This window comes from Roseburia sp. AF02-12 (assembly GCF_003461765.1).
Classification (GTDB): Bacteria; Bacillota; Clostridia; order Lachnospirales; family Lachnospiraceae; genus Roseburia_C; species Roseburia_C amylophila.
This window is the reverse complement of the sequence record NZ_QTXS01000001.1, coordinates 1,330,158-1,387,828: the sequence shown is the minus strand read 5'-3', so window position 1 is coordinate 1,387,828 and position 57,671 is coordinate 1,330,158. Positions and strand designations below refer to the sequence as shown.

The 57,671-nt window shown below is 40.6% G+C and carries 49 protein-coding genes and 1 pseudogene (2 of these 50 cut by a window edge); 45 read left to right on the top strand and 5 right to left on the bottom strand.

The genetic code is table 11. The annotated features are described in order from the left end of the window. The 6 genes from purD to ilvN all read left to right on the top strand — a co-directional run. Window positions 1-97: the end of a phosphoribosylamine--glycine ligase gene (gene purD / locus DV740_RS06780; protein ID WP_118087729.1), read on the top strand. The gene continues 1,178 nt to the left of window position 1, outside the view; only the last 97 of its 1,275 coding nucleotides appear in the window; its start codon lies off the left edge, out of view; its stop codon occupies window positions 95-97. Between the two features lie 529 nt (window positions 98-626). Continuing rightward, window positions 627-1,475, top strand: coding sequence for a thymidylate synthase (thyA, locus tag DV740_RS06775; protein ID WP_118087728.1), 849 nt, complete (start codon window positions 627-629; stop codon window positions 1,473-1,475). A gap of 18 nt (window positions 1,476-1,493) precedes the next feature. Beyond that, a complete protein-coding gene (locus DV740_RS06770; RefSeq protein WP_117841761.1) occupies window positions 1,494-1,985 on the top strand; it encodes a dihydrofolate reductase in 492 nt (163 codons plus the stop codon). A 21-nt stretch (window positions 1,986-2,006) separates the two neighbouring features. Further along, on the top strand, window positions 2,007-2,966 hold the full coding sequence (locus DV740_RS06765; protein WP_118087727.1) for an AEC family transporter: 960 nt from the start codon (window positions 2,007-2,009) through the stop codon (window positions 2,964-2,966). Window positions 2,967-2,979: 13 nt separating this feature from the next. Next, window positions 2,980-4,701, top strand: a complete 1,722-nt coding sequence (ilvB, locus tag DV740_RS06760; RefSeq protein ID WP_118087726.1) for a biosynthetic-type acetolactate synthase large subunit — start codon at window positions 2,980-2,982, stop codon at window positions 4,699-4,701. 13 nt (window positions 4,702-4,714) lie between these two features. Next, entirely contained in the window at window positions 4,715-5,212 is a 498-nt protein-coding gene (ilvN, locus tag DV740_RS06755) for an acetolactate synthase small subunit (RefSeq protein WP_117841764.1), read from the top strand. A 51-nt stretch (window positions 5,213-5,263) separates the two neighbouring features. On the opposite strand, the gene DV740_RS06750 is transcribed toward ilvN, so the two are convergent. Next, on the bottom strand, window positions 5,264-6,307 hold the full coding sequence (locus DV740_RS06750; RefSeq protein WP_022243394.1) for a DUF6709 family protein: 1,044 nt from the start codon (window positions 6,305-6,307) through the stop codon (window positions 5,264-5,266). Window positions 6,308-6,442: 135 nt separating this feature from the next. Here DV740_RS06750 and DV740_RS06745 point away from each other — a divergent pair, with 135 nt between their 5' ends. From DV740_RS06745 to DV740_RS06735, 3 genes are read left to right on the top strand one after another with little or no spacing between them, the layout of a single operon-like run. Then, window positions 6,443-7,192, top strand: coding sequence for a class I SAM-dependent DNA methyltransferase (locus DV740_RS06745; protein ID WP_118087725.1), 750 nt, complete (start codon window positions 6,443-6,445; stop codon window positions 7,190-7,192). Between the two features lie 19 nt (window positions 7,193-7,211). Beyond that, window positions 7,212-8,081: an Hsp33 family molecular chaperone HslO gene (gene hslO / locus DV740_RS06740; RefSeq protein ID WP_117698018.1), complete on the top strand. Its 870-nt coding sequence runs from the start codon at window positions 7,212-7,214 to the stop codon at window positions 8,079-8,081. Further along, on the top strand, window positions 8,078-10,000 hold the full coding sequence (locus tag DV740_RS06735; RefSeq protein WP_118087724.1) for an NAD(+) synthase: 1,923 nt from the start codon (window positions 8,078-8,080) through the stop codon (window positions 9,998-10,000). Before hslO ends, DV740_RS06735 begins: the two co-directional genes overlap by 4 nt. A gap of 67 nt (window positions 10,001-10,067) precedes the next feature. Here DV740_RS06735 and DV740_RS06730 read toward each other — a convergent pair whose 3' ends face one another. Further along, window positions 10,068-10,766 (bottom strand): phosphatase PAP2 family protein, encoded by a 699-nt coding sequence (locus DV740_RS06730; protein ID WP_118087723.1) that lies wholly within the window; start codon window positions 10,764-10,766, stop codon window positions 10,068-10,070. 267 nt (window positions 10,767-11,033) lie between these two features. Here DV740_RS06730 and DV740_RS06725 point away from each other — a divergent pair, with 267 nt between their 5' ends. The 7 genes from DV740_RS06725 (at window position 11,034) to DV740_RS06695 (ending at window position 20,160) form a co-directional block, all read left to right on the top strand. Further along, entirely contained in the window at window positions 11,034-12,881 is a 1,848-nt protein-coding gene (locus DV740_RS06725; RefSeq protein ID WP_242994233.1) for a peptidoglycan binding domain-containing protein, read from the top strand. 590 nt (window positions 12,882-13,471) lie between these two features. Then, entirely contained in the window at window positions 13,472-14,638 is a 1,167-nt protein-coding gene (locus DV740_RS06720) for a galactokinase (RefSeq protein ID WP_199534364.1), read from the top strand. Window positions 14,639-14,655: 17 nt separating this feature from the next. Beyond that, window positions 14,656-16,188 carry a UDP-glucose--hexose-1-phosphate uridylyltransferase gene (gene galT / locus DV740_RS06715; protein WP_118087722.1) on the top strand — a complete coding sequence of 511 codons (1,533 nt, stop codon included), beginning with the start codon at window positions 14,656-14,658 and terminating at the stop codon, window positions 16,186-16,188. Between the two features lie 208 nt (window positions 16,189-16,396). Continuing rightward, a complete protein-coding gene (locus tag DV740_RS06710; RefSeq protein ID WP_118087721.1) occupies window positions 16,397-17,296 on the top strand; it encodes a DMT family transporter in 900 nt (299 codons plus the stop codon). A gap of 59 nt (window positions 17,297-17,355) precedes the next feature. Further along, window positions 17,356-18,555, top strand: coding sequence for a pyridoxal phosphate-dependent aminotransferase (locus DV740_RS06705; RefSeq protein WP_118087720.1), 1,200 nt, complete (start codon window positions 17,356-17,358; stop codon window positions 18,553-18,555). A 55-nt stretch (window positions 18,556-18,610) separates the two neighbouring features. Beyond that, the gene (gene hisC / locus DV740_RS06700; RefSeq protein WP_118087719.1) at window positions 18,611-19,672 is read left to right on the top strand and encodes a histidinol-phosphate transaminase; all 1,062 of its coding nucleotides are present in this window, start codon (window positions 18,611-18,613) and stop codon (window positions 19,670-19,672) included. 20 nt (window positions 19,673-19,692) lie between these two features. Then, on the top strand, window positions 19,693-20,160 hold the full coding sequence (locus DV740_RS06695; RefSeq protein WP_022243405.1) for a COG2426 family protein: 468 nt from the start codon (window positions 19,693-19,695) through the stop codon (window positions 20,158-20,160). 114 nt (window positions 20,161-20,274) lie between these two features. On the opposite strand, the gene DV740_RS06690 is transcribed toward DV740_RS06695, so the two are convergent. Beyond that, on the bottom strand, window positions 20,275-21,279 hold the full coding sequence (locus tag DV740_RS06690; protein ID WP_117841773.1) for an ABC transporter substrate-binding protein: 1,005 nt from the start codon (window positions 21,277-21,279) through the stop codon (window positions 20,275-20,277). A gap of 130 nt (window positions 21,280-21,409) precedes the next feature. On the opposite strand from DV740_RS06690, the gene DV740_RS06685 reads away from it, so the two are divergent. Further along, window positions 21,410-22,141 (top strand): phosphatase, encoded by a 732-nt coding sequence (locus tag DV740_RS06685; protein WP_118087718.1) that lies wholly within the window; start codon window positions 21,410-21,412, stop codon window positions 22,139-22,141. 683 nt (window positions 22,142-22,824) lie between these two features. Here the strand turns inward: DV740_RS06685 and bsh are convergent. Next, the gene (gene bsh / locus DV740_RS06680; RefSeq protein WP_118087717.1) at window positions 22,825-23,811 is read right to left on the bottom strand and encodes a choloylglycine hydrolase; all 987 of its coding nucleotides are present in this window, start codon (window positions 23,809-23,811) and stop codon (window positions 22,825-22,827) included. A 222-nt stretch (window positions 23,812-24,033) separates the two neighbouring features. On the opposite strand from bsh, the gene DV740_RS06675 reads away from it, so the two are divergent. From DV740_RS06675 to DV740_RS06655, 5 genes are all read left to right on the top strand, one after another. Next, window positions 24,034-24,273 (top strand): hypothetical protein, encoded by a 240-nt coding sequence (locus tag DV740_RS06675; RefSeq protein WP_118087716.1) that lies wholly within the window; start codon window positions 24,034-24,036, stop codon window positions 24,271-24,273. A 16-nt stretch (window positions 24,274-24,289) separates the two neighbouring features. After that, a complete protein-coding gene (locus tag DV740_RS06670; protein WP_118087715.1) occupies window positions 24,290-24,898 on the top strand; it encodes an HD-GYP domain-containing protein in 609 nt (202 codons plus the stop codon). A gap of 101 nt (window positions 24,899-24,999) precedes the next feature. Beyond that, window positions 25,000-25,302, top strand: a complete 303-nt coding sequence (locus tag DV740_RS06665) for a DUF6110 family protein (protein WP_022243411.1) — start codon at window positions 25,000-25,002, stop codon at window positions 25,300-25,302. 97 nt (window positions 25,303-25,399) lie between these two features. Beyond that, window positions 25,400-27,475, top strand: a complete 2,076-nt coding sequence (locus DV740_RS06660) for a heavy metal translocating P-type ATPase (protein WP_118087714.1) — start codon at window positions 25,400-25,402, stop codon at window positions 27,473-27,475. A 154-nt stretch (window positions 27,476-27,629) separates the two neighbouring features. Next, window positions 27,630-27,962, top strand: coding sequence for a YerC/YecD family TrpR-related protein (locus DV740_RS06655; RefSeq protein WP_117699169.1), 333 nt, complete (start codon window positions 27,630-27,632; stop codon window positions 27,960-27,962). 176 nt (window positions 27,963-28,138) lie between these two features. Here the strand turns inward: DV740_RS06655 and DV740_RS06650 are convergent, their stop codons facing one another. After that, entirely contained in the window at window positions 28,139-28,828 is a 690-nt protein-coding gene (locus tag DV740_RS06650; protein ID WP_118087713.1) for a DUF1836 domain-containing protein, read from the bottom strand. A gap of 269 nt (window positions 28,829-29,097) precedes the next feature. Here DV740_RS06650 and pcrA point away from each other — a divergent pair, with 269 nt between their 5' ends. The 23 genes and pseudogenes from pcrA to DV740_RS06530 form a co-directional block, all read left to right on the top strand. Continuing rightward, window positions 29,098-31,326: a DNA helicase PcrA gene (pcrA, locus tag DV740_RS06645; RefSeq protein WP_118087712.1), complete on the top strand. Its 2,229-nt coding sequence runs from the start codon at window positions 29,098-29,100 to the stop codon at window positions 31,324-31,326. Window positions 31,327-31,453: 127 nt separating this feature from the next. Next, window positions 31,454-31,732: a hypothetical protein gene (locus tag DV740_RS06640; RefSeq protein ID WP_022242638.1), complete on the top strand. Its 279-nt coding sequence runs from the start codon at window positions 31,454-31,456 to the stop codon at window positions 31,730-31,732. A gap of 135 nt (window positions 31,733-31,867) precedes the next feature. Then, the gene (gene rlmD / locus DV740_RS06635) at window positions 31,868-33,598 is read left to right on the top strand and encodes a 23S rRNA (uracil(1939)-C(5))-methyltransferase RlmD (RefSeq protein WP_118087711.1); all 1,731 of its coding nucleotides are present in this window, start codon (window positions 31,868-31,870) and stop codon (window positions 33,596-33,598) included. Window positions 33,599-33,666: 68 nt separating this feature from the next. After that, complete coding sequence (locus tag DV740_RS06630; protein WP_118087969.1) at window positions 33,667-35,058, top strand: SAVED domain-containing protein; 1,392 nt, start codon at window positions 33,667-33,669, stop codon at window positions 35,056-35,058. A 13-nt stretch (window positions 35,059-35,071) separates the two neighbouring features. Beyond that, a complete protein-coding gene (locus DV740_RS06625; RefSeq protein ID WP_118087710.1) occupies window positions 35,072-36,181 on the top strand; it encodes an SMODS domain-containing nucleotidyltransferase in 1,110 nt (369 codons plus the stop codon). After that, window positions 36,182-38,002 (top strand): ThiF family adenylyltransferase, encoded by a 1,821-nt coding sequence (locus DV740_RS06620; RefSeq protein ID WP_118087709.1) that lies wholly within the window; start codon window positions 36,182-36,184, stop codon window positions 38,000-38,002. Further along, complete coding sequence (locus tag DV740_RS06615) at window positions 37,995-38,471, top strand: Mov34/MPN/PAD-1 family protein (protein WP_199534936.1); 477 nt, start codon at window positions 37,995-37,997, stop codon at window positions 38,469-38,471. Before DV740_RS06620 ends, DV740_RS06615 begins: the two co-directional genes overlap by 8 nt. A gap of 939 nt (window positions 38,472-39,410) precedes the next feature. Beyond that, window positions 39,411-39,635 carry a helix-turn-helix domain-containing protein gene (locus tag DV740_RS06610; protein ID WP_118087708.1) on the top strand — a complete coding sequence of 75 codons (225 nt, stop codon included), beginning with the start codon at window positions 39,411-39,413 and terminating at the stop codon, window positions 39,633-39,635. Window positions 39,636-39,639: 4 nt separating this feature from the next. Next, a complete protein-coding gene (locus tag DV740_RS06605) occupies window positions 39,640-41,469 on the top strand; it encodes a DUF262 domain-containing protein (RefSeq protein WP_118087707.1) in 1,830 nt (609 codons plus the stop codon). A gap of 22 nt (window positions 41,470-41,491) precedes the next feature. Then, complete coding sequence (locus DV740_RS06600; protein WP_158561533.1) at window positions 41,492-42,673, top strand: zinc-ribbon domain-containing protein; 1,182 nt, start codon at window positions 41,492-41,494, stop codon at window positions 42,671-42,673. A gap of 143 nt (window positions 42,674-42,816) precedes the next feature. After that, window positions 42,817-43,038: pseudogene (locus tag DV740_RS06595) on the top strand (23S rRNA (uracil-5-)-methyltransferase RumA); the annotation flags it as partial. A gap of 49 nt (window positions 43,039-43,087) precedes the next feature. Further along, window positions 43,088-43,777: a response regulator transcription factor gene (locus DV740_RS06590; protein WP_118087706.1), complete on the top strand. Its 690-nt coding sequence runs from the start codon at window positions 43,088-43,090 to the stop codon at window positions 43,775-43,777. Beyond that, on the top strand, window positions 43,753-45,018 hold the full coding sequence (locus DV740_RS06585) for a sensor histidine kinase (protein ID WP_118087705.1): 1,266 nt from the start codon (window positions 43,753-43,755) through the stop codon (window positions 45,016-45,018). The genes DV740_RS06590 and DV740_RS06585 overlap by 25 nt, the downstream gene beginning before the upstream one ends. 177 nt (window positions 45,019-45,195) lie before the next feature. Continuing rightward, the gene (locus DV740_RS06580) at window positions 45,196-45,870 is read left to right on the top strand and encodes an ABC transporter ATP-binding protein (protein WP_118087704.1); all 675 of its coding nucleotides are present in this window, start codon (window positions 45,196-45,198) and stop codon (window positions 45,868-45,870) included. Next, window positions 45,867-48,311, top strand: a complete 2,445-nt coding sequence (locus DV740_RS06575; RefSeq protein ID WP_118087703.1) for an ABC transporter permease — start codon at window positions 45,867-45,869, stop codon at window positions 48,309-48,311. Before DV740_RS06580 ends, DV740_RS06575 begins: the two co-directional genes overlap by 4 nt. 491 nt (window positions 48,312-48,802) lie before the next feature. Further along, on the top strand, window positions 48,803-49,303 hold the full coding sequence (locus tag DV740_RS06565; protein WP_118087702.1) for a replication initiator protein A: 501 nt from the start codon (window positions 48,803-48,805) through the stop codon (window positions 49,301-49,303). Window positions 49,304-49,426: 123 nt separating this feature from the next. Beyond that, window positions 49,427-50,716, top strand: a complete 1,290-nt coding sequence (locus tag DV740_RS06560; protein WP_118087701.1) for a ComEC/Rec2 family competence protein — start codon at window positions 49,427-49,429, stop codon at window positions 50,714-50,716. A gap of 586 nt (window positions 50,717-51,302) precedes the next feature. After that, on the top strand, window positions 51,303-52,373 hold the full coding sequence (locus DV740_RS06555) for a carbamoyl phosphate synthase small subunit (RefSeq protein ID WP_118087700.1): 1,071 nt from the start codon (window positions 51,303-51,305) through the stop codon (window positions 52,371-52,373). After that, window positions 52,373-55,579 (top strand): carbamoyl-phosphate synthase large subunit, encoded by a 3,207-nt coding sequence (gene carB, locus DV740_RS06550; protein WP_118087699.1) that lies wholly within the window; start codon window positions 52,373-52,375, stop codon window positions 55,577-55,579. The genes DV740_RS06555 and carB overlap by 1 nt, the downstream gene beginning before the upstream one ends. Before the next feature lie 351 nt (window positions 55,580-55,930). After that, the gene (locus tag DV740_RS06545) at window positions 55,931-56,257 is read left to right on the top strand and encodes a DUF4176 domain-containing protein (protein ID WP_118087698.1); all 327 of its coding nucleotides are present in this window, start codon (window positions 55,931-55,933) and stop codon (window positions 56,255-56,257) included. A 1-nt stretch (window position 56,258) separates the two neighbouring features. Then, window positions 56,259-56,696: a YwqH-like family protein gene (locus tag DV740_RS06540; protein ID WP_118087697.1), complete on the top strand. Its 438-nt coding sequence runs from the start codon at window positions 56,259-56,261 to the stop codon at window positions 56,694-56,696. Between the two features lie 29 nt (window positions 56,697-56,725). Continuing rightward, window positions 56,726-57,025, top strand: a complete 300-nt coding sequence (locus DV740_RS06535; protein WP_147340206.1) for a hypothetical protein — start codon at window positions 56,726-56,728, stop codon at window positions 57,023-57,025. A gap of 17 nt (window positions 57,026-57,042) precedes the next feature. Continuing rightward, on the top strand, window positions 57,043-57,671 hold the start of the coding sequence (locus tag DV740_RS06530) for a T7SS effector LXG polymorphic toxin (protein WP_118087695.1). 1,111 nt of this gene lie beyond the right edge of the window; the window shows 629 of its 1,740 coding nt (coding positions 1-629); it begins with the start codon at window positions 57,043-57,045; the stop codon falls past the right edge of the window.

Here is a 57,671-nt window from a genome sequence, read left to right as displayed (position 1 = left end):
AGAAGCGAGAGCCAATGCTTATAAGGCAACGGAGTGGGTAGACTTCGAAAACAAGTATATGCGCCATGACATTGGAAAAGCCATAGATGAAGCATAAAGTTAAAAAATGATTTAACGAATCGACAAAATAGAAAGATAAGAAAAGTATCCGTAAAAAACAGAAAAAATTACGGGTACTTTTTCTATACTTAAAAATGCAATGCAATAAAGAGACGAGAATCAATGACGAATTCTTGAAATTAAAACAAGACATAATAAATTTTGATAAAATAAAAACCAATCATACTACGATAATTCAATTCATATTAGAACAGACCGGTTCATATTGGGATAGACCAATTCTTCCGCCCATCCCCCAGTCCGGCACATTCCCTTCTTCTAAAAAATAATAAAATCAGAAAACAAATTAACATAAATCTTAAAAGAAAGATTTTAAGATTACATAATATATAAAATAATAAAAATTGATAAGACAACTTGCAGGAGAAAAAGAAAATGCACAAGCTGCAATCATAAATTTGTAATGTTAAATTTTCTACTCTTGCGCTTGGTGGGATTATCCGATACAATATTAATTTAGAATATACTCTAAACAGTGAAAAAACTAGCGCAGGAGGTGCCGTAGCATGAGTCTGGCAGATAAAATTTTTATCGATATGTGTCAGGATATATTGGACAACGGGGTAAGTACAGAAGGAGAAAAGGTCCGCCCACATTGGGAGGATGGAACCAGTGCTTATACAATTAAGAAATTTGGTGTGGTAAACAGGTATGATTTATCCAAAGAATTTCCGGCAATTACATTACGAAAGACAGCAATCAAGAGCTGTACCGATGAGATGTTATGGATCTGGCAGTTGAAGTCCAATAATGTCAATGACTTACACAGCCATGTCTGGGATGAATGGGCAGATGAGACAGGCTCCATTGGAAAAGCATATGGCTACCAGATGGGAGTAAAGCATAAATATAAGGAAGGAATGTTTGATCAGGTAGACCGTGTGATTTATGACCTTAAGAACAATCCTTTCAGCAGAAGAATCATGACCAACATATATGTACATCAGGATTTAAGTGAGATGCATCTTTATCCATGCGCATACAGCATGACCTTTAATGTAACCCAGAAGAAGGGGGACGATAAGCTGACTTTGAATGCAATTTTAAACCAGCGTTCCCAGGATATACTTGCAGCTAATAACTGGAATGTCTGTCAGTATGCAGTACTGATGCATATGCTGGCACAGGTTTGTGATATGCATGTGGGAGAACTGGTGCATGTAATTGCAGATGCGCATATTTATGACCGGCATATTCCTATTATAAAGGAACTGATCCAGAGACCGACTTATGACGCACCGACATTCTGGCTGAATCCGGATGTAAAGGATTTCTATGAATTTACCAGAAATGATGTACGTCTTGATAATTATGTAACAGGACCGCAGATTCAGGATATTCCAATCGCAATATAAAAGGAGCAGGTGAAAGAGATGAATTTAATCGCAGCAGTAGATGCTAATTGGGCAATTGGCTATAAGAATAAATTACTGGTAAGCATTCCGGATGATATGAAATTCTTCCGTCAGACCACAACCGGAAAAGTGGTAGTCATGGGACGTAAGACCTTGGAAAGCTTTCCAAATGGACAGCCGCTTAAGAACCGTGTCAATATTGTACTGACCAGTGATAAGAATTATAAAGTGAAGGATGCCATTGTGGTGCATGATTTAGACGAACTGCATAAAGAGTTAGAGCAGTATAACAGTGAGGATGTCTATGTTATTGGCGGTGAAAGCATTTACCGCCAGCTTTTGGATGAGTGCGATGTAGCGCATATTACGAAGATTGACTATGCATATGATGCAGATGCCTATTTCCCGAATCTGGATGAAAAGGAAGAGTGGCAGATTACGGAAGACAGTGACGAACAGACCTATTTTGATCTGGAGTATTACTTCTTAAAATATGAAAGAATAAGATAAGCAGAAAGAAACGTGTAAGAAATGAATAATCTTATTTTCAGTTTAAATACCACCATGCCAATCTTTCTTGTGATGGTAATCGGTTATATCTTAAAGCAGATTGGTATGCTCAATGATAATTTTGTGACGGTGGCGAATAAGTTTAATTTTAAGGTGACCTTGCCATTTATGTTATTTCGGGATATTTCTACGGTAAATATCCGGGAAATCTTTGATTTGAAATATGTGCTTTTCTGTGCACTGGCAAGTACCGCCTGTTTCTGGGTAATCTGGGGAGCTACAAAGCTTTTTGTAAAGGATAAATCCATCCGTGGTGCATTTGTGCAAAGCTCCTTCCGGAGCAGTGCCGCAGTCATGGGACTTGCCTTTATTGAAAATATTTATGGCAGTTCTGCCATGGGACCATTGATGATTATCGGGGCAGTGCCGCTTTATAATATCTTTTCTGTTATTGTACTGACCTTTGAAGCCAATGAAGATGGAGCGGGAGAAGAGGCAGTACATGGTGGCAGAATCAAGAAAGCATTTCTTAACATATTAAAGAATCCGATTATCCTTGGAATTGCCTTTGGTATGGTGGCAGCATTATTGTCCCTTGATTTTCCTGCCATGGTAGATAAGACCATTGAGAATGTGGCAAAGATGGCAACACCACTGGCGTTGATTGCACTGGGTGCAGGCTTTGAGGGAAGAAAAGCCCTGGCAAAAATCAGACCGACCCTTGCAGCATCTGCAATCAAGCTTGTGATACAGCCGCTTTTACTACTTCCGGTGGCAGCAGCCTTGGGATTTACTGGAGAAAAAATGATTGCAATTCTGATTATGCTTGCATCACCAACTACACCAAGCTGCTATATTATGGCAAAGAACATGAAAAATGATGGTGTGCTGACAGCAAGTATTATTGTGACAACAACGCTTTTGGGAGCATTTACCTTAACTGGCTGGATTTTTATCCTTAAGACCATGGGATTGATATAGAGGAGGACGTTAGATGGATATTACAGGAAGAAAATTATTTGTAAAGGCGATGATGGAAGAAGGCGTGGATACCATATTTGGCTATCCGGGCGGAATGGTCACCGACCTTTTTGATGAATTATATAAACAGGATGATATTCACCTGGTGCTTCCCAGACATGAGCAGGGTCTGATTCATGAGGCAGAAGGATATGCGAGAGCTACCGGAAAGCCAGGCGTATGCCTGGTAACCAGCGGACCGGGTGCCACCAATATTATTACAGGACTCGCAGATGCGCATTTTGACAGCATTCCGCTTGTCTGTATTACCGGTCAGGTGCCACTTCCGTTGATTGGAAATGATGCCTTTCAGGAGGTTGATATAGTAGGAATGACCCGTTCCATAACAAAATACGGCGTAACCGTTCGGGACAGAAAAGATTTGGGAAAAATAATCCGCATGGCATTTCACATTGCAACCACCGGAAAACCGGGACCGGTTCTTGTGGATATCCCAAAGGATATCCAGTTAGAGAGTGGACCATCCGATTATCCAAAGAGTGTGCAGATTCGTGGTTACAAGCCAAATGAAGGCGTACATATCGGACAGTTGAAAAAGGCATATAAGCTTTTAAAGAGTGCCAAGAAACCATTGATTCTTGCCGGAGGTGGAATCAATATTGCCCATGCCAATGATATTTTTGACGAATTTGTTACGAAGATGCAGGTTCCGGTGGTTACGACTATTATGGGAAAAGGAGCAATCGGTACCTCCAATCCTTATTATATGGGAAACTGTGGCATGCATGGAAGATATGCAGCCAATATGGCAGTTTCTGAGTGTGATGTATTATTCTCCATCGGAACAAGATTCAATGACCGTATTACCGGTGATCTGAATGAGTTTGCACCAAAGGCAAAGATTGTCCATGTGGATGTGGACACCGCTTCTATTTCCAGAAATGTAGTGGTAGATGTGCCGGTAGTAGCAGACGCAAGAACCGCCCTGGAGAAATTATCAGAGTGGGCAGAACCGAAGAAAACAACAGCCTGGATAGCCCGCATTGAGGAATGGAACAAAGAAAATCCTCTGGAAATGCGAAGAGATAAGGGACTTTCCCCACAGATGATTATGGAAGGAATCAATGAGCATTTCAAAGGAGCCATTATTGCAACAGATGTTGGGCAGCATCAGATGTGGGCAACCCAGTATCTTGAGATGGAACGTGGCGGAACCTTTATTACATCAGGGGGCCTTGGAACAATGGGCTTTGGATTCCCGGCAGCAGTCGGAGCAAAAATCGGCTGTCCGGAAAAAGAGGTTATCTGTATCACCGGAGATGGTGGATTCCAGATGAATATGCAGGAAATGGCAACTGCAGTATGCCAGGATGCACCGGTAATTGTCTGCATTTTAAATAATTTTTATCTTGGCATGGTTCGCCAGCAGCAGCAGCTTTTCTATGGAAAACGTTATTCTGCAACCTGCCTGCGTCAGCATAAGGAATGTCCGAGCAACTGTAAGGGACCGGGAAAAGACTGCCCGGTATATGAACCGGATTTTGTGAAATGGGCAGAAAGCTATGGCGCAAAGGGTATTCGTGTAACGAACACCGAAGAAATGAATGCAGCCTTCGAAGAGGCAAAGAAGAATAAAAAGACTTCTACCGTAATAGAATTTATGATTGCAACAGAGGACATTGTACTTCCGATGGTTAAGAGTGGAACTGCAATGAGCCAGATGATTTTGAAATAGGAGGAACGTTGGTATGAAAAACAGATGGATTGCATTATATGTAGAAAACCAGGTTGGTGTACTGGCGAAGGTTTCCGGACTTTTTTCCGGCAAATCCTATAACCTCCAGAGTCTTACCGTAGGAACCACGGAAGATGAGAGTATGTCCCGTATGACAATCTGTGTAACCAGTGATGATATTACATTTGAACAGATTAAGAAGCAGTTAAACAGTATGGTAGAGGTCATTAAGGTAATTGATTTAACCAATGTACCAATCCATATGAAAGAGATTCTTTTTGCAAAAGTGCTGCATTGCAGCGTGGAAGATAAAGCGGAGGTATTTCAGATTGCAACAACCTTTAAAGTAGATGTGGCAGATATTGGGGAAGACAGCGTGTTGTTAGAGTGCAAGCTGACAGAACGCCGCAACAATGAACTGATCTCTCTTTTAAAACGCCGCTTCAGGACCATCGAAGTAGTGCGTGGCGGGGCAGTAGCCATTGAATCAATCAGCACATCCTGCCGGTAATATTAAATACCGGGAATATGGGAAGTCCGTAATGCGGAATTCCCATATTTTTTATAATCTTTTTTTCAACAGTGCAATAAACTTCTCAAACTGCAATGGTGTTCCCTGAATTTCCTGTACCTTCAGGCGGTTCTTTTCGTTGAAGCCTACAAGAATATCATGATTTGCTTCTGCTAAGTAGTCGATGATACCGTCGATATCGGATTTTAAGTTCTTCGGACACTGGATGTATAAGTGCTTTTTCGCAGAGATACACAGCGTATAGGAGATACTGAAATGGTACCAGAAGAACTTGTGCAGGGTGGAATGTTTATAAAGCCAGATGATTTCCTGAATCGGAACAAAGGCAATTCCATCCGTAGAGATTTCAATAAAGAAATGCTCGGTAATAAACATATCTTCCGTAGCCAGCTGTGGCAGTGTCGCCAGTTCTTCTTCTGCCTGCATAAGAAGAGTCTTCGGAGAACCGAACCGGGCAAGCTGCTGGCAGGGCGGTGACAGCCATGGAAAATGAATGTATACAAAATAACATATGATACTGAAAATGGCATAAAGTCCACTGCATGCAAAAAGCAGAATCAGAAAGATACTGAAGCCGTAACGGAAACCGGGCTCACTGATATAATAGGAGGAGCTTTCTCCGTAAATACCGCTGTCTGTCCAGTTCAAATCTGCTGCAATTTTAGAAAGCAGGGTATGGTAGGATTTGGTTGCGGTCTGGATTTTGGCATGGACGGTTACTTTGTTAATATTCGGAAGTCCCTCTTCGCTGGTCTTCGGAGAGAGCAGTACGATATTACAGCACCCATCCTGAATCGTATAGTAGTAATATCCATGGGTCTGCCCTAAGACTTCCTGTGTGTATCCGGTAAATTTTAAATCCGTCAGCGTAATACTGACATACCGGTCATTCTCTTTATATAATTTATCAAGAGAAGTTTTTTCGTTGATAACCTTCGGACTTAAGATGGTGCCGATGGGAAAGATAATCCAAAGAACAATCAACAGTATCATATATAGAATCGGCGAAAAAAGCTTATGCCGGTAAAGACTTTTGATGTGGTTGGATATATAGTGGTCTAATTGGTTTGTCATAATTCCTCCCGGTAGTGTTATGATTTTAAGTATAAAGTTTTAGGGAAAAATAATCAAGCCTTAGGGAGCGACTACTTGCTTTTATCAGGGAAAATTGTTAGTATTACAGAAGAATAGGACAGAAAGAGTGGTTGTGTGGAAGCATATACAGAATTTGCAACAGTTTATGATACATTTATGGACAATGTCCCTTACGAAGCATGGAAAAAATATCTGGTGGACATATTAAAAGCAGAGGGAATAAACGATGGCCTGCTTTTGGAACTTGGCTGTGGAACCGGAAGGATGACGAGACTTTTAGCGGCAGAAGGTTATGATATGATTGGGGTGGACAATTCCGAGGAAATGCTCTCGGTAGCCAGAGAATATACCATGGAAAATACAGAGATACTGTATCTTCTTCAGGATATGAGGGAGTTTGAATTGTATGGAACCATCCGGGCAGTAGTAAGTGTCTGCGATTCCATGAATTATATCATGTCAGAAGAGGATTTGAGACAGGTATTTTCCCTGGTCAATAATTATCTCGACCCGGGCGGAATCTTTATTTTCGATATGAATACCAGATATAAATATGAGGAACTCTTAGGAGACAACAGCTTCTGCGAGACCAGAGAGGACAGTAGCTTTATCTGGGAAAATTATTATGACCCGGAGGAACAGGTCAATCAGTATGATTTAACACTTTTTATCAAAGAAGAGGATGATTTGTTCCAGAGATATGAAGAAACACATTTTCAGCGGGCGTATGAGATAGAAACCGTACGAAAATTAATCGAAGAAGCCGGTATGAAATGGGAAGGTGTCTTTGATGTAGAGACGGGAAAAGAACCGACAGCCTGCAGTGAACGGATTTATATCATCGCAAGAGAACAGGGGAAATAAGAAGAAAGAGGAAGAAAAAATGTCAGATTATATGGTGAGAGCAACAGCTGCAGATGGACAGATTCGTGCATTTGCGATTACATCAAAAGAGATGACGGAGGAAGCAAGAGTCCGTCATAACAGCAGCCCGATTGTAACAGCTGCATTAGGACGTGCCATGAGCGCAGCAGCAATGATGGGCAGCATGATGAAGGGAGAAAAAGACCTTCTGACCCTGCAGATTCAGGGAGATGGTCCGATGCATGGCCTTACGGTAACTGCCAATGCTAACGGGGGTGTAAAAGGCTATCCCGGCGTGGCAGATGTGATATTGCCACCCAATGCAGCCGGTAAATTAAATGTAGGCGGAGCCATTGGAAATGGTGTTTTAAGTGTTATAAAGGACATGGGATTAAAGGATCCGTATGTAGGACAGACCGAGCTTCAGACCGGTGAAATCGCAGAAGATTTAACCTATTATTTTGCGGTATCTGAGCAGGTACCGTCTTCCGTAGGTTTGGGAGTCCTCATGAATAAAGACAATACAGTGCGTCAGGCAGGCGGGTTTATCATTCAGCTGATGCCGTTTACAGAGGATGCAGTCATTGATGCATTAGAGCAGAAAATCGCACAGATAGCATCCGTAACAGAAATGTTGGAAAAGGGCATGACACCGGAAATGATTTTAGAGGAAATCTTAGGAGAGATGAAGCTTGAAATCAATGATACGATGCCGGTTACCTTCCACTGTGACTGTTCCAAAGAGCGTGTGGCAAAAGCACTGGCAAGCTTAAGCAAGAAAGATTTGGATGATTTAATCAAAGATGAAGAACCGATTGAAGTAAAATGTCATTTCTGTAATGAGAATTATGTATTCAGTCCGGATGATTTAAGGGAGATAAGAAAATGAGAGATGGATTTATCAAAGTAGCAGCAGTAACACCAAAAGTAGTAGTCGCAGATCCGGTAGAAAATACCATTCGAATAAAAGCGGCAGTAATGGAAGCAGCAGCAAACGGAGCCAAAGTCATTGTGTGCCCGGAGCTTTGCATTACCGGATATACCTGTGGAGATTTATTCTTACAGGAGACTTTATTAAGAAGCGCAAGGGAGCGGCTGGTATGGCTGGCAAAGGAACTCGGTGCTTTGGATGCCGTTGTATTTGTTGGTCTGCCCCTGATGCATGAAGGCAAGCTTTATAATGTGGCAGCAGCTTTAAACAAAGGCGAGATTATCGGCATCGTGCCAAAGACCCATATTCCAAATTACAATGAATTCTATGAAGCAAGATATTTTACTCCGGGAAAAGAAGAAGCAGAGGGTGTGGATATCGCACCGGCATATCATGTGCCAATGGGAAGCCATATTTTATTCCAGTGTGATGATGTATTGCCGGAGCTGGTAATCGGTGTGGAAATCTGCGAGGATGTATGGACACCGAACCCGCCGAGTATTTCCCATGCTCTGGCAGGAGCAACTTTAATCGTAAATCTTTCAGCCAGTGATGAGACAACCGGAAAGGATATTTACCGGAGAGAGCTTGTTGCAGGACAGTCTGCCCGCCTGCTCTGTGGCTATGTCTATGTCAGTGCCGGAGATGGAGAATCCACACAGGATGTAGTATATTCCGGGCATAATATCATTGCAGAAAATGGAGCGGTTTTAGCAGAATCCGAACGTTTTACCAATGAGACGGTATATTCTGAAATTGATATGGAACGTCTGGTATCCGAAAGACGGAGAATGAGCACTTTTGCAGCAGGCAGCAGAAGCGAGGATTATCTTAGATTTTCTTTCTTTATTGATAAATCAGATACCACACTGAGCCGTTTTGTGGATCCGGCGCCATTCGTTCCGGGCAATAAGGGCAAGCGTGATAAACGTTGTGAAGAGATTTTAGCTATTCAGTCCATGGGACTTAAGAAACGGTTAGAGCATACCAGATGTAAATGCGCAGTGGTAGGCATTTCCGGTGGACTGGATTCCACACTGGCACTTCTGGTTACGGTACAGGCGTTTGACCGGCTGAAGCTTCCGAGAGAGCAGATATATGCAGTTACCATGCCGGGCTTTGGAACCACTGACCGTACCTATGAGAATGCATTAAGTCTCATTCGCTGTCTTGGCGCAAAGCTGATAGAAGTAGATATCAAAGAAGCAGTACGCATTCATTTCCGGGATATTGGTCAGGATGAGAGCGTACATGATGTCACTTATGAAAATGGACAGGCAAGGGAACGTACCCAGATTCTGATGGACATTGCCAATAAGAATAATGGTATGGTAATCGGAACCGGAGATATGTCAGAGCTGGCATTGGGCTGGGCTACCTATAACGGTGACCATATGTCCATGTATGGAGTGAATGCATCCGTACCAAAGACTCTGGTGCGTCATCTGGTACACTACTATGCGGACACCTGTGGAAATAAGGAACTTTCAACTGTGCTGTATGATGTCTTAGATACACCGGTCAGCCCGGAACTGCTTCCGCCGGAAAATGGAAAAATCGCCCAGAAGACAGAGGATATTGTAGGACCGTATGAACTGCATGATTTCTATTTATATTATGTGATGCGATTTGGCTTTGCTCCGGCAAAAATATATCGTCTGGCACAGGTGGCATTTGCGGGGCAGTACGACAATGCGGTGATTTTGAAATGGTTAAAGACCTTCTACCGCCGTTTCTTCTCACAGCAGTTTAAACGTTCCTGTCTGCCGGATGGACCAAAGGTCGGTACGGTAGCAGTATCACCAAGAGGTGATTTACGAATGCCAAGTGATGCATCGGCACGTATCTGGATGGATGAAATCGAACATCTGGAATAAAATGTGAAAAATGAACTACGAGAAAAGAACTGCTGCTCAAAACGGAGCGGCAGTTCTTTTATAAAAACTATATGTGCTTAAGTTGTTTTTCAAAAGATTCTTTTACCTTGCTGCGGCCGAAAGAGAAGTTCCTGCCGTAGACGAAAGAGTACATGACAGCAGCCATTACAAATGCAGTAACCACATCAAATACAGAATGCTGTTTTAAGAACATGGTTGCAAGAATAATGCTGACCATAAGAATGAAAGAAGCCAGCTTTAACTTCGGACGGTTCTTAAATTCTTTACTGCTACAGATTGCAATGTGAACACCGAGCGAATTATAAACATGAATACTTGGAAACAGGTTTGTCGGTGTATCGGTTGCATAAAGCCAGGCTACCATATGGGTGAAGACATTGTCATGCTCAAAGGAATGCGGGCGGAGATAATGTCCGTTTGGATAGAGGCTGGATACTACCAGAAATACAGTCATTCCCACAAACAGGAATGTACAGAGCCGGTAATAATCTTCTTTATTTTTGAAGAAAAAGTAAAGAACCGCATATGCGACATATCCAAACCATAACATATATGGTACGATGAAAAATTCTATAAATGGGATTTTATCATCCAGTGCAGTATGTATTACGTTGAAATTTGAAGTCACATGTTTTTCCAGATAGGCAAACCATGGAAAATATATGAATACATACAGCAGAACCCATGCGTGCTTATATTTTTGAAAAAATGCTTTGAGATTTTGCTTAAAGTTATCTTTTTTCAATATCGGATTCCCCTTCTTTAATGTAAGAATACTACTTCTATTTTGGAATTCTAGCACAGCATTTTTTAAAAAACAATGCTATAAAATTGAATTTAATAATTTTTATGGAATTCTTAAGATTTTAATGGAAAAGGAACATTTTCATTGTGCAAGAATACAAGAAAATGTATTTCATTTTTTAAATAAATATTACAAATGCGGGATTTCATTGACAAAGAAAAACGGTCAACTATAATGGAAACTAGCAAAATAGAAAGGTTAAGGGATATGAAGAAGAATGACGAGAAACAGCAGGAAACTGCGAAGGAAAAAATGAGCAGAAAAAAACTCCTTTGTGTAATCGGAATTCCTGTAGGAATATTAGTTGTGATTTATCTGGTACTGGCACTGTTTTTTCAGAGCCATTTTGCATTTCGTACCACGATAAATAATGTGGGGGTATCCGCTTCCTCAACCAGTGGTGTGGAAAAGAAGATTACGAAGCAGGCATCCAGGTATGAGATGAAGCTGGTGGAGCGTGAGGATAAGACAGAGAGCATCAATGGAACAGACATTGATATGGAGCCGGTATTTGATAAGCAGGTAAAAGAGCTTTTAAAGAAGCAGAATGGATTTGCATGGCCGTACTATCTTATTTCTCCACGGAAATACGAAGTGGAGACCATGATATCTTTTGATGAAGAAAAATTGAAGGATGTTCTGGATCATTTGTCCTGTATGGATGAAAGCAAATGGACGGATTCCGAAAATGCACAGATTAAGGATTATACAAAGGATGGCTATGAAGTGCAGCCGGAGGTATATGGAACAAAAATCGATAAGGATGCATTTACGGAGAAAATCAAAGAAGCCTTGGATAAAATGCAGCCGGAATTTGACCTTTCCGGGGAAGGCTGTTATGAAGACCCTAAGGTGAAAGAAGAGGATGATGTATTTCAGGATGCCTTGGATACCTTGAATAAATATACCCAGATGAAGATTACCTATCAGGCAGAAGGCAAGGATGATGTGGTTTTGGATGGAGAAACCATCAGTACCTGGCTTTCTGTGGATGATGATTTCAATGTGTCTGTAGATGATGAGGCATTGAGCGCTTATGTAAAAGCTATGGCAAAAAATTATAATACCGCCTATGGAAACCGGACACTGGATACCTCTTATGGACAGACAGTGACAATTTATGGTGGAAATTACGGATGGTGGGTAGATAATGCAGCTGAAAAGGAAATGATACTGGAGGATTTGAAAGCCGGTAAGGATGTAACAAGAGAGCCGGTTTATTCCCAGACGGCTAACAGCCATGGTGAGAATGACTATGGTAATACATATGTGGAAATCAATCTGACCGCACAGCATTTGTTTTTCTATAAGAACGGATCACTGGTGGTAGAATCTGATTTTGTCTCCGGTAACCTTGCAAAGAATCATGGAACGCCGTCCGGCTCTTTTGGTGTTACTTATAAGGCAAAGGATGCGGTGCTTCGCGGCGAAGATTATGAGTCTCCGGTATCTTTCTGGATGCCGTTTAACGGTGGTGTTGGAATGCATGATGCCAGCTGGAGAAGTACTTTTGGTGGAACAATTTATAAAAGAAGCGGTTCACATGGATGTATCAATCTTCCATACAGTGCAGCAAAAACAATTTATGAAAATATAGAAGCTGGTTATCCGGTGCTTGTTTATGAACTGCCGGGAACCGAGAGCCAGAAGGGCAAGGATATGGATGCAGCATCTGCAGTAGATGAGGCAATCACCTCCATTGGAACAGTAACCCTGGACTCCGCAGGAACCATTGCGTCTGTCCGTTCCCAGTATGATGCTTTATCTGACAGCGCCAAAGCATATGTAAAGAATCTGAATGTGCTGACAGCAGCCGAGTCAGCTCTGTCACAGTTGCAGTATGAACAGGCACTGCAGGAATTGCAGAATCAGGAAAGTATAGATGCTCAGAATGTAACGAATACAATCATGGCATTGCCAGATACGATAACTGCCACAGATGCAGCAGCAGTAGCCAATGCAAGAAATGCCTATAATGCCTTAAGCGAGGGCGCAAAAGCGAAGGTACCACAGAGTGCACTGGACAAGCTGGCAGCCGCTGAAGCAGCCTTGTAAAATAAAAGCAGGGAAAGAGAATATCGCTCCTGCTCCTGTGATTTGCTTCCGATAAGATGTATGCCTACATGGGACGTCGGAAATAAAATTGAAAATAGAAATGTAATAGAAATAACACCAGCCTCTGCCTGGATGATTGCAGATACATGAGGGAGGGCTGTTAGGGACTTATGAAATTCGTTCGGAAACAGGCAACGCCGGTACAGGGATGTACCGGCGAGGCGCAGATGAACATGGATGTGAATTTGCGCCGGTTGCCAGAAGCAGATACGCTTTTATCGAATTTCTAATGTCCCTTACAGCTCTCTCTCGTATCTTATTCATTCAGGCAGAGACTGGTGTTTTTATATTTTCACAGTTATTTATAAATCCTTATCTTGCATATGGAAAAATGTTGCCAAATAGCAATTGAGATGTTGCAGACTAGAACGGCAATATTGCAAAGAAACAGGGCATATAGTATAATCTTATCAAGAAGTAAAAAATATAAATTATGTTGCTGACGAGCACAAAGACAGATGAATAATATCCTGTGAAAATGTGCCGGATAACAGGAACGGATGAAAATAAATCGAAAGGAGAATGTATTGATGAAGGAGCAGGTTTTGACAAGGTTTAAGGAATTATTTGGGGATGAAGGAGACATCCGTGTGTATTTTGCACCGGGACGTGTGAATCTGATTGGAGAGCATACGGATTACAACGGAGGTCATGTATTTCCATGCGCACTGACCATTGGAACTTATGGCGTGGCAAGAAAACGTGCTGATAAGAAACTGAGATTTTATTCCATGAATTTTGAACAGCTTGGTGTGCTGGAATCTTCCATTGAAGGCTTGAAACCGGAGAAAGAAGCAGACTGGACGAATTATCCGAAGGGTGTTATCTGGGCGTTTGGAGAAAAGGGCATGCAGGTAGATACCGGACTGGATTTGTTATTATTTGGAAATATCCCGAATGGTTCCGGACTTTCTTCTTCTGCATCTGTTGAGGTACTGACCGGATATATCTTAAAGGACTTATTCGGATTTGGTGTAACGAATCAGGATCTGGCTTTAATCGGACAGTTTTCAGAGAATAAATTCAATGGAGTGAATTGTGGCATCATGGATCAGTTTGCCATTGCCATGGGAAAAGCAGAGCATGCGATTTTCCTGGATACAGCAACTTTAAAATACGAATATGCGCCGGTTCGTTTAAAAGATGCTAAAATTGTAATTTCCTGCAGCAATAAGAAGCGTGGTCTGGGTGATTCGAAATATAATGAACGTCGTGCAGAGTGTGAGGAAGCACTGGCAGAATTACAGAAGGTGGTGGACATCAAAAGTCTTGGTGAATTGTCTGAGGAACAGTTTGAAGAATATAAGGGAGCCATCGGAAGTGAGGTCCGCATGCGTCGGGCAAAACATGCGGTATATGAGAACCAGAGAACCCTAAAAGCAGTGGAAGCTTTGAAAGAAAATGATGTGGAAACCTTTGGAAAGCTGATGAATGCATCTCATGTATCCTTAAGGGATGATTATGAAGTAACCGGAATTGAACTGGATACCTTAGTGGAAGAAGCCTGGAAGGTGGATGGAGTCATTGGATCCCGTATGACAGGTGCAGGCTTTGGCGGATGCACCGTCAGTATTGTAAAGGATGAAGCAGTAGAGCATTTTATTGAAGCAGTAGGAAGTGCATATGAAAAGAAAATTGGATACAGCGCAGATTTCTATGTAGTAGAAATTGGAGACGGTCCATCCAGACTGGCATAAGAAACAGGAGGTAAGTTATGATTTGTGAAGATATCTTAAAATTAACAGAATATGGCATGGTAACCGGACTGGTTCCGAAGGAAGATGAAAGATTTACCATCAACCGCCTGCTGGAATTGTTTGAATTAGAAGAATTAGATGAGGACGCTGTGACAGCTTATCAGTCACGGACACCGATGAGCAGAGAAGAAGCAGAAGAGAGTCTGGAAGAATTATTAAACCGTCTGCTGGATTATGCTTATGAAAAAGGCATTTTAAAGGAAAACAGCGTAGTATACCGAGATTTATTTGATACGAAAATCATGGGAATGCTGATGCCAAGACCAGGTGAAGTAATTCATAAATTTCAGAGCCTTTATGAGAAGGATGCAAAGGCGGCAACAGATTATTATTATACTCTCAGCCAGGACAGCAATTATATCCGCAGATACCGTATCAGACGTGATATGAAATGGACCGCAGAGACGGAGTTTGGTGAACTGGATATTACAATTAACTTATCCAAGCCGGAAAAGGACCCGAAAGCCATTGCAGCTGCAAAGCTGGCAAAACAGAGCGGCTATCCGAAATGCCTTTTATGTAAGGAAAATGAAGGTTATGCAGGAAGAGTCAACCATCCGGCAAGACAGAATCACCGTATTATTCCGGTAACCATCAATCATAGTGACTGGTTCTTACAGTATTCTCCTTATGTGTACTATAATGAGCACTGCATCGTGTTTAATGGAAAGCATACACCGATGAAAATCGAGAAGGCAACCTTTGGAAAACTGCTGGATTTTGTAAAACAGTTTCCGCATTATTTCGTTGGCTCCAATGCAGACCTGCCGATTGTAGGAGGTTCGATTTTAAGCCATGACCATTTCCAGGGTGGACATTATGAATTTGCCATGGCAAAGGCACCGCTGGAAAAAGAGATTACCTTTGCGGGCTTTGAAGATGTGAAAGCCGGAATTGTAAAATGGCCGATGTCAGTTATCCGCCTGTCCGCACCGGATACAGAACGGCTGATTGAGCTGGCAGATAAAATACTTCTGACCTGGCGTGGCTATACGGATGAGGCAGCATTTATTTTTGCAGAAACAGACGGGGAGCCACATAATACCATTACGCCAATTGCAAGAAAACGAGGCAATAATTACGAACTGGATTTAGTGCTTCGTAATAATATTACAACAAAGGAGCATCCGCTGGGCGTATATCATCCGCATGCAAAGCTTCATCATATTAAGAAAGAAAATATCGGCTTAATCGAGGTAATGGGTCTGGCAGTGCTGCCGGCACGTCTGAAGGACGAGATGGCACAGCTTAAGACGGCAATTCTTTCCAGGGCTGATTTACGGAGCAATGAAGTTTTAAGTAAGCATGCAGACTGGGTAGAGGAATTTTTACCGAAATATGAGAGCATTACGGAAGAAAATATCGACGGGATTATCCGAAAGGAAATCGGACTGGTATTCCGTGAAGTTCTTCTGGATGCCGGTGTATACAAATGCACCGAAGAAGGAAGAGAAGCATTCTTACGCTTTATTGACACGGTAAATAAATAGAAAAAGGTGTTTATCCGGGAGAGGGATTCTGGTTAACATAAGAAAAGAGCATCATTGGCATAAGGTGTCATCCAATGGGAAGGATGAAAAGCACCGCCTTTGATGCTCTTTGTTGTATGTTATGACTCTTGCAAGAAGGAAAGAAATGCATTAATATAAGAGCAATATGATAAATTATGCAAAAGAATAAGGACAGAATGGAGATTTTATGAAACAGCAGATAAAGAGTTCTTTGATATTATTATTGACCGCAACCATCTGGGGCGTTGCTTTTGTAGCCCAGAGCGTGGGCATGGAATATATTGGTCCCTTTACCTTTAACGCAATCCGATGCGTTCTGGGGGGACTGGTGCTAATCCCGGTTATTCTGGTTTTAAAGAAAAAGAAAGAGACAGGAGCAGAAAATCAGGAAAAAGAGGATAAAAAGACTTTGTGGGCAGGCGGAATTGCCTGTGGTGTAATTCTTTGCATTGCATCCAATCTGCAGCAGTTTGGCATTATGGAAGCAAGCGTTGGTAAATCTGGCTTTTTTACGGCATTGTATATTGTGATGATTCCGGTTATCGGAATTTTTATCGGAAAACGGCCAGGGATAAAGCTGTGGTTTTGTGTAGCATTAGCAGTTGTGGGAATGTATCTGCTTTGTATGAAGGACGGCAGTTTTACCATTGAGCGGGCAGACATCATGCTTCTTTTATGTGCACTGGCATTTTCCTTTCATATACTGGTGGTTGATTATTTTTCACCGAAGGTAGGCGGTGTAAAAATGTCCTGTATACAGTTTTTTGTATGCGGAGTACTTTCAGCAGTAGGAATGCTGTTTACAGAGACACCGGACATTTCCAATATTCAGGCGGCATGGCTGCCTTTGTTGTATGCGGGACTTCTTTCTTGCGGCGTTGGCTACACCTTGCAGATTGTAGGACAGAAAGGCATCAACCCGGTTATCGCATCCCTTATTATGAGCCTGGAATCCGTGATTTCCGCACTGGCTGGCTGGGTGATCTTGGGACAGATATTATCACCAAAAGAAATTTTAGGCTGCGTATTGATGTTTGTGGCAATTATTATCACGCAGATTCCCATCGGAAACAAGAAAACAGATTGATTTTACGGATAGTCTCAGCTATACTGTAACAGAATAGAAAGAGAAAGAAGGCATAAGATATGTTGTCAAAAAAGATAAAACAGGCAATGGCAGGAAGCTCTGCAATTCGTGCCATGTTTATGGAAGGAAAAGAAATGGCTGCCAGATATGGGGCAGAAAATGTGTATGATTTCAGCCTTGGCAATCCGGCTACACCGGCACCGGAAAAAATTAAGACAGCAATTTATGATATTTTGGATAAAGAAGACCCGCTTGTGGTGCATGGATATATGGCAAATGCAGGCTATGAGGAAGTAAGGGAGGCAATTGCAGAGAACTTAAATGAACGCTTCGGAACCAATTTCCATGGGAAGAACCTGATTATGACAGTTGGTGCAGCAGGCGGTCTGAATATTATTTTTAAGACGATTTTAGATCCGGGCAATGAAGTTATGGTATTTGCTCCGTATTTTGGTGAATATAAAAGCTATGCCGCAAACTTCGATGCAAAGATTGTGGAAGTCATGCCAGATGAAGCAGATTTTATGCCGGATTTAGCAGACTTTGAACGAAAAATTACAAAAGATACAAGAGCGGTTATCATCAACAATCCGAACAACCCGACCGGAGTGGTATATTCAGATGCAACCTTAAAAGAGATTGCCAGAATTTTAACTGTGAAGGAAGAGGAATTTGGAACCGATATTTATCTTATTTCCGATGAACCATACCGTGAACTGGTTTACGACGGCGTACAGGAGAATTTTTTGACAAAATATTATAAAGATACGCTGGTAGGATATTCCTTCAGTAAATCTTTATCACTTCCGGGCGAGCGGATCGGTTATGTGGTAGTGCCGGACGAAGCGGCAGATTCCGCAGAATTAATCGAGGGAATTACCGTATCAAACCGTACTCTTGGCTTTGTAAATGCACCATCCCTCATTCAGAAAGCAGTGGCAGAGTGCTTAAAGGAAAAGACCAATCTTGAATTTTATGACCGCAACCGTATTGCTTTATATGAAGGACTGACGAAGCTTGGATTCACCTGCATCAAACCACAGGGAGCATTTTATCTGTGGCTGAAATCTCCGGTTGCAAAGGAAGAAGAATTTGTAGAAGCTGCGAAGAAATACCATTTGATTCTGGTAAAAGGAAGTGCCTTCGGCTATGGCGGTTATGTACGTCTTGCATACTGCACTTCTTATGAGACAGTAGTAAATTCCATGCAGGCATTTGCAAAGCTGGCAGCAGAGTATGGATTGAAGGCAGCAGAATAAGAAATCGGAAAACGAAAGAATGATAAAATCAAGCAGCAGATAGAAGGAGTAAGACATGAAAGCATGGGAAAATAATATACGCAAAGTTATCCCGTATGTTCCGGGAGAACAGCCGAAGAAAGAGAAAATGATAAAACTGAATACCAATGAGAACCCGTATCCACCGGCACCGGGAGTAAAGGATGTTTTAACCTCTTTTGATACCGACCGGCTGCGTCTTTATCCGGATCCAAAGATTGAGAAACTGACGGACGCAATTGCAGAACGATATGGTTTAAATTCCGATCAGGTTTTTGTGGGCGTTGGCTCAGATGATGTACTTGCCATGTGCTTTATGACATTTTTTAATTCCAATCGTCCGATTCTGTTTCCGGATATTACTTATTCTTTCTATGATGTCTGGGCAGAGGAATTCCGTATTCCATATAAGCAGATTCCACTGGATAGGGATTTTACGATTCGCCCGGAGGATTATGCTGGGGAAAACGGAGGAATTGTATTTCCAAATCCAAACGCACCGACAGGAAAACTGCTTCCGTTAGAAGATGTGGAACGCATCATTGCACAGAATCCGGATGTCATTGTTATTGTGGATGAAGCATATATTGATTTTGGTGGAACATCTGCATTGCCGCTTATTGATAAATATGACAATGTGCTGGTAGTCCAGACCTTTAGTAAATCCCGTTCCATGGCAGGCATGCGGATTGGATATGCGATGGCACAGCCTGAATTAATCAAATATTTGAACGATGTTAAATATTCATTTAATTCTTATACCTTAAATTCCCTTACGATTGAAATGGGAACGGCTGCTATTTTGGATGAAGCTTATTTTAAAGAGACAACACAGAAGATTATTGCAACGAGAGAGCGTACCAAGGAAGAACTTCGGGCACTGGGATACCGGATGGATGATTCAAAGAGCAACTTCCTCTTTGTAACCCATGATACGATTTCCATGGAGAGGCTGTTTGAAGATTTGAAGAAGAAAGACATTTATGTCCGTCATTTCTCCAAACCGGAGCGGATTGCAAATTACCTGCGTATTACCATTGGTTCAGATGAAGAAATGGATATGCTGATTACGTTTTTGAAAAACTATAAACAGTCATAATTCATTAGGAAAGGAGTATTATGTTATTACATTATCTGATTGTATTTTTTGTTTCCATGGTACCACTGGTTGAACTGAGAGGAGCGATTCCATTTTCACAGGGCTTTGGACTTCCATTGATACCATCTTATATTATTTCCATCATTGGAAATATGCTGCCGGTACCATTTATTTATTTTTTTGCAAGAAAAGTACTGATTTGGGGTGCAGATAAGCCTGTTATTGGAAAATTCTTCGGCTGGTGTCTGGAAAAAGGTGAAAAGGGTGGTAAGAAGCTGCAGGCAAAGGCAGGAAGAGGATTATTCCTGGCATTACTGCTCTTTGTTGGAATCCCGGTGCCGGGAACCGGAGCCTGGACAGGAACTCTGGCAGCCAGCATCTTAGATATGGATTTTAAATCATCTGTTATCGCAGTGATGCTTGGCGTATTGCTGGCTGGTGTAATTATGATGTTAATCAGTGTTGGTGCATTTTCTATGATTCGCTAACAGGGTGGAATGTAAAAAGGATATCTAAGTGATAAAAGCACAGCGTGTATAGTAATGTTATTTACTATATATTCTGTGCTTTTTAAATAATGATTTAATTTCTGATATTTTAAACTACGGTGTGGATGCTTTTTCGGCAAAATCTGTATTTACAAGATCTTCATAAGGAGCGGCACCGGAGAGAACACCAGACTCTTCTAAAATAGTAAGCATTAAGTCATAGCCTTCTTCCCGGAGTATTAAATCTGTGTTCCAGGTTTCCTGGTCGTAGTAGCGGCTTACAATAAGTGTAAGGGTTTTAAGATCTGTTTCACTAAACTGTGGTGCAATGACAGTTGCGATTTCTTCCGGACTGTGACCTGCTACATAATCCATGCCTTTCTGTAAAGCATTGGTGAAATGCTGGATAAGGTCGGCATTTTCCTTAAGATAGCTTTCTTTGGCACAAAAAGCAGTATATGGAAGATAGCCGGAATCCACGCCAATGGACGCTACCACATAGCCGTCACCGGACTGCTCCAAAGCAGTAGCGGATGGTTCAAATTCAATGGTATAATCCCCCTGCCCGCCGGAAAAAGCCGCTGCGGTAGAACCAAAGTCAATACTCTGGTCGATTTTGACTTCGGAAGGAGAAACACCATTTTCCCGGAGTACATATTCATATACCATTTCCGGTGTGCCACCGGCTCTTCCGCCCAGCACATCTTTTCCAATCATATCTTCATAGGAAAAGGAATCGGTGTTTTCCCTTGCAACCACAAAGTTACCGGCACGCTGGGTAAGCTGTGCAAAATTGATGACATGGTCTTTTGCACCTTCCGTGTAGGCATAAATGCTTGCCTCCGTTCCCATGAACCCTACATCTGCATCCCCAGAAACAACGGCAGCCATGGTTTTATCCGCTCCAAAGCCGGTGGTCAATGAGAGCTCGATTCCCTCATCTTCAAAGTAGCCTTTTTCGATGGCCACATACATCGGTGCGTAAAAGATGGAATGTGCCACTTCATTTAATTTTACGGTTGTTAATGCTTTAGAATCATCTGATTTGCAGGCACAAAGCGGGAAGGACATAAGAAGAATTAAGAAAAGAGAAATACCTTTTTTATAAAATCGTTTCATAGAGCATCCTTAAAAGACATTTGTATTATAGTATGAAAGACAGATGAAAATGTGCTATGATGAATAGGATAGGATTGTCTGAAATTTAGAAAACAGTATTAAGACAAGAGATATAAAAGGAGAACAGAACATGAACGACTACGTAGACCTTCATACTCATACAATTGCAAGCGGACATGCTTACAGTACTATTGAAGCAATGATAAAGGCGGCAGAGCAGAAAGGAATCCGTCTCTTTGGTATTACAGAGCATGCTCCGAAAATGCCGGGAACCTGCAGCGAGTTATATTTTAATAATCTTCGCGTGCTGGAAAGAAAGCATGGAGAAATGTATACGCTGTTTGGCGCAGAACTTAATATCATGGATATGGAAGGGCATGTGGATCTGCCGGAGCGTACCTTAAAGCAGATGGATTTGTGCGTTGCAAGTATGCATGGTCCGTGTTTTCATCCGGGAACCATAGAAGAAAATACGAAAACTTATCTGAATGTGATGAAAAATCCCTATGTAAACATTATCGGACATCCGGATGATTCTTATTATCCGGTGGATTATCGTGCATTGGTGGAAGGTGCAAAGGAACATCATGTATTGTTAGAGGTCAACAATGGCTCCCTGATACCGGGTGGCTTCCGGCAGAATACGAAGGAAAACAGCTGCAAAATGTTAGAACTTTGCAAGGAATATAAAGTTCCGGTTATCATGGATTCTGATGCACATGTGGATACTGCAGTTGGGAATCATCAATATTCATTGGAAGTTATTCAGATGGTAGATTTTCCGGAAGAACTGGTGGTCAATACCAATGTGGAACTGGCGAAGAGTTTTTTGAATTATTTTAAATCACCGGAACATCTATAAGGAGTTATCACAGGTGAGAAAAGAATATCAACAGCGGTATTGACAGAAAACAAGAGTTAGTATAAACTAACTCTTGTAAGGAACATTACAATACACACAAAATACTTTGGACGTAAAGGGAGCAGACTTTTGATGCGGGTCTGCTCCTTTTATATGCCATCAATTAGGGGATTGCGATGTGGAGATAACATTTAGAATCAAAGAATTTTGCAGCAGTCGAAGCACATCTGATTTTCTTTTATGTGAAATGTCAATCGTTCTTAGGGGTCTGTTTTTCTTGATGATAAACTGTCTTTTCGGTTGCTTTGACAGAATATTGGCACTGTCCGCCGAGGACAGATGCCACCTAATGTCTGCAAGGGGCACTGGGAATTTCGATATACTTTTCATTTCATCTGGCAACCGGCACAAATTCACATCCATGTTCAATTGTGCCTCGCTGGTACATCCCTGTACCAGCGTTGCCTGTTGCCAGACGAAATTCCAAGTGCCCCTAACAGACCTTATCAGGCATCTGCACTTCGGCGAACAGTACCAATATTTTGTCAAACATGGAAAAGACGGTTTTTATCGTAAAAAGAAAAACAGACCTCTTAGAACGGTGACGTTTCATCATATAAAAATCAATGTGCTTTGACTGCTGCAAAATTTTTTTACAAATTTCTCTCCCACATTGCAATCCCCTAATTCTGCCAGTGAATCTCGCCTGCATCAAGAACCGCAAACCGGATCAACTCTGCACTGTCCAGGTTCTCATGATGCATATTGATTCCGTTAATTGAATGATTATCATAGGTCGTATAGTAATAAATTCCCTTATCCGCATTGCAGCAGGAGGTGTAGATTGTAATTTCATATTTCCCATCAGCAACTTCACAGCAGCCCCGCTGCTGGTCGACGGAACCTAAGATATGAAAGAACTGGCTGACACTTTCGATTTCTGAACTGCCGGAAATGGAATGCAGTCTGGTGAAAGCAACCCGGATAAAACGGGACTGGGAAGATAAATCGCCCGGCAGACCCAAAGCCCCCATACCGCGGCTGTAAGCCTGTAAGTTGAGCTTGTCGGAAAAATGATTTTCCGGCTGCCTGGATGAGAGCGCTGCATAATTATTTAAAGCAAACATCTGCATTGGAAAAGGTGGATTGTTGGTCAGCACACCGGCAGGATTGTCATAGATATGAAGCCCGTCTGCCATGGATTCCACAACGATGTTTTCGCTTTTATCGGCAATCATCCAGTGAAGCTGTGCTGCCGGAAAATGGCTGGCAAAAACAGTTCCAACGAGATTCATCTGTACTAATTTTTCTTTGGCTTCTGAAACAGAAGCACACTGGCTTAGAATCCATGGAATAAATTCAAATTGTGCAACATTTTCTTTTGTATCAATAATATCAGCATAAGCGGCATTTCCCACAAAGTTAAGCCCTGCCATGCAGACACCTTTTTCATTGCAGGCATCATAATAAAGAGGATAGTCAACACCATTGTCTGGTGCTACATGAGCCATGCCAATCATGGCATAGTGGGAGCTTAAAGTCCCGGCATGACGGAAATGAAAAGGATAGTTGCGAGGGGTGATGGTGACTTCATCACCATAAGAAAATTCATAATCAAGGGTTCTGCCCATGTAGAAGTTCTTTGTTTGATAAGTAGCTGCGGTGCACATAAAATAGCCTCCTTTTATCTTTCTTTTGTATTAGTATTCTGCTGATAAATCAGATTTATGTAATAGGACTATTATAACGTGGATACAGGGGTAAATCAAATTAAGAAATAATGAGAAAAAATATCAATACGAAAGGTTCTATTTTCAATAGCAGGTGTTATAATACAACTGGATTAGAAAGAACTAACATAAAGTAGTAACAACTAAGAAAGGAAGCACATTATGGGAAGATATTATCGGATGTCTAAAAAAGTAACAGAGGATCAGGTAAAAGAAATTCTTCGTGAAACATTAGAATTAGAAGATGTAGAGGAAGCAGAATATGAGGCAGAGACACAGCTTCTTAAAATTGTAACCAAAGATAACCAGTTTGCAGGTGTTATGACCAGAGTGGTAAATATCTGCAGCAGAATCGGCAAAGGAGCAGAATTATCATTTGCAAAATTTGCCATTGAAGGATAGAAAGTGAAGGGATTATTTGAAAACTTGTGAATATTGCGATGAGATAGATTATCATGAAATTATAGAATGCATTACCTGTGCACTGGATGCCAAGGACCCTTATACGGCGGGGCATTCCCAGCGTGTCAGTGATATGGCTATGAAAGTATGCCAATTAATTGGCTTAAAAACGGAGAATATACAGCAAATCCATATTGCAGCACATCTCCATGACATTGGAAAAATCGGTGTTCCGGATGCTGTTTTAAATAAAGAAGGAAAGCTTGATGACGACGAATGGGAGGCAATAAAAAGGCATCCTTCTACCGGAGCTGAGATTCTGAGCAAATCAAGACATTTAAAAGAAATGAAATATATCGTGCTCTGTCATCATGAACGATTCGATGGAAAGGGCTATCCGCTTGGACTCAAAGGAGAAGAAATTCCGGTTGGGGCAAGAATCATTGCAATCTGCGATTCCATTGATGCCATGACTTCAAACCGGAGTTATCGCAAAGCGCATGATTTTGACTACTGTTATCAGGAAATCAAAAATAATCTTGGAAAGATGTATGACCCGATTATCGGACAGTATGTCTTAGACCACTGGGAAGAAATTATTTCCGTAATCAAAATTTCAAGATAAGATTCTGTTGTTGATAAGAATTCTCAATAACGAAAAAGAGTATGGACAATGGGTTTTAATGGCGGTAAGCTAAAAAACAAACAGAAATAGGAGGAATACATATGTTTGATTTTGTGAAAAAATTTAACTGGAAGAAGACCGGAATCTTTGCTGCCGGTGTATTGTTTGGAACAGCCGGAATTAAAATATTAGGTAGCAAGGATGCAAAGAAAGTCTACACAAACTGTACAGCAGCAGCATTACGTGCAAAGGAATGTGTCATGAAGACTGCTTCTAATATCCAGGAGAATGCAGAGGATATTTATGCAGAGGCACAGCAGATTAATGAAGACAGAGCTGCTAAAGCAGCAGAATATACAGATGAATCTGTAGAAGATGCAACAGAAGAAACTGTAGCAGAATAAACATTGGGCATGCGATTTTGTTCGCTGTTCACGTAAACTATGAGAATCACCTGCAGAATATGCTGTAGGTGATTCTTTATCTAAGGAAGTATGTAATATGAGATTTGTTATAAAACATGAGATAAAAGGAAGACTTCGTATTCATATCATTCAGGGCGGGATGAGTTTCCGCCAGGCAGATATGATGGAATATTACCTGAGTAACTGCAAATGTGTCACTTCAGTGAAAGTAAATGAACGTTTACAGGATGCAGTAGTCTGTTATGTGGGAAATCGTGAGGAGATGATAGAGACACTGCGTCATTTCTCTTATCAGAAAGTGGATGTGCCAGAGACTTTTTTACAGAATTCCGGCAGGGAGCTGAACCGGACTTACTGGGACAAGCTGGTAAATAAAGTGGTACTCCGTATGGGCAGTAAGATGTTCCTGCCATATCCAATCCGCGCAGGAATTACCATGGTCCGTTCCGTGAAATATTTGTGGGCTGGAGTGTCTGCATTGGCGAAGGGCAGGATAGAGGTTCCGGTGCTGGATGGAACAGCTATTGGAGTCTCTCTGCTTCGCAATGACATCAATACAGCAGGTTCCATTATGTTCTTACTGGGCATTGGAGAAATCTTAGAGGAGTGGACACACAAGAAATCCGTCGATGATCTGGCAAGAAGTATGTCCTTAAATGTCAGTAAAGTATGGCTGTGTCAGGATGGACAGGAAATACTGGTATCGGCATCTGAGATTAAAGAAGGCGATGAAGTCTGTATTCATATGGGAAATGTCATTCCGTTTGATGGCGTGGTAACGGAAGGGGATGCGATGGTAAATCAGGCATCCTTAACCGGCGAATCCCTTCCGGTGCATAAGAGTGCAGAAGGTTATGTCTATGCCGGAACCGTATTGGAAGAAGGAGAACTGACCATTCGTGTCAAAGAAGTAAATGGCTCCAGCAAATTTGAAAAAATTGTCACGATGATTGAAGAGTCAGAGAAGTTAAAATCTTCCCTGGAAAGTAAAGCCGAGCATCTGGCAGACCGTCTGGTTCCATATACATTACTAGGAACAGGCATTACCTGGCTCTTTACCAGAAATGCCACAAAAGCATTAGCAGTTCTTATGGTGGACTTTTCCTGTGCATTAAAACTTGCAATGCCGGTATCTGTATTGTCTGCAATCCGTGAAGCAAGTGTGCACAATATTACCGTAAAAGGTGGCAAATTCTTAGAGGCAATGGCAGAAGCAGATACCATCGTCTTTGACAAAACAGGTACTCTGACCAAAGCACAGCCTACCGTAGTGGATGTAGTTTCTTTTACGGATAAGCCCACGGAAGAACTTTTACGTATTGCTGCCTGCTTAGAGGAACATTTCCCTCATTCTATGGCAAAAGCAGTTGTAGATGCAGCCCAGGAAAAGAATCTTGTGCATGAAGAACTACATTCTAAGGTGGAATATATTGTAGCCCACGGAATTTCTTCCACCATAGAAGGAAAGAGTGTGGTAATCGGAAGCTATCACTTTGTATTTGAAGATGAAAAATGTGTGGTTCCGGAAGGCTATGAAGAACAGTTTAACAGCCTTCCATCAGAATATTCACACCTTTATATGGCAATTGAGAACCGCCTTGCAGCCGTTATCTGTATTGAAGATCCGCTTCGTGATGAAGCAGCAGCCGTTGTAAATTCCTTAAAGACAGCCGGAATTAAGAAAGTTGTTATGATGACAGGGGATAGTGAACGTACAGCATCCGCCATTGCAGCAAGAGTGGGCGTAGACGAGTATTACTCCGAGGTACTTCCGGAAGATAAGGCAAGTTTTGTAGAGAAAGCCAAAGCAGAAGGACACAAGGTCATTATGATTGGAGATGGTATCAACGATTCACCGGCATTATCTGCGGCAGATATTGGAATAGCCATCAGTGATGGAGCAGAGATTGCAAGAGAAATTGCAGATGTAACTATCGGTGCAGATAATCTTTATGAGATAGTAACCTTAAAGGTGCTGAGTAATGCATTGATGAAACGGATTCATAAGAATTACCGGACAATTGTTGGATTCAATACAGGACTGATTGTGCTTGGCGTGGCAGGAGTCCTGCAGCCAACCGTATCTGCATTACTTCATAATACATCTACCTTGGTAATTACCTTAAAGAGTATGCAGAATCTTCTGGATTAAAAATTTCCAGAAACAGAAATTTTACGGTTCAGAAAAAGAAAAATTTTGAATAGAAAATTGAAAAGAAAATTTTTCGAAAAACGGTTTACTTTCACACTTTAATATGCTAACATTTTTGTATTGAAAAAAGTATAATACGAAAAGGAGAGGCAGAATGAGTAAGAATGTAAGAACGGAAGCAGTGGATCATTTGTTTGATGCAATCTTAAGCCTTGAAAATAAAGAGGAATGTTATAAATTCTTTGAAGATGTCTGTACGGTAAATGAATTACTGGCATTCTCACAGAGATATGAAGTGGCAAAGATGTTGCGTGAGCAGAGAACTTATCTTGATATTGCAGAGAAAACTGGCGCATCAACAGCAACCATCAGTCGTGTGAACCGTTCCTTGAATTATGGATGCGATGGATATGATATGGTATTTGCAAGAACGAATGTAAAACCTTTGGAAGAAGAGAAAAAAGCGGAAAAGAAAAACGAAGAGTAGAGATAAAATTAAATCGATATTTAATTTTTTTACACAAAATCATGTAAATGATAAAGAAAAGCACCGGTTCGAAAACTGGTGCTTTTTCGATTTACAGGAAATTGCTTTTCTGTAAAGTAAAAAACGCTCCGCGAGGATGTGCCAAGGCACATTCTTTTTTCCAGGCATATGGCTTTTTATTCGTTCGACTTTTTTCCGGAAGTCTTTTTCTCGGAAACTTTTTTCTCTTCGGAAGCTTTCTTTTCTGCTGCACGCTGCTCATCTTCGGCTTCTTTTTCCATTTCTTTCGTCTCGTCAATCAGCTTTTCAATCAACATACGCTTTACAAATACATCAAAGCTTAACATGCAGATAAAAGAAAAGGTATGAAGAAAATCCTGGTCTTCTTCCGGCGCATCTGCAAAGGTGGTAGAACTGGTGTTAAATTTCTTGGTAATATCTTTCATCAGATTTTTTACTTCATCCCGTTCCAGACTGAACACCTCTTCATAGACAGTTGTCAGATTGAATTCTCCTTCTGCATTGAAGAAACGTTTTGCCAGAGGATTTAAGATACTTTCGATATCATTGATACTTAATATGCTTTTGAAATAATAAATGAAAATCAGCATCAGAATATGTTCTTTGCTGTATTTCTTCTTGACCGGAGGTGGAAGCAGATTGTTTTTTGCATAGTTGTTAATCATGGTTTTGGTCAGAATCTTGTCATCCGGGTGCCGCTTGGAAGCTGCAAGCTGGGTATCCATGAAGGTAGTAATCTGATCCATGTAAAGGTCAATATTTGGAATACTTTCCGGGCGGATATAGTCAATCCGCGACAGACTGGATAAAATACTGTTTAATAAATCTTTTGCATCAATTGTCATTTGAACTCACCTCATGCCTATTATATAGTATTGAAAACTAGATGACAAGAAGAAAAATGACAGAAAGCATATACAATGACGCTGTGATGTGTAAATGACATTGCGTGATGCAACTACAATAGAATAAACATAAGGGAAAAGAACTCATGAATGCGTTCGACGGACAGTACAAAAAGAAATCTGAAAAGAAATACAGAAAATATGTTCCCATCCCCTAAGGAAGTATGGTATACTGAGCGGAGTGGTATTGAGGAGAGTAAAGGAGCATTATGAGTATATACGATTCATTAAATGAAGAACAGAAAAAAGGTGTATTTACAACAGAAGGACCTGTGCTGCTGCTGGCGGGCGCAGGCAGCGGAAAGACCCGTGTGCTGACTCACCGGGCGGTATATCTGATAGAGGAACTGGGAGTCAATCCCTATCATATCCTTGCGATTACATTTACCAATAAGGCTGCAGGCGAAATGCGGGAGCGTATTGATGACATGGTGGGCTATGGCTCGGAAAATATCTGGGTATCTACCTTTCATTCTACCTGTGTGAGAATTCTGCGCCGTTTTATTGACCATATCGGATTTGGAACCAACTTTACCATATATGATACAGAAGACCAGAAGACCATTATGAAGGATATCTGCAAGCGTCTGGAAATTGATACGAAGATGTATAAGGAAAAAAGTTTGCTTGCGACCATTTCTTCTGCAAAGGACGAGCTGATCAGTCCGGAAGCATATGCCCTTCGGGCGCAGGGAGATTTCCGGAAAATGAAGGAAGCAGCCGTTTACCGGGAATATCAGCAGGTGTTACGGAAAAATAATGCACTGGATTTTGATGATTTGATTGTGAAGACCGTAGAGCTTTTCCAGTCAGACATGGAAGTGCTGGATTATTATCAGGAGCGGTTCCGTTATATTATGGTGGACGAGTATCAGGATACCAATACGGCACAGTTCCAGCTGATTAAACTGCTGGCAGGCAAATATAAGAATCTCTGCGTGGTAGGTGATGATGACCAGTCCATTTACAAATTCCGTGGAGCAAACATTTATAATATATTGAATTTTGAAAAAGAATTTCCAAATGCAGTCACCATCAAGCTGGAGCAGAATTACCGTTCCACCCAGAATATTTTAAATGCAGCCAATGGGGTCATTGCAAATAATGTGGGACGAAAGGCAAAACGCCTCTGGACGGAGAATGAGGAAGGCGAAAAAATTGCATTTCATCAGTTTGAAACTGGATTTGATGAAGCAGACTATGTAGCAAAAGATATCCGGAGCAAAGTGCGGGAAGGCATGTATCATTACGGAGACTGTGCCGTATTATACCGTACCAACGCCCAGTCCCGGCTTTTTGAGGAACGTTTTATCACAGCCAGCATACCATATAAGATTGTGGGAGGCGTAAACTTCTATTCCAGAAGAGAAATCAAGGATTTACTGGCTTATCTTAAGACCATTGACAATGCCATGGATGATCTGGCGGTACGCCGTATTATCAATGTGCCAAAACGTGGAATTGGAGCAACGACATTAAGCAGGGTGCAGGATTATGCCGATGAAAACGGTCTTACCTTTTATAATGCCTTAAAAATGGCAGAAGAGATTGGCACAATCGGACGGGCATCTGCAAAAATCAGACCGTTTGTAATGCTGATTCAGAGTATGCGGAGCAAGTTACCATATATCAGTGTATCAGAGCTTTTGCAGGAAATTATCGAAGAAACCGGTTATGTCCGTGAACTGGAAGCAGAAAATACAGAGGAAGCACAGCAGCGAATTGAAAATATTGACGAGTTGATTTCCAAAGCAGTTACTTATGAGGAAAGTGAAGAAGAGCCGACCTTAAGCGGATTCTTAGAGGAAGTAGCATTGGTTGCGGATATTGACAGTGTGGATGAAACACAGGACTATGTCGTGCTGATGACGTTACATAGTGCGAAAGGTCTTGAATTTCCACAGGTTTATCTGGCAGGAATGGAAGACGGACTGTTTCCGGGATTCGGTGCAATCTGTGCGGAAAATCCAACAGCGGAAATTGAAGAAGAGCGCCGTCTTGCCTATGTGGGAATCACAAGAGCCAAGGAGCGGTTGTCCATATCCTGCGCAAGAATGCGTATGATACGAGGAGAAACACAGTATAATAAGGTGTCCCGTTTCGTAAAAGAGATTCCGCGGGAACTTTTGGCGGGAACCATCCAGAAGGAAAAAATGCCGGATATTCCGAAACCAAGCATGCTGGCGAAAAATGCATTTTCGGCAAAGCCGATGGCACTGCGCAGAACTGGCGTACCGGAGGCAAGAAACTTTGGCAATTCCGCAATGAAAAAGCCGTTGGATTATGCTGTGGGTGATACCGTTTCCCATCTGAAATTCGGCACCGGAGTCGTAAAGCAGATTATTGACGGCGGCAGGGATTATGAGGTTACCGTTGATTTTTCCAGTGTAGGTGTGAAGAAGATGTTTGCATCCTTTGCCAAATTGAAAAAGTTATAAAAATTTTATGAATTTGTAATTTTTTCTAGTAGATTGGGGAAACATATGCTATAATGAATTAATAAAAAGAGTTCTAGGTGGCAGGAAAATGAAAAACTGTTGTTGGCATAAAAAGGAGTGGTCAGAAATGGAAAAAATGGAAGAATTAAAGAATTTATTAACCGCAAATGTGAACAAAGTAACAGAATTATTGCATAAAAAGGAGAAAGAGGAAATAATGGAAGAGAAGAAAAAATCAAAAGCTGGTTTAATTTTTGCAATCATTGGTATTGTTGTAGTAGTTGCTGCAGCTGCTTATGGATTATATCGTTTCTTTGCACCAGATTATCTGGAGGATTTTGAAGACGATTTCGATGATGATTTTGAAGATGATTTCTTTGACGAGGATGACGAGGAAGAGAAATAATCATTATCATTTGCATAATTTAACAGGTGAAGATGTAAAGGGCTGTGTGATATCATGCAGCCCTTTTACTGAGTGTGCCGGAAACGCTGCGGATGACATGTGTTTTTGGAAAAGAATTGTTTGTGTGAGGTAAGTATGAAAAAAGGTCAGGTATTACAGGGAACTGTTGCATATGTGGATTTCCCGAATAAGGGAGTTGTAAAAGTAGAAGAAGGAAAGCAGGTAATCGTAAAAAACGTATTACCGGGACAGGAGATTTCCTTTTCTGTAAATAAAGTAAGAAAGGGAAAAGGCGAAGGCCGCTTACTGGAAGTTTTTAAGAAAGCACCTAATGAGCTGCCGGAAGCACCGTGCCCGCATTTTGGAATCTGCGGAGGCTGTACTTATCAGAATCTATCCTATGAAGATCAGATTGCATTAAAAGGACAGCAGGTGAAGAAACTGATGGATGCGGTAGTAGACCCGGAAAACTGCAGCTTTGAGGGCGTAAAAGCAAGTCCGAATGAATTCGGATTCCGTAATAAGATGGAATTTACTTTTGGGGATGAATATAAGGATGGTCCCCTTGCCCTTGGCATGCATAAGCGTGGCAGTTTTTATGATATCGTTTCGGTAACAGACTGCAAAATTGTGGATGAAGATTATCGGAAGATATTAAGCTGTGTGCAGCAGTATTTTGCAGAAAAAAAGATTTCCTATTATCACAGAATGCGGCATACCGGATATCTGCGTCATTTACTGGTGCGTAAAGCGGTAAAGACCAAAGAGATCCTGATTGACCTTGTAACGGCAGGCGCAGAGCATATTCTGGATGGCCTGACAGAAGCAGTATCTTCAGAAAAAGAATTGTTGGCTGGAATGAAAGATGCATTATGTAAACTTGATTTAGACGGCAGCATTGCAGGAATTCTTCATACGAAAAATGACAGTGTAGCAGATGTAGTAAAGGATGAAGGAACAGAGATTTTATATGGAAAAGATTATTTTTACGAAGAATTATTAGGACTTCGTTTTAGAATCACACCATTTTCTTTCTTCCAGACCAACTCTCTTGGAGCAGAGGTGCTTTACCAGACTGCAAGGGACTATATCGGAGATACGCTGACCGAGAAGGCAGACAAGGTGGTATTTGATTTATACAGCGGAACCGGAACCATTGCACAGATGTTAGCACCTGCCGCAAAAAAGGTAGTGGGTGTGGAAATAGTAGAAGAAGCCGTGGAAGCCGCAAAGGAAAATGCGGCATTAAATGGTCTTGAAAACTGCGAATTTTTAGCCGGTGATGTCTTAAAAGTATTGGACGATATTACCGAAAAACCGGATTTTATCGTATTAGATCCTCCACGGGATGGCATCCATCCAAAGGCATTGGAGAAAATTATCCACTATGGCGTAGACCGTATGATTTATATTTCCTGTAAGCCAACCAGTCTTGCAAGAGACTTAGAGGTTTTAACCGCCAGAGGATATCAGGTGGAGAGGATATGCTGCGTGGACATGTTCCCATGGTCCGGAAATATTGAGGCGGTAGTACTGCTTTCCCACAAAAAGCCAGACGGACATATCAACGTAAAAGTTGAGTTTGGCGAGGGTGAGGGAAAAGTTCCACTTGATAATATTGCTAAAAGAGCGGAAAGCTATAAGCCCAAAGAACGAGTGACCTACAAAATGATAAAGGAGTACATAGAAGCTAAATACGGTTTCAAGGTACATACCGCATATATCGCAGAGGTAAAGAGAGATTTAGGCTTGCCAATGTACGATGCTCCTAATGCGGTAGAGGAATTGAAACAGCCGAGGAAGCATCCGACAGCGGAAAAGGTAGAAGCAATCAAAGATGCTTTGAAATATTTTGGGGTTATTTAATAGGTAGCCTGTTTATAGAATATCACATGGATTAGTAAAGCAAATAAATGATGGAAAGGGTGAGGATTATGGGTGGAAAAGAAGCATCACGGGGATTTTTATACCAGGGGTTTGCTTCAGTATTAGAGGCCTTAACTGATAAAGGTAACTGGGATAAGATATATGTCGAATTTCCAACATCAAATGATAAGGTTGATATAGCATTAGAGCAGCAAAATCAAATTGTTAAATGCATACAAGTAAAATCAACGATAAATACTTTTACCAAATCAGACATTAAAATATGGCTAGATGACCTTATAAAGGATATAGAAAGTCCTGAATATGAATTATTTTTAATCGGGCAATGTGATAAGTCCGCCAACACATTTATAAAGTCAATCGAAAAGTATTATGGGAAAGTGCTTGATAAAGAAGCAAAATCGTCGCTAAATGGGTTTGATACAGATTTGCTTGATAATAAGAGAATACGGTTTTTTATTTTGCCGTTTGAAATAGAAGTTTTAGAAAAAATTGTAAGAGATTCGTTGCATCAGTATATTTCAGATAGCAATCAAATGATGACGTTTGACCAAATTAGGTTTATTGCTTCAGCGACTGTAAATGATCAGATGATTTCTTCAACACATGGTAAAGGTATTGATAGAAAAGACTTTGATGAAGAAATGGAAAAACGCATTTTTCTTGTTGCCGATAAGTATTCCCCTAAAAGAATATCTATTGGTGTGAAAAGCTTTACCCGTGGAGCAGAAAACCTGGAAAAAGACACAGAGAGTTGTTTATCATTCATTAATAAGTTTGATGGTCGCAATATAAAGGGTGAATACGATTGGAACAAAGATATTTATAGAAATTTGGAGGAATTTTTGCTCACAAATACAAGCAACAAGTATGCATATCAAATATTTTTAGATACACATGCGTCTATAGCCTTTGCAGCAGGAAGAATTCTTGATAGTAAATCAGGTATCAACGTATTTCCGATACAAAAATCGTCGACCAATGGCACTGTATTATGGGATGTGAAACTGTCATCTAAAAGGAACTATACTAATTGGAATATTTCCCACGAAAAGTTTAATGAGAATCAATATGATTCTGCATTAGTATTAAATGTCACTCGTAACATTTACAATGACGTGGTAAAATTCATAAAAGAAAACAATCTATCAATTGGATGTATCATTAATTGTATGCCAAGCGATGTTGGTGCTACAAATTTTTCGATAGAAGATGGAACACATGCAACTGCTTTAGCTAATTCAGTTTATAACGCTATTGGCAGAAGAAGCACTGTGGAACGGCGTGCAACACTACATATTTTTGCTGCTGCTCCAAATGCATTTATGTTTTTCTTAGGTCAAAATTCAGTTGGATTTGGCAAATGTATTCTATATGAATATGATTTTGAGCAAAGGAATTCTTGTACATATTCACAATCAATAAGTTTTACTAATTAAGGGAGGATTATTTATGTCTACTGTACCGTCATATTTTAAAGATTTTCTATCTAATATTCGTTTGTCTGACAATCAAGTGAAGGATTTGAAAACAGGGCATACGACATTAAGAAGGAGATTAGAGGAAGATGAAACATTATCAAAGATTATTATTAGTACTTTCTTACAGGGAAGTTACCGACGTTCCACAGCAGTAAAACCCAAAAACGGCAATAAATCAGATGTCGATGTAATTGTTGTAACGAAATTAGACTCTGAAGAGTTTACACCAGAGGAGGCTTTGGATTTATTTGTTCCATTTTTAGAAAAACATTATAAAGACAAATATAGAATTCAAGGCAGGTCAATTGGTATAAGTTTAAGTTATGTTGATTTGGATATCGTACCTACTTCTGCACCTAGTGAAAGCGAAACAGGAGTACTTCAAGATGAGGCGATTATTTCGGAATATACAATTGAAGATTTCCAACAAAAGTTACTTACAAAATCGTTCAATAATGACTTACTTAAAAGTGCATATAACATATTTTATAAATCAGATAACGAACCTCAATGGAAATCCGAACCGTTGCTAATTCCTGACCGTGAAGCGGAAAAATGGGATAAAACACATCCACTTGAGCAAATTCGATGGACGGTTGAAAAAAACAAGAATTGCAATACCCACTATATAAATGTTGTTAAGGCATTGAAGTGGTGGCGCAAAACACAATATCCAGATATGAAACATCCCAAGAGTTATCCGTTGGAACATTTTATTGGTGATTGTTGTCCAGATGATATTAAAAGTGTTGCCGAAGGTGTTGTATTAACTCTTGAAAATATCGTTTCCCAATACACTAATAAACCTTTTTTAGCTGATAGAGGCGTTCCTGAACATGATGTTTTTGCACGAATTACAGATGAAGAATATTCTGATTTCTACGATACGGTTTGTGATGCTGCTAAAATAGCTCGTGAAGCTTTTGATTGTGAAGAATTATATGATAGTGTTTGCAAATGGAGAGAGCTATTTGGTAATGAATTTCCACCAGCTCCAAAGCCATCAAAATCTAATTCTTCAACGGGATTTACAACCCGTACTGAAAAATCGGCAGCCATTCCAGAAGGAAGATTTGCATAGATGGAGTCAAAACAAATTCTTGATAAATTAAATCAGGCTCGAAGGGCTTTAGATTCATTATCTCAAGTTGAGATAATGAATGAGTGGCAATTTGATAATGAATTAAATGTTTGGTATTTACACTTAAGTATTGTGATTGAATGTGAAACACCATATTTCCCTCAGAAATCTCAATGGTTTTTCGTTGTTGGATCCGAATACCCAAAGGGAAAAATTAAAGTATATCCAGACGTCGAAAACAGTATAACGGTTACATTGTATCATCAAGCTAACAACTCCAAAATTGAAAGAAACGGATTGTGGAGAAAAGGAGCATTATGCCTTGAGGTGAATACAATACCTAATTATCAATCGGAACCATATAGTGTAGATGAACGCTTGTTGTATCATGCAAAACGAGCAATTTGTTGGCTAGAGCTAGCGGCAAAAGGAAAATTAGTTACAGAAAGCGAGCCATTTGAGCTGCCCGAATTTTCTATGAGCAATATTTTAGAAATGCAGTTTGCTTTCTCGGAAGATGTGGTTACCTTCATGCAATGGGAGAGTGTCGAATGTCGGTATGGAATAGCAGAATTAGATGTGTATAAAAGTAAACCATTTGTATACTATGTTAAGGTGTTTAAATCGCTAAGTAACAACATCCAGCATTATACAGAATGGGGAAAATATCTTTCAAAAACAACTATATCACCTCCCATTATTGCCCCGTGGATACTTATGAATCAGATCCCAGTTGTTAATGAGTGGCAAGCACCAGAAACATTTGGCGAATTGTTAGTTGCCTGTGAAAAACAACATATTAATATAATGTGTATCCTTCAAAATATTGTCTCAAAAATTCGGGACGGAAAACGGCATTTGCTTTTAATTGGTTTCCCTGTTCCCCGAATTTTTGGTGGAGACCCCGAGATAATTTCTTGGAAAGCTCTGTATTTACCGACTGTATCATATGGCAAAAGGACAGCAAAAGGATTCAGAAATAATCAACAGGGATGGTGGATGTGTGATAGATGTGAGGTATTCACTAAAAATGCAAAATTGGATTGGATTGTTTCAGAAAATTGGAACCAACACGAAATATCTCAACGAGGTAAAATGAGTGACCTGTTACTAAGAAAAAGAATATTGCTCATTGGAGCAGGTTGCATTGGAGCATCAATCGCAGAAATATTTGTAAGAGCAGGAGTATATAATATTACTATTGCAGATTCAGATATATTTGAAGTCGGGAACTTATCCCGCCATATCTTAAATCTAAATAATATTGGTGAATTTAAAGAATTATCGGTATGTAATTATCTTAACTCCCTAAATCCACACGCAAATGTTAAAGTTATAAATGATACTCTTTCAAATGATGACTCTTTTAAAACAAATATTGATTTGGATAGATATGATGTTATTGTTGATTGTACTGGGGAAAATAATGTACTTGATATTCTTCAAAGAACTAATTTTAAGAGAACCCATATTATAGCTTCAGTCTCTGTTGGATTGGGTGCAAAACGATTATATGTTACACTGATGAATGGTAACACTTTTAAATTTAATGCTTTTTATGATTTGATTTCCCCGTACCTACAAGCAGAAAAAGTCTTATATGATGATTACGACTTGCCAAGGAATGGAATTGGTTGCTGGCATCCGACTTTTCCTGGAAGAAGTGATGATATTTGGATTGCTGCTGCAACTTCCGTGAAGGTAATTGAAAATTACATTATATCAAAATCTCAAAAGACGCTTTCGCTCATTTACGAGCAAAAAGAGAGCGATGGGATATTTGAAAGCTATGAGGTGGTGGAGAAAAGAGAGAATGGATAATTTGCTTTTTCAAGATAAGAATCAATCATATACTGTAAAGTTCGACACAAAGGCTTATGAACAAATGCTTTATTATTGTGCTATTTCTAATCCTTATGAAACAGGGGGCATTTTAATTGGAAATTATTCTTCCAACCAAGCAATAGCCAACATTTTGCAAATAACACCACCACCCAAAAATTCTAGACATTCAAAGTGTACTTTTTATAGGGGTATAGATGGATTGAAAAGAATTTTAGACTTGGCATGGGACCAAGGCCAGTATTATTTAGGAGAGTGGCACTATCATCCAAATGCATCGTCGGCACCAAGTAATATTGATAAAAATCAAATGATAGTTTTATCTCAAGACCAAAAACTAAAATGTCCAGAACCTATATTAATTATTGTTGGAGGTTATCAAGAAAGTTGGAATATAAATGCTCGGTTATTTGTTAATAAGCAAGAAATTATTCTCAATAAGCGGTAGCACTAGCCTCTTGATAAGACGCAGATTTTTGTGTCAAATTATAAGCTGTACTTGTCGAGTGAGGAAGAATTATTACGAGGATTGAAACAGGCGTATCAATCGTTAGAAACGGAAAAGATGGAAGAAGATAATGATACTGAAGTAATGGAAAAAAGTAATTGTGCCATAGGCTGTTGCACAATTAGTATGGTGCAAAATTAGTACCATCCATGATTTTGTGGGAAAAGGCTGCACGAACGGTATTAGTACTGTAAAAATATTGTCCAGATATCCATAGTTTTGTGGGGATATAATTTGAATTTGTACGCATGTGGAGACGGTAGTATTGCTGTCAAAGGTAGAACGGTAAAAACCTCTGGAAGCCCATAAAACAAAGGATTTTTGCTGGAGGGGTGCCTTTGGGGAGCTCTGGGCAAAGTCAAATGCAACTATTTATATAGGAAAAATCGTTCTCGTGGAAAGTGGTCTACGGGGATAGGTTGTGGAGACAGGATAGTTATATGGCTGGGGTTGTGTTGACGGGATTGTTATTCACATAGGTTGAGTTGATTACGTTGTTGCAGGAGGAAGCGGTCCTTGCTAACTGAGAGAGAAAAGAAATTAGTTCAGGACCCGTATTTCCAGGTGCTGAGATTAATCGAAGATTACGATGAAGATTATGTTGAGGTCAAATCGAAATGCACAATGCACTGTTGGGCTATTCGGAGAAAGGGCAACAACGTAGTTTTGTTTCACAAAAGATAACTGTTTTTTGACAACTACTTCGAAGTCGAATTTAAGGCGGGACTCAAGATTGAGATAGAAAAATGAATACTCCAAAAAGGTTGCTCCGGGCGTGGGATTTTATGCTCGGAGTGTTTTTTGTTAATGTAAGGCTATACAAAAGCATTGAAAGTATCAACCTGGAGGTTTATAATATACATTTGGAGGATATTACGGATGAAGACATCAGACCTGGTTAGAGAGCTTTGTAAGAAACAGCATATTTCATTAGCGGAGCTCAGCCGCAGGATCGGACAGACACCTCAGAATCTGAATAAGAAGCTAAAGAGGGATACACTCTCAGTAGATGAATTAAAGCAGATCGCGGATGCTGTCAGGGTGGATTTTGACCTGGGATTTGTGCTGCCGGATGGCTCTAAAATAAATAACGAAGCGGAGTGAGAGCATGAATATTAACAATATCAATGTAAACAAGTATCCAATCTCTCAGATTCTTGATCCGGAGTCTAAGACGATTTATGAGATCCCGAAATATCAGAGAGAGTATATTTGGGGCACTAAGCAGTGGGAAGAACTGTTTAATGACTTGATGGAGAATGGAGCAGGCTATTTCCTGGGTTCTATTATTTGCATTAATACTACACAGGACACCCTGAACAATCCGAAATTCGAAGTGGTTGATGGTCAGCAGCGTTTGACTACACTCAGCCTTCTGCTCGCGGCCTTATACGTCACTCTTGACTCTAACCGCGATTCTCTGGATGAAGATCAGCAATCCGATATCCTACAATTAAAGAGAAAACTTGTTATAAAGAAGACGCAGTCTGAGATTCGTATTGTTCCTCAGGTACAGCATAAAAACCTTGAGGATTACATGGGACTGCTTGCAGATAAGAAGATCATTGCGCCACATCAGACACCTAAGTTTGCTGGTAACCGTAGAATCTTCCAAGGCTATAACTATTTCAAGAGGCGTATCGATAGTGAACTGGAAGCTTCCAATAATAAGGTTGCTACAATGTTTGAGATTCTGGAGAAGGTCAACACGGCTATTCTTGTTATGATCGAGGTCTCAAATCACTCTGATGCGTACACTCTTTTTGAGTCATTAAACGATCGTGGTACGCCGCTTACATCACTTGACCTGATAAAGAACTTACTCCTGGCCAGGTTGGACATCACCGACAGTGATAATCTTGATTATTACTTTGGCCGTTGGACCCAGATAATGGATGCGCTTGGTGATGATGATAGCGCGAGGGAGAGATTCTTCAGACAGAATTATAATGCCTTCCGTAAGGATATGAATGTTCCGTTTCTTGTAGAAGGCGATGATAGGCTCTATCCGTTGGGGACTATTGCGACCAGATCTACAATGCTGGATATCTATGAAAAGATTGTAGTTAAGGACCCGTCTAAGTTCCTGGACGACGTATATGAAAATGCACAGATATATTCGAGAATCATTCTTCAAAATACGGATGATCTTACGGCGGCTGTTAAGGAAGCGTACTTGGACCTGCAGCGCGTGGGAGGCGTTCCTTCATATCTGTTCCTGCTTTATCTGGATAAGAAAAAAGATGCGCTGGGGATAGATGAGGCGTTATATGTAAAGATAATCCGATTCCTGATCACATTCTTTGTAAGACGTAACATGACCGACGTTCCGCCTACGCGAGATGTAACTCGTTTGTTCATGGCCTTCATCGAAGAGATGGAGAAGCAGAGCTATACCGGCGAGACTATTTATACGAAACTGCGTGAAAAGCTGATGGCGGTTTCTGCAGATGATGCTGTTTTCGAGGAGAAGCTTCGTGGACCGGTTTATAAAGAAAATACCGGTGCTACAAGATTTATTCTTTGCATGATAGCAAAGCAGGGTATGACAGCGGAGAGCCAGAAAAACCTGTGGGAGAAAAACGGAAGCAATCAGTATATTTGGACCATTGAACACATCTTCCCGGAAGGAAAGAACATCCCGGATGCCTGGGTTGATATGATTGCCGGTGGCGATAGAGACAAGGCTAATGAGTACCTTGAGGAGTATGCTCACACATTCGGAAATCTGACAATCACTGGATACAACAGTTCGCTCGGTAATAAATCCTTTAAAGAGAAGAAAGAGCGTAAGGACAGCAATGACAATCCAATCGGTTATTTGAATGGACTGAATTTGAATGCTGACCTTGTAAGCACAGACAATTGGACGGTTGATCAGATTAAGGCAAGGACGGATAAACTCGTAAGTGAAATACTCGCATTGTTTACTCTGTAAATGATGCTGGCTGGAGGCGCCCATGGCAAAGAAGCAAAAGCAGAGTCTTGAGCAATGGTGCCAGGATAATGATAGAGAGGATTTGCTCCGGGAATGGGATGAGGAGAAGAACTCCAAGTCGAGATTTCCGATGGCATCAGATACAACAGAATATTGCACTGCACTTTCTGCATGGTGGAAATGTAGCGAGGGGCACGAATGGTATGCTCCTGTACAGAAAAGAACCACGTTTGGACTGGGCTGCCCGATTTGTCATCCGGAACAGGCGGACATCCCTGTTGGTACTAAGTATGGGTGTTTGACGGTTCTTAGCGTTACGCCAGTGGATGAGGCAAATCGTTATAGCAGAATTTATGGCTCTACATATAACTGTGTATGCGATTGCGGTAAGAAGGTGAGTAAGTCTGAGTTTCAGTTCTTGGAGAAAAAACACCGCTATTGCACTGAGACGATCCGCAGGAGCAGGAATTCCAGATGGGCGTTTGCTGAATGGGATAAAGCAAACGAGTGTGGCCTGAAGACCGCTCAAGAAGAAAAGAAGAAAGCGACTTACAAAAGGGTCCTTGATGAAAGCTATACGTTGGACCTTGTTGGCACGATTCATGAATCACTTGAGGTGTTGGAATGTGTCAATGATCACTATGAGGAGCTTCGGTATATAACCGATCTGCGAAAAAAAGGCGGAGGCACTTACTTCATATATAAATTGTACAAGTGCCGGTGCTATTTGTGCTGTAAGGAGCAGGAGATAAAATCATCGAAGTTTTCCATTAACCCGCCGACCGAGTATGGCTATGACGCCTACAACGGATACTGGAGCGACGCACATTGTGATTGCCACCCGATTTCCTCGTTCCAGTGGATTGTAACCAAACTACTGAAGGAAAACGGAGTGCCTTATAGGGTTGAGGTTTCTTTCCCAGATTTATATGGAGCCGGGAAGGTGAATCTGCTCAGGTATGACTTCGGGGTATACGACGAGGCAGGAAATATAAAGAGCCTGATTGAATGCCAGGGTGAACAGCACTACAAGCCGGTTGATGAATTTGGAGGAAAGTATCAATTCACGGCCCAGAAGAAGAACGACGAGCTGAAACGATCCTACGCCAAGGAGCATGGAATACCGCTTTATGAGATTCCATACAAAAATAAGAAATTCGAGAAGGTAGAAGCGTTTCTGCGTGAAAAGGAAATTATAAAGTGATGGTCGAGCAATTACCGCGGACAGGCAAAGCGGGCGTTTGCAGATTGAGAAATTACCACGGACGACCAGAGGCTTATTTTGCACGGTGGACCAGTTTTTCTGGATGACCGTTGGCAGCAGACGTACTTGCTGTCATCTCAAGCCATGTTGAGACGGTTGTTCTTTTGTCCCAACTAAAACAAAAGCCGGATGATTACATTAATGTCACGATTGAACTTGATGATATGGATATAACATCTGCAGAGACTAAGGCTACATATGATGAGATAAAGAAGTATGTGGCTGAACATAATGCCGGCATGAAGGTTTCCAATCTGTATATTTCGCAGGTAAAGAGAAAATGCAGAATTGAAGTTGGAAAGAATTTGTGCGTTGCAACGAGGAGAATAGTTAATAAAGAGAGGCGCATATGCTATGCCAGGTATACTTGTGGTTGAAGATGATGAAAATTTAAATCGTGGAATTACATTTTCACTGAAAAAATCCGGATATGAGGTTTTTTCAGCAGAATCAGTGAAAAAAGCGAAAAGAATTGCAAGTGATAATAATGTGGATGTTACCATTTGTGATGTGAATCTTCCGGATGGGAATGGTCTGGATTTTGTAAGGTGGATGAGATGCAATTATAATACATACATTATCTGCCTTACAGCATTAGATCAGGAAATGGATCAGGTCATGGGATATGAAGCAGGGGCAGATGATTATATTACAAAGCCGTTTAGTCTTTCGGTACTTCTTTTGAAAATAGAAGCACATTTCCGCCGCAGACAGGAGAAAACGGAAGCCGGAAAGATGATTTCGGGAGATATCGTATTTGTCGCAGGAGAAATGAAAGTCCTGATAAAGAGTCGTGAAATCAGTCTGACAAAAACGGAGTTGAAAATGCTGACTTTTTTCCTTCAGAATCCGAAACAGATTCTTTCAAAAACACAAATATTGGAAAATGTGTTTGATCTGGAAGGGGATTTTGTGGATGAAAATACAATCGCTGTCAATATCAGAAGACTCCGTGAGAAAATCGAAGACAATCCGGCTGCACCGGTCTATATAAAGAATATCAGAGGTCTTGGGTATATATGGAATCAGGAGGTAAGGCAGTGACAAAGAGATATCGCAAGAAGATTACAGTAGTGCTCTCCCTGGTATTACCTGTCATATTATTGTTTGCAATATTAAATTGCTTTACCACGTATGTGTTTTATGAAGATTATAAATATAAAATGAATCTTATGACAGAGATTGCTGCAAAGGAAGAATTTTCCGGGCTGGATGCTGTTTCGGAATTGCTTAAGGATAAGGATATTGAAACGAACGAACAGGGAAGGCGATTATTGGAGCAATATGGATACCGGGGAAATAAAGGGAATGCATTTTATATGCAATTCCGGCATCAGGTTATGGGGACCGGTGCTGTAAGCACTGTGATATGCGTGCTTCTTTTGACTTTTTTACTTTATTGGAAGAAAAAAGAAGATGCGTGTCATCAGAAAATTTTAGACCAGTTGGAAGAAATTCTGATCAGATTCCGTGAAAATAAATTTGATGCTTTACTGAAAACGGAAAATCCAGCAGAACTGGAAAAATTGAATGACCAGCTTGAAGCAATCGGACATCATATTCAGCTGCTAAAGGAAGAAGCACGGGAAGAAAAGGAGAGCACGAAAGAAATGGTTTCTGATATCTCTCACCAGTTAAAGACACCGGTTGCAGCTTTGGATACATGTTTTAGTGTGCTGATGCAGAATGACTTAAGTGCCACAGAACAGGAGGAGTTTCGTATCCGTTGTCGGAGTGCTCTGGATGGACTGGAGACATTATTGCAGTCGCTTCTTGAAATATCCAAGATGGAAACTGGACTGATTCAGATTAATAAGAAAAAACTTCCGCTTATGGATACCGTCATATCTGCTGTGAACTGTACTTATCCAAAAGCGGATGAGAAAGAAATTGAATTCGTTTTTGACTATGAAAAAGAGCTGGAAACATGCATGGTTATGCAGGATAAAAGGTGGCTTGGTGAAGCTTTTATCAACGTTTTTGATAATGCAATCAAGTACAGCCCGGATGGTTCAAAAATATTTATCCGGTTACAAAAAAGAAACGATCTTGTAAGAATGGAAATAGAGGATCAGGGAATTGGTATTCCGCAGAATGAGTATCACAAAATTTTTCAACGATTTTACAGAGGAAGTTCCAGGGAGGTCATGAAAAAGAGTGGTACAGGAATCGGACTTTTTCTATCGAGAGAAATTATCGAAAAACACGGAGGTACAATCATGGTAACCTCCGGCAAAAAGAAAAAAGGAAGCACGTTTGTGATTCAATTACCATATGTTGGTTAAATTTTAAGTGGGCAGAAATCTTACAATTCTGTAAGACTTCTGCTCGTTTTTTGAAAGTGAAATGAAAGATTGTCCTGATACAATTTGGATGTAGGTTGAAAAATGACCAATTATATAAACAGGCAAAGAAAGTGTGCTGAAGAGGTACGCTTTACAGAATTGAAAAGGAGGCAACACATGAGTGTGATATTAGAAACCAAACAGCTTTGTAAGTTTTATGGCGCAGGTGAGAATCAGGTCAAAGCGGTCAATCAGGTGGACATTCAGATTGAGCAGGGAGAATTTGTCGCAATTGTCGGAAAGTCAGGTTCCGGTAAAAGTACATTACTTCATATGCTTGGAGGGCTTGACACCCCTACAAAAGGCAGTGTTACTTTAGCAGGGAAAGATTTATACAGGATGAAAGAAGATGCCCTTGCTGTTTTCCGCAGAAGAAAAATCGGATTTGTTTTTCAGGCATTTAATCTGGTTTCATCTGTTAATGTCTGGGAAAATATTGTACTGCCACTGGGGCTGGATGGAAGAAAAGTGGATGAAGCGTATGTAAATGATATCATTACAACTCTGGGGATTGAAAAGAGGATTTACAATCTGCCAAATCAGTTATCCGGAGGACAGCAGCAGAGAGTAGCAATTGCAAGAGCACTGGTGAATCGTCCGGAAATTATATTTGCAGATGAGCCGACCGGAAATCTTGATTCCAAGACCAGTGATGAGGTGATCGCCCTGCTTAAGATGACAGCAAAAAAATATGGACAGACAATTGTAATGATTACCCATGATGACGAAATTGCACAGGTCGCTGATCGTATTCTGGTGATTGAGGATGGACAGGTGGTGGATTTTAGATGAAGACAATAAGCAGGATTGCATATAGCAATGACAAAAAGAACAAGACAAGAAGTATACTGATTATGATGTCCATATGTCTGACTACGATGCTGCTTGTGATTATCAGTACTGTGGGAAATGGAATGATCCGTTTGCAGAAAAGTCAGGCGGCAAGCTCATATGGAAGCAATTATGGTTTGTTTATCGCAGCAGACGGATCGCAGTTAAAGGAAGTAAACCGCCGTGCGGAAATAGATGCTACAGGCACTATGTGCACCGAAGGTATCATAAAAGGCAACGAAAACGGTGGTTTTGTCTGCATGGATGAGACTACAAGAAAAATGCTTCCCTATAATAAGGAATATGAGTTAAAGGAAGGAAAGTATCCGGAAAAAATGCAGGAAATTGCCGCCGGAAGAGCTTTTTTTCGTGCAATGGGATATGATGATGTAAAGGTCGGAGATACGGTTACACTGGATTACCGTGCAGGGATGCAGTCAGAATATAAGCCGGAAGAATTTGTTGTCAGCGGAATCCTATATGATCGGGATGAGTATACCATCGAGGCATCTTATGTTGCTTTCGGGTCACAGGAGTTTTATGATGAGCACGTCGCAGAGAATGACAGACAGTATAATATTTATTTTACTTTAAATGATTCTGCAAATGTATCTATGAATAATATTGATTCGGTTATAAAGCAGATTGCAGCAGCTTGTGGGATCGAAGAAAAAAACGTTATAGTCAATGATCTCTATTTGCAATGGGTCTTGCAGCCGAGTTATGAAACGATTGCGGTATGCGGGGTTTTGATTCTTGCAATTGTACTTTTCTCTGTTGTGGTCATTTATAATATTTTTCAGGTCGGTATTGCCAACAAGATACAGGAGTATGGAAAAATCAAGGCTCTGGGAGCGACAAAAAAGCAGATGAAACAACTGATCTTCAGAGAGGGCATTTTTTTGACATTTTTTTCAATACCAGTTGGATTGCTTTTTGGCTTTCTGATTGCAAAATGCGGTTTTAACTGGCTGGTAGAACAGGGGAACCTTGTATCAACCGGAACTGGCTCTATGGGAGTTCAAAATCAGCAGGTGCCTCTGTTTTCCCTGCCTGTTATGCTTCTCTGTATTTTCGTATCATTTCTTACCGTTGCTTTGGCACTGCGTAAACCAATGAAAATTGTTTCACGGATTTCACCTATCGAAGCAACACGGTATTTAGAAAATGCAGAAACACAAAAAAAAGGAAAACGAAATGGCAGAAAAAATGTCACCGTGTTTTCTATGGCAATGGCAAATGTAACGGGTAATCCCAAAAGAACTATTGGTACTATCCTCACAATGGGTTTTTCTTGCGTATTGTTTGTGATTATCTCTAATTATGTGGGAAATATTGACACGGAGCATGAAGCACGTCTTTCCGTTAATCATGGACAATTTGAACTGCAGCTTGACTATTCTGCTGAGTATGATGAAAGATATCCGGAGAATAATCTGGATACGATTCTGACGGATGATCCATTGAATGATTCGCTGATTGAAGAAATCAAAAGCATTCCGGGAGTAACAGATGTTATGACGAGAGAGATTGTCTCTGTAAATCTGAACGGAACAAGATTTCCGGCTATTATTGTGAATAAAAAGGATTTTGATTTTATGCGCCAGGACGGGGATATTGGCTCTATGGACTATGATCAGGCGGTAAAGAATGGTGATATTTTCTTTGGCTGGTCAACGTGGATGGAACAAGATGGATATGCTCCGGGTGAATCCATTGCATTTGACTTTGAGAATGGAAGTGGAACCTATACCTATCAGGGAAAGATTGCAGGATCTTTTGTAAGTGCGGACACTTATCTTGTCATTCCGGAAGGTGTATATCGTTCCATGAATCCGAGAGGAACAGCCTATGGCTATCTGTGGGTGGACTGTGATAAAAAAGATGTGGCATCTGTAGAACAAAGTCTGAATACTTTGATTTCTAATACTTCGCATATAAAAATGGATACTTATCATGCGCAGTTACAATCTGCCGAATTTGCAAGCAGCATGATGAAGCTTGGCTGTTATCTGTTTATGGCGGTTGTGGGACTCATCGGGTTTATGAATATGGCGAATACCATGATCATGAATATTACGACAAAAAAGCAGGAATATGGTATATTACAGGCTGTGGGTATGACAAATAAACAATTAAATTTATGTCTGCAGTTACAGGGACTGATTTTTACGGTTGGCACCATATGCGTAGCTTTGATTATTGGTCTGCCGCTCGGCTATACACTTTTTTCCTATGCAAAACATAATGGAATATTTGGAATGAATATCTATCATGTTCCAATCGTACCAATTTGTATTATGATTTTTTTGGTTGGTCTGTTGCAGATTGTACTTTCCTGCGTTTTAAGCAGTAATCTGAAAAAGGAAACGCTGGTTGAAAGAATAAGGTATCAGGGATAGCAAGTAATATGTAGTGGACTAGGTCTTAACGAAGAGGAGAAATAGATAACTTCCAATTTGTATGTATGGTAAATCTAAACTGTATTTTAGCAATATTTTCTGAGTGGGGGCAGAAAGCGCCCCCACACCCACGTGAAAATATAATTGCAGGCGATTACATTTTAGCAGATACGCAAGCGTTTCTGAGTAAGCGTCACAGACAACAAAATAAGAAAATTTTGATAAGACATATCACTGGAATAAGTGAGTGTTTTTTTTGTTTTCAAATATTCAATTAACTGAAAAAGTAAAAAAGTTTTCCTCAGGGGCTGTAAAAATACCTTTCAGCGTTTCGTATTAATGAAAGGGTATTTTTTGCAGGAAAAATAAAAAATTTTTATCAAGAGCCTGTGTTTATGCCCTTCATCTTTTATATATGTGTAAGAACATTTTTTAGCCGGCATAAAAATGATTTTTACAACAGTTAGAAACAGAAATGAGGTGAGAAAAGAATGAAATATGAATACATGAAGGAGTCAAAGCAGATGATTCAGTACTTCCGGTTTCCGAAGTTTTTGCTAAAACTGCGAATTTCTCAAACTGCAAAATTCCTTTATATGATTTTGTATGACCGGGCGCGGATATCGAGAAAGAATAGCTGGATAGACAAGTATGGAAACGTTTATCTGATATTTCCAATAGATGAATTGTCTGTTCAAATCGGCAAATGCAAATCTTCTGTAAAAACAACATTGAAAGAATTAGATGATGAGGGATTATTGGTTCGCAGATTCGGTGGATTTTCAAAACCTAATCATTTATATGTAAAAATTCCATCTGATGAGATAGGTTTACAGCCAGTTGATAATAAGGCGTTTGAAAAGATGGCGATAACAGAGTCAGAAAAGCAACCATCATCTAGCCGAAAAAATGGCTGTGCAGGAGTCGGAAATGTGGTACCTAGTAAAGTAACTGAGAAATATAAAAGAAATAAATATTATGAAGTAAATTAAGGTAGTTTAATATGGAAGTGGGATGACACTCTGGCTTAGGCTGGAGTGTTTTTCTGTGGAAAAAACATAAAAAAAATATTATAATAGAAAAGAAATTTTAAGAAAAACGGAGGAGTTAGGAAAATGAAATCCAAATCCGGAAACAAGAAATTATGGATTGCTGTTATTATTTTCGTATTGATGATAGCCGGAGCAATCGGCAATCATTCGGATAATAAGAAAGAAAAGCCTGACAGGGAAAGTTCCGTTGCCACGGAAACACAGACTGAAACAGAGACAGAAAGCAATACAGAGCCTGGTGGTGATACGGAGGATTTTGTTACCGGGGGAGTCATCAGTAATACCTATAAGACAGATAGCAGTTCCGCCGGACAGATGCAGGTGCATTTCATAGATGTAGGGCAGGGCGATGCTGCCTTGATAGCTTGTGATGGTCATTACATGCTGATAGATGCCGGCAATAATGACAAAGGAACAACGGTACAGTCCTATCTTATGAGCCAGGGTGTAGAGAAACTGGATTATGTCATAGGAACACATCCGGATGCAGACCATATTGGTGGACTGGATGTAGTAATTTATAAATTTGACTGCGATACAATTATCATGCCGGATGTGGCAAATGACACCAGAACCTATGATGATGTGGTGCAGGCAATGAAGTCCAAGGGCTATCAGACCACTTATCCGGTGGTAGGAGAGACCTATACCCTTGGAGGAGCAACCTTTACCATTGTGGCGCCAAATGCAGACTATGGAAATGACATGAACGACTGGTCGGTGGGTGTGCTGGTGCAGAATGGCAACAACCGCTTCCTCTTTACCGGAGATGCAGAAGAAAAAGCGGAAGAGGACATTTTAAATAATGGAATTGATATTTCGGCAGATGTCTATGCGGCAGCGCATCATGGAAGCAAGACAGCCACAAGTCAGGCTTTTTTGGATAAGGTATCACCGGCTTATGTGGTAATCAGTGCCGGTGAAGGCAATAAATACGGACATCCTCATGCAGAGGTGCTGAACCGTCTGCGGGCAGCCGGCATATCCGTGTTTCGTACCGATGAACAGGGTACGATTGTAGCCACGTCAGATGGAAATGATATCACCTGGAACTGCTCCCCATCAGAAAGCTGGAAAGCAGGAGAACCTACCGGAAGCAGTGATAGTACAGTAAATAATTCCGCACCAGACAGCACTACATCATCAGGCAGCAGTGATGCTGGTATAGCTGCCGGTATAGCAGGCAGTTCAGCCGGCGAAAGCAGTTCTGTTATGGTACATATTACAGACACCGGTTCAAAATATCATTCGGCAGGCTGTTCTTATTTAAAAAAGAGTGACCATGAGGTGACTTTGTCAGAGGCGAAGAGTATGGGACTGGAACCATGCTCAAGATGTAATCCGCCGCAGTAATGAGAAAACCTAATCGCCAAGCCCCTTGCACTTTTTATAAAGTTAGTATACAATAATTGAAGTTAGAAATAACTAACTTCGTGCAAATCATAGGGACTTCTTTAGAATATGGAGACGAAAATATCCGTATTCACCGGAAGAAATATTCTTCCGGGAGGCAGAGTCCTGTATCTGACAAAATATGAAGAGGAACTGCACCGAGCTTCAAAGTTATAAACTTCCAAAAGCTGGCACGGAATATACCGCAGAGCAGTTAATCGTACTCCTATAGATAAATGATATTCTTTAACAAACGTCAAAGAAGCTGCAGTAATGCGGCTTCTTTTGATGTGCCGGGAAAATGGAAGGCGGTTATTATAGAGGAAAAAGAAAAAATGCATAAAAAATGGATAAGTATGCATCAAACTTAGTGACTATTTGTTTTGCGAAAAAGGTTGAAAAAACCTTCCCGATATGGTAGAATTTTTACAATTTAGGTAGCCTGTGCAGGTTTGGTGCATTTTTTATGCAAAAGGAAGGAAAAAGAGATGACTGACTCTTTTTTTTTGCGCAGGTATCGGAAGAATAGAAAGGACAGGGTGAACAAATGAAAGCTTTTCTTATATTGGAAGATGGCAATGTATTTACCGGAACCAGCATCGGTTCAACACGGGAAGTCATCAGTGAAATCGTATTTAATACGTCGATGACAGGGTATTTAGAGGTACTGACAGATCCATCTTATGCAGGACAGGCGGTAGTAATGACATATCCTTTGATTGGAAATTATGGAATTACACCGGATATGGAGTCAGGACGTCCATGGGTAGATGGATATATCGTAAGAGAATTATCCAGAATGCCAAGTAATTTCCGTTGTGAAGGAACCATTCAGGATTTTCTGAAAAAATACGATATACCGGGAATTGCAGGAATTGATACCAGAGCATTAACCAAGCTCTTACGTGAAAAGGGAACAATGAATGGAATGATTACAACAGATGAGAATTACAATCTGGATGAGATTATTCCAAAATTAAAGGCTTACACCACAGGAAATGTGGTAGATAAAGTAACCTGTGAAGAGAAAAGCGTATTGCCTGGAAAGGGCAAAAAAGTAGCACTGTTAGACCTTGGTGCTAAGAGAAACATCGCCCAGTCATTAAATAAAAGAGGCTGTGAAGTTACCGTTTATCCGGCACACACCACAGCAGAAGAAATTTTAAGCACGAATCCGGACGGAATCATGTTAAGTAATGGACCTGGAGACCCGAAGGAGTGCAAGGAGATTATTGCAGAGATTCGTAAATTATATGAATCTGACACACCGATTTTTGCAATCTGCTTGGGACATCAGCTGATGGCACTTGCAACCGGTGCAGACACATATCATTTGAAATATGGTCATCGTGGAGGAAATCATACGGTTAAGGATTTAAAGACCAACCGTGTATACATTTCCAGCCAGAACCATGGTTATGCAGTAGATACCAATACCCTGGATGAGAAAATTGCAAAACCGGCATTTGTAAATGTAAACGATGGAACCAACGAAGGATTAGAGTATGTCGGAAAGAACATTTTTACCGTACAGTTCCATCCGGAAGCATGTCCGGGACCACAGGATTCTGCTTACCTTTTTGACCGTTTTATTGAGATGATGGGAGGAACGAAATAATGCCTAAGAATAAAGATATTAAAAAAGTATTAGTAATTGGTTCAGGTCCGATTGTCATTGGACAGGCTGCAGAGTTTGACTATGCAGGAACACAGGCATGTCGTTCTTTAAAAGAAGAAGGAATCGAAGTTGTTCTGGTAAACTCCAATCCTGCTACCATTATGACAGATAAGGATATTGCAGATGAAGTTTATATCGAGCCATTAACTGCAAAAGTATTAGAGCAGATTATCATAAAAGAAAAACCGGACAGCGTCCTTCCTACCTTAGGTGGACAGGCAGGTCTTAACCTTGGTATGGAGTTAGCAGAATCCGGATTCTTAGAGAAACAGGGTGTCAAACTGATTGGTACAACTGCTGAGACAATTTTCAAGGCAGAAGACCGTCAGGCATTTAAAGATACCATGGAAAAAATCGGCGAGCCGTGTGCACCATCCCAGGTAGTACACAATGTGGAAGATGGCATTAAATTTACCAATACCATCGGTTATCCGGTTGTACTTCGTCCTGCTTATACCTTAGGAGGAAGCGGCGGCGGAATCGCACATAATGAGACAGAGCTTATCGACATCTTATCTAACGGACTTCGTCTGAGCCGTGTCGGAGAAGTACTGGTAGAGCGTTGTATCGCAGGCTGGAAGGAAATTGAGTACGAAGTAATGCGTGATGCCAACGGAAACTGTATTACTGTATGTAATATGGAAAATATTGACCCGGTTGGTGTGCATACCGGAGACTCTATCGTAGTAGCACCTTCCCAGACTTTGGGTGATAAAGAATATCAGATGCTCCGTACTTCTGCACTGAATATTATTTCCGAATTAAATATTACCGGAGGATGTAACGTACAGTACGCACTGCATCCGGAAACCTTCGAATATTGTGTTATCGAGGTTAATCCTCGTGTATCCCGTTCTTCTGCATTAGCATCCAAAGCAACCGGATATCCGATTGCAAAAGTTGCTGCAAAGATTGCACTGGGCTATACCTTAGATGAAATCAAGAATGCAATTACCGGAAAGACATATGCAAGTTTTGAGCCGATGTTAGACTACTGCGTAGTAAAAATCCCAAGACTTCCATTTGATAAATTCATCACTGCAAAACGTACGTTAACAACACAGATGAAAGCAACCGGAGAAGTTATGAGTATCTGCAATAACTTTGAAGGTGCCCTGATGAAAGCAATCCGTTCCTTAGAGCAGCATGTAGACAGTCTTTTATCCTATGACTTCAGCAAGCTTTCTGATGAGGAATTACAGGAGCAGTTACATGTAGTAGATGACCGCAGAATCTGGGTTATTGCAGAAGCACTGCGCCGTGGCGTATCTTATGATAAAATTCATGAGATTACAAAGATTGATAAATGGTTTATTGACAAACTGGCTATCTTAGTTGAGATGGAGCAGGATTTAAAGACAAAACCACTTACCGTAGAGCTTTTAAAAGAAGCAAAACGTATGGAATTCCCGGATAAAGTCATTGCAGATCTTACCGGAAAGAGTGAAAAAGAAATTCATGACATGCGTTACGAAAATGGTATCGTAGCAGCCTTTAAGATGGTTGATACCTGTGCCGCAGAGTTTGAAGCATCCACTCCATATTACTATTCCGTATTTGGCAGTGAAAACGAAGCAGCAGAGACAACACCGAAGAAGAAAGTTCTGGTATTAGGTTCCGGTCCAATCCGTATCGGACAGGGTATCGAGTTCGACTACTGTTCCGTACACAGCACCTGGGCATTTGCCAAGGAAGGCTGGGAGACAGTTATCGTAAATAACAACCCGGAGACTGTATCAACAGACTTTGATATTGCAGATAAACTGTATTTTGAGCCGTTGACACCGGAAGATGTTGAGGCAATTGTAAAATTGGAAAAACCGGACGGAGCTGTTGTTCAGTTCGGTGGACAGACCGCAATCAAGCTGACCGAAAGCTTAATGAAGATGGGTGTCAAGATTCTTGGAACCAAGGCAGAAGATGTAGATGCTGCCGAGGACAGAGAGCTCTTTGATGAAATCTTAGAGAAGACCGGAATCCCAAGAGCAGCAGGCGGAACTGTATTTACCGCAGAGGAAGCCAAAGAAGTTGCACATCGTCTGGGTTACCCGGTACTGGTTCGTCCTTCCTATGTATTGGGCGGACAGGGTATGAAGATTGCATACAATGATGAAGAGATTGAAGAATTTATCGGAATCATCAACCGTATTGCTCAGGATCACCCGATTCTGGTTGATAAATACCTGATGGGTAAGGAAATCGAAGTAGATGCCGTATGCGATGGAACAGATATTTTAATTCCAGGTATCATGGAGCATATCGAGCGTACCGGAGTACATTCCGGAGACAGTATTTCCGTATATCCGGCACCGACCATCAGTGATGAAGTAAGAGAAATGCTGGTAGAATATACCAAGCGTTTGGCTCAGGCATTACATGTAGTGGGACTGATTAATATCCAGTTTATCGTAATGGACGAGCAGGTATATGTTATCGAAGTAAATCCACGTTCTTCAAGAACGGTACCATATATCAGTAAAGTTACCGGTATTCCAATCGTAGACCTGGCAACCAAGGTTATCATTGGAAATACCATCAAAGGAATGGGCTACACACCGGGACTTGCACCAACCGCAGATTATATCGCAATCAAGATGCCGGTATTCTCCTTCGAGAAACTGCGTGGAGCAGAAATCAGCCTTGGACCGGAAATGAAGTCCACCGGAGAATGCTTAGGAATTGCCAAGACCTTTGATGAAGCTTTATACAAAGCTTTCTTAGGAGCAGGCGTTCAGCTTCCGAAATATAAGCAGATGATTATGACTGTAAAAGATGCGGACAAGCCGGAAGCAGTCGGTGTAGCAAAACGTTTTGCAGCCTTAGGCTACAAGATTTATGCAACCAGAAGTACTGCAAAATATTTACAGGAGCATGGCGTAGATGCACTGCGTGTCAATAAGATTACCCAGGAGTCACCAAACGTTATGGACTTAATCTTAGGCCATAAGATTGACCTTGTCATCGACACACCTACCCAGGGAAATGGTGATAAGAACCGTGACGGATTCCTGATTCGTCGTAATGCAATTGAGACTGGCGTATACTGTATCACAGCAATGGATACAGCCAATGCACTGGCAACCAGCTTGGAGAATGCCCAGTCAGAGCTTACTCTGGTAGATATTGCAACCGTGAAGAATATTTAAGAGCAACCCAAAACAGCCTCATGTGTTTCGAGTGGAACACATGAGGCTGAAATTTTTGTTGCCGTGCATCTGTAAGAAGCTGCCGGTAACAGGCACTGCAGGCGCAGGCTGCGTTTATATAATATATACAAAAACGGAAACATAATTTGAATAAAAATGACAATTGACAAAGAAATGTAAAATGGTTAATCTGATAGGTAGTTGCTGAAGAATCAGCGGGAGTACTGAGCTATGAAAAAATGAGATGAAATGATTAGATAGTACAATTCATAGATTCCGGAATTCTCCGGTGATAATCCCAAATGATATGAGGCAATAAAAATAGAATAAGTATGCATATGAGGTGGCAAAATGGAAGAGAGAGTGGACTATCTGCCGTTAGGAAGTGTTGTTATTGTGCATGGAGGTGTAAAAAAGTATGTAATCGTAGCAAGAGGACTACAGCTAAAGATAAATGGAGATTACAAACTTTTTGATTATGGAGCATGTACTTATCCGGAAGGAATGATGGGAGACCGGTTAATGTATTTTCAGGCATCTGATATTAACAAGGTAGTATTTAAGGGGTATACGGATGATGATGAGAGAATAATGGTTGATAATATTCAAAAAGCAATGGAGAGTCTTGATGTAGAGCGGGCAGATGTTCGAAGACTGAAGCAGAGTATGAGGAATTAATATGGCTAAAAAATATGACAATTCCAAATATCAAAGTTTAAAATCACAGAAAAGTGCAAATGAGAAAAAACAGGAATTATACAAAAGCGAAATTAATGATATAGAAGCTGAGATTGAGAGACTTCGGTCTGCTTATAATACCCTGGATGATGCAAAGGAAGCGTTGGAGGATATAAAGAATATTCATAGTAATATGCCGACTTTCTATGGATCATTATGGACGGGAAATAAGGCACAGTATTTTTATGAAATCTGTGAGAGTGGCGGATTGAAAATAGACTATGATGGATATATTTCCAGTATTGACAGTGTAGAAGATGAAATCAACTGGGAGATTAATGCTTTAAAGGAAAAACAGAATGAGAAATATGGAGCACTTTCGAAATTGGTAAATGCATGGGATGATTTATGTACAAAAATTCGAAACTTTTTTAATTAGCAGGAATGTTTAAAACAGGAGTGGAACAGATGATAACTATTTTAGATGAGATAGCCACGGAATCAGATATCGGAAAAATGTATATGGATGCATGTGGTCTTTCGCTGGAGGCAACAACAACAGATATTAGTGGAAAATCAGAAGCATTAGAGAAGTTTTTAAGCAGTTATGAGAGTTTTGCAAATATAGTAAGTGCTTATGAACAGATATTGATTTCGGATATATGCAATATATCTGAAATATCAAATTCCTGGATAGAACGGGACAGAGAGCAGAGTAATCAGTTAAAGGAAAGTAATACATTGTTAGATTTACTGGAACATCCATAGAAGGATGGGGGAGAAGAATGGAAGGGTTTGTAATCAAATATACAGATATAAATAATCTGTTATGGGAGTATAAGTCAAAACTGGAAGGCTTGATAAGTAAGTTGGAAACGTGTGAAAGAAGTATAAATCAGTTTATTCAGAGTGACCAGTTTATAGGAGAGACGGCAACAGCAGCAAAAAATTATTTATATGATGTACATATTACTATGATATCCTGTTTAAAGGTGGCAACGCAAAATATGCTAGATGATATTGCTTATCATAAGGCATGTTATAATGAGATAGATGGTTCGACGAACTTTAGACTGGATGAGGAAGCAATCCGGGAGTTCCGCACAAAACTGGCTGCGAATTCAGCGGATACGGAATCTTATGCTCAGAGTGTACAGCAGGCGGTATCCAATATCTCAGATATTTCAGACGTGAATACACCGGGAACAAATGGTATAATAGAACTGCATGAACAACTGGATCAGGAACTTTTGAATTTTATTGAGACAATTCAGACACAGGAAAGTACTACGGTAACAATTATTGAAAATACAGTAGATCTCATGGTTGACAGTATAAAAAACTGCCTTGGAAAAATAGGAACCAGTAAAACAGCAATCACTACTTATACAAGCAATAGTTTTTATACTGACAT

Coding starts and splice junctions, on each gene's coding strand:
- DV740_RS06765 (WP_118087727.1), top strand. CDS start 2,007: ATGAATAATCTTATTTTCAGTTTAAATACCACCATGCCAATCTTTCTT.
- DV740_RS06770 (WP_117841761.1), top strand. CDS start 1,494: ATGAATTTAATCGCAGCAGTAGATGCTAATTGGGCAATTGGCTATAAG.
- DV740_RS06615 (WP_199534936.1), top strand. CDS start 37,995: ATGGATAATTTGCTTTTTCAAGATAAGAATCAATCATATACTGTAAAG.
- DV740_RS06655 (WP_117699169.1), top strand. CDS start 27,630: ATGAGTAAGAATGTAAGAACGGAAGCAGTGGATCATTTGTTTGATGCA.
- DV740_RS06665 (WP_022243411.1), top strand. CDS start 25,000: ATGTTTGATTTTGTGAAAAAATTTAACTGGAAGAAGACCGGAATCTTT.
- DV740_RS06560 (WP_118087701.1), top strand. CDS start 49,427: ATGAAATCCAAATCCGGAAACAAGAAATTATGGATTGCTGTTATTATT.
- hslO (WP_117698018.1), top strand. CDS start 7,212: ATGTCAGATTATATGGTGAGAGCAACAGCTGCAGATGGACAGATTCGT.
- DV740_RS06630 (WP_118087969.1), top strand. CDS start 33,667: ATGGGTGGAAAAGAAGCATCACGGGGATTTTTATACCAGGGGTTTGCT.
- DV740_RS06575 (WP_118087703.1), top strand. CDS start 45,867: ATGAAGACAATAAGCAGGATTGCATATAGCAATGACAAAAAGAACAAG.
- thyA (WP_118087728.1), top strand. CDS start 627: ATGAGTCTGGCAGATAAAATTTTTATCGATATGTGTCAGGATATATTG.
- DV740_RS06610 (WP_118087708.1), top strand. CDS start 39,411: ATGAAGACATCAGACCTGGTTAGAGAGCTTTGTAAGAAACAGCATATT.
- ilvB (WP_118087726.1), top strand. CDS start 2,980: ATGGATATTACAGGAAGAAAATTATTTGTAAAGGCGATGATGGAAGAA.
- DV740_RS06685 (WP_118087718.1), top strand. CDS start 21,410: ATGAACGACTACGTAGACCTTCATACTCATACAATTGCAAGCGGACAT.
- DV740_RS06650 (WP_118087713.1), bottom strand. CDS start 28,828: ATGACAATTGATGCAAAAGATTTATTAAACAGTATTTTATCCAGTCTG.
- DV740_RS06750 (WP_022243394.1), bottom strand. CDS start 6,307: ATGACAAACCAATTAGACCACTATATATCCAACCACATCAAAAGTCTT.
- DV740_RS06600 (WP_158561533.1), top strand. CDS start 41,492: ATGGCAAAGAAGCAAAAGCAGAGTCTTGAGCAATGGTGCCAGGATAAT.
- DV740_RS06705 (WP_118087720.1), top strand. CDS start 17,356: ATGTTGTCAAAAAAGATAAAACAGGCAATGGCAGGAAGCTCTGCAATT.
- DV740_RS06545 (WP_118087698.1), top strand. CDS start 55,931: ATGGAAGAGAGAGTGGACTATCTGCCGTTAGGAAGTGTTGTTATTGTG.
- DV740_RS06710 (WP_118087721.1), top strand. CDS start 16,397: ATGAAACAGCAGATAAAGAGTTCTTTGATATTATTATTGACCGCAACC.
- DV740_RS06605 (WP_118087707.1), top strand. CDS start 39,640: ATGAATATTAACAATATCAATGTAAACAAGTATCCAATCTCTCAGATT.
- rlmD (WP_118087711.1), top strand. CDS start 31,868: ATGAAAAAAGGTCAGGTATTACAGGGAACTGTTGCATATGTGGATTTC.
- ilvN (WP_117841764.1), top strand. CDS start 4,715: ATGAAAAACAGATGGATTGCATTATATGTAGAAAACCAGGTTGGTGTA.
- DV740_RS06640 (WP_022242638.1), top strand. CDS start 31,454: ATGGAAAAAATGGAAGAATTAAAGAATTTATTAACCGCAAATGTGAAC.
- DV740_RS06535 (WP_147340206.1), top strand. CDS start 56,726: ATGATAACTATTTTAGATGAGATAGCCACGGAATCAGATATCGGAAAA.
- DV740_RS06675 (WP_118087716.1), top strand. CDS start 24,034: ATGGGAAGATATTATCGGATGTCTAAAAAAGTAACAGAGGATCAGGTA.
- DV740_RS06695 (WP_022243405.1), top strand. CDS start 19,693: ATGTTATTACATTATCTGATTGTATTTTTTGTTTCCATGGTACCACTG.
- DV740_RS06725 (WP_242994233.1), top strand. CDS start 11,034: ATGAAGAAGAATGACGAGAAACAGCAGGAAACTGCGAAGGAAAAAATG.
- DV740_RS06720 (WP_199534364.1), top strand. CDS start 13,472: ATGAAGGAGCAGGTTTTGACAAGGTTTAAGGAATTATTTGGGGATGAA.
- galT (WP_118087722.1), top strand. CDS start 14,656: ATGATTTGTGAAGATATCTTAAAATTAACAGAATATGGCATGGTAACC.
- DV740_RS06660 (WP_118087714.1), top strand. CDS start 25,400: ATGAGATTTGTTATAAAACATGAGATAAAAGGAAGACTTCGTATTCAT.
- hisC (WP_118087719.1), top strand. CDS start 18,611: ATGAAAGCATGGGAAAATAATATACGCAAAGTTATCCCGTATGTTCCG.
- DV740_RS06590 (WP_118087706.1), top strand. CDS start 43,088: ATGCCAGGTATACTTGTGGTTGAAGATGATGAAAATTTAAATCGTGGA.
- bsh (WP_118087717.1), bottom strand. CDS start 23,811: ATGTGCACCGCAGCTACTTATCAAACAAAGAACTTCTACATGGGCAGA.
- DV740_RS06690 (WP_117841773.1), bottom strand. CDS start 21,279: ATGAAACGATTTTATAAAAAAGGTATTTCTCTTTTCTTAATTCTTCTT.
- DV740_RS06580 (WP_118087704.1), top strand. CDS start 45,196: ATGAGTGTGATATTAGAAACCAAACAGCTTTGTAAGTTTTATGGCGCA.
- DV740_RS06540 (WP_118087697.1), top strand. CDS start 56,259: ATGGCTAAAAAATATGACAATTCCAAATATCAAAGTTTAAAATCACAG.
- DV740_RS06585 (WP_118087705.1), top strand. CDS start 43,753: ATGGAATCAGGAGGTAAGGCAGTGACAAAGAGATATCGCAAGAAGATT.
- DV740_RS06625 (WP_118087710.1), top strand. CDS start 35,072: ATGTCTACTGTACCGTCATATTTTAAAGATTTTCTATCTAATATTCGT.
- DV740_RS06565 (WP_118087702.1), top strand. CDS start 48,803: ATGAAATATGAATACATGAAGGAGTCAAAGCAGATGATTCAGTACTTC.
- DV740_RS06620 (WP_118087709.1), top strand. CDS start 36,182: ATGGAGTCAAAACAAATTCTTGATAAATTAAATCAGGCTCGAAGGGCT.
- carB (WP_118087699.1), top strand. CDS start 52,373: ATGCCTAAGAATAAAGATATTAAAAAAGTATTAGTAATTGGTTCAGGT.
- DV740_RS06555 (WP_118087700.1), top strand. CDS start 51,303: ATGAAAGCTTTTCTTATATTGGAAGATGGCAATGTATTTACCGGAACC.
- DV740_RS06735 (WP_118087724.1), top strand. CDS start 8,078: ATGAGAGATGGATTTATCAAAGTAGCAGCAGTAACACCAAAAGTAGTA.
- pcrA (WP_118087712.1), top strand. CDS start 29,098: ATGAGTATATACGATTCATTAAATGAAGAACAGAAAAAAGGTGTATTT.